Genomic DNA, 57,671 nt, shown 5'->3' with positions numbered 1-57,671 from the left:
ACGGCGAGCCGGCCGACCACTACCGCCGCCTCATCGCAGCCGAGCCGCCGGCTCCCGGCGTCATCGCGGGACTCGGCGAAACCGGCGACTCCGCCGACACCGCGCTGATCACGCCATGGCTCACCCACCCGGCCACGCGCGGCCGGGTCGCCGCGGTGCGAGCACTGCGCCGCCTCGGCACCGCACCGGTCGATGCGCTGGCCGCGCGGCTGACCGACCCATCCCCCGCAGTGGTCCGGCACGCCGCAGCCGCGCTCAGCGAACGAGCCGCCGAAGTCGACAAGCCTGAACTGGAGGCGCTGCTCCGACAGGAGCAGGCGCCCAACGTGCGGATGGCCGCGTTCCGGATCTGCATAGCCCGCGACCCGTGGACCCGGCTGACCGTATCGCTGCGGCTGCTGCACGACACCGACGAGCAACTACGAGGGGCAGCCGAGCACGAGGTGCGGAACTGGCCCGGCTACGGCAGATTGCGCCCCGTCGACCCGCAACTCGTACCGGAGCTCCACACGCTGCTCACCCTGGCCGTCCCGGTGCTGGGCAAACCTCTCGCAGACCTGATCCGCTACCAGGCACGTCTCGGCTGAGATGGCGGCGCGTGCGCGCATCAGCGGACCGCGCCCCGTGAAGCACCAGCAGGGCCCGGCGATGTCACCCCTGTGCAAAGTTCGCGGATTCGTTGGGTCACAGCGAACCTGTGTGACGCGACGATGAAGGCACTTCGACACATGCCGAGAAAGATCGACAACGCCTGCGGCACGACCGACGGCAGCTCGCGGAGCGGCAGTGGCGAAGCTCCGACCACGACAGGAATCGAGACAGGCCATGACTGCACATTCACCGACGCCGAAGACCGGGTTCTCGCGGCGTAGATTCATCGCCGGCGGAGCTGCGGCTGGGTTGGCCATCGTGGGAGGGCAGGGGCTCGCGGTCGCGCCGGCCGCGGCTGCGGTGGCGGGCTACAACCTGCCGTTCACCAATCTTTATGAGGCGGGCACGGTCGTGCCACGGCTGGACGACCCGTACGGTCCGCGTTCTGGCGTCGGAGACGGCTTCCACAACGGAATCGACTTCAACGCGGTCGGCACCGGTGGCACGGTGCTGGGCCGCAGAGTCCACCCGGTCCGCCCGGGAACCATCGTGGAGAGTTCGTTCAGCAGTGCGCTCGGCAACTACCTGACGGTCCGCCACGCCGACGGGCGGGACAGCCTCTATGCACACCTGCAGTCCAAGTACATCACCAGCGGCTCGGTGACGTCCGGGAGCGTGCTCGGCACCATCGGTGCCACCGGCGACGTCACCGGCCCGCATCTCCACCTGGCGTTCTACAGCGGCGGTAGCAGCTACGACCCGTGGCCGTACCTCAACGGAGCACCCTACGCCAACGGTGCCGGCACCACCCCGCCGCCCGCCACCACGTCGGAGGGCGTGATCCTGCAGGAGATCGCCCAGGCCGGCGGCTACACCGGTCCGGTCGACGGAGCGCCGGGCACGAACACGTGGCTCGGCGTGCAGCAGGTGATGCGGGGTTACGGGTACACCGGCGCGATCGACGGGGCTCCCGGTACGAACACGTACGCCGCGTTGCAGCGGTTGGCGCAGAAGGGCGGCTACACGGGTCCGGCGGACGGGGCGTTGGGCGTGAACTCGTGGAAGGGCATCCAGACGGTGCTGCGTGGCTTCGGCTACGGCGGCCCGATCGACGGCTTGCCGGGTACGAACACGTACGCCGCGTTGCAGCGGCTGGCGAAGCTCGGCGGGTACACCGGCCCGGCCGACGGCGTGCTGGGCGCGAACTCGTGGAAGGGCGTGCAGAAGGTGCTCTCCGGCTACGGCTACACCGGCCCGACCGACGGCATACCCGGTGTGAACACCTACGCCGCCTTGCAGCGGATGGCCCAGCTCGGCGGTTACACCGGTCCGGTCGACGGCATTCCCGGACCCAACACCTGGTCGGCGCTCAGCCGGCTCATCTGAGGTCCGGTGAAGAACCAGGTCAGGGCGTACGGCACCTGACCTCCGAGGCAATGCAGATGTGCCTCGCGGATGCAGGGGTGGCCTTCGGGGTCGGCCGTGGCTGTCGAAGCCATGCCATCCCGGAGGCCCCAGAGTGTCTTTCGGCACCGTGTACGCAGGCGTGCTGGAACCTGTTGCCGGTCGGCCGCCGCCTTGGCGAACAGCTCGAGGATGGCGCACCGGTCGCCACCGCCGACGAGCGCGCCGCGCACCGCTTGGCCGACGACAAGGCGATCGAGGTGGCGGTGTTCGAAATCGACTGTGGTCTGTTCGGGTCGGTCCGCGATGAACCGGATTTCGATCTCGCCGGCGTTTTCCGACTAGTCTCACGCCATGGGACTGAGGACGGGAGCGATCTTGACAGGCCTACCTGACCCTGTCGACATCGCTCTGCGAGTCACCCGTGGCGGCCGACTGGTCATTTGCCTCGATGAGGCCTTGGACATGCCGGCTGCGACGGCCGCTGCGCGGGCCCTGCGGATTGCGCTCGAGCCCGATGCGCATGTCATCGCCTCGCCGGGGACGACGGGCCGGGGGCCGATCCTCACTGTGCTCCGGCTCGTCACCGAGTCAGAAGCTGCGACCCTGCATTCGGCCCTCGACCACCTTGTCGCCGAATTCCGGCAATCGGCCGGCGCGCTCGTCGCCCAACTGCGGGCAGGAGAGTCCCGCAAGGGTGACGTCGACGGGTGCTACCCGGAGACTGTCCGGGTCCGGGATGTGATCTGGCACCTGGACCTGCACGGGGAACACTGCCGGTTCGAAAACCCCGCGACCGGCGAGGTCGTCGAGGCCGACATCAATGCTCCGGAGACCGTCGATCCGTACTTCCTCCTGCTGTATGCCGAGACTTCCGGCCGCCATGGTGCGGTCCTCGACGCGTGCGTGGAGGGCTTCCACGACATGTGCCGTCTGCTCGACCTCGCGGGCATCACCGGCAGTTAGGTCCGATTCGCCGCGATGACCTCGCCGTTGCCCACGTCATCAGGGCTGGCACCGCCATCGGGGCTCTCCGCGGGCTGACCAACGCAGTCACCGACAGTAACTGTCGTCGGCCGCTCGACCGGCGTGACCGGGGCAACAAGTCGTTTCCTATCGGAGCGGCCGACAACTCGGTCAGCCCCTGTGTAGAGACACTTGTGATCTTGGCGTTGCTGCTGGTCGAGTAGTCCAATGCGAGCCTGGCTGCGACGACGATGGATGATCCTGGCGATCACGGCCCTCGCGCTGACGGTCTTCACGGCGGCGATATCGGCGAATGTGAGTGTCCTATTACATGGGATCAGCGGCAGCGTCAAATGAACTTCGTGGTCCGCGCACTCGATGACGTGAAGTCCGCCGAACCACCAGGAGTCAGTCGCGAAGGGTCGGCGAGCCAGCATACGTCGCCAGACTCCGCAGATCTGACGTCCGGCCGATCTGCCGTTGCCGTGCTGCGATGCCGGTCGGCGGCCGCAACGCGGAAGGGGTTGCCGGCGGCCCTCGAACTGCCGGCACCGCGCTGACAGCAGTCTGGTTGGGGCCCCACCGTGCCAGGGCCCCAACCACGGAAGAAGGACGTCCATCGTTCCTGGTACTGCGGCGTATCCGTCTTGCTCGCGACCTTCAACAGTCCGGCACGCCTACCCCTTTCCGGCGCCCAGCCGACGTGCGGCCCCGTGCACTGCTCCCGTTGCTATCGACCCCGTTTGCGTACACACCGGCACCAAGCCGATATCTGCTGGCGAACCGGCCGACGGCGCGGGGGTGGATCAGGTTTCCGGGGCGGATGTCCGGCACGGCCACCAGGGTCGGCGCGTGGTGAGCGAGGACGTTAGGTACATGTCACGAGACGTAGTAGAAGTACGACTTCAGGGCGGGCTCGAGGACCCTGAGGGGCACACCGGCGCACACGCCGAGTGCGAAGAGCGTGTTGTACCGGAGGTTCTTCACCGGCATGCCGTGGCGGACCGCGGCGAGGCCGCGGAGGGCGCTTCGCTTGTCGTGCCAGTCCACGTTGAAGGAGATGGACGTGGTCAGCGATCGTACGTGGTGCAGCGCGCCGGGCGGCATGTACAGCAGGTCGCCGGTCTCGACGACACACTCGCGCACCCTTGCCCTCTGGTAGAGCGGGTGGCGGTCGAGGTCCGGGTTCTCGGCGTCGATGTGCGACCACCGCCAGTTGTACGTGTAGCAGTACTGCCGGTCCTCTGGGTCGACGATAAGGAAGCGCTTGCTTCCGTGGATCTGGAAGAACAGGTTGTGAGTCTGCAGGCTGTCGAAGTGCAGCGGGGTCATCGCGTCCGGCGGCCCGACGAAGAACTGAGGGAATTTCCACCACTGGTCACGAAAGAACTTCGGGAGCATATGGGCCGGGAAGGGTTCGATGTCGGCGCGCAATGCCGGAATCATCGAGAACAGCGGGAGATCGTGAAGGTACGGCGGCGGACCGTCTGTCGTCGTGCGGCCCTCGACCAGATCATCCACGAATTCGCTGTACTGACGCATGGACCATGTGACCGTGTTGCCTTCCGCCAGATATCCCGTTTTCAAACGTACGGGGAGCTCCGGCGCGAGCGAGGTCAGATACGGGACCGACCACTGCGAAACAGCCGGCATTCCGGCAATCGCCCCCTTCATGAGGACGGGTTTCTTGTTCACGTAGTCGCGATAGAATTCCTCGGCGCCGAGCGACTCCCGGACGTCGACTTTCCCGATATTCAAAACGCTTGTCATGCGGCTGCCTTCGTTCCTCGTTGAACTCATGCCGATGGCCGGCCAGCAAGATCGAGGCCGGCCGGTCGGTGATGCTAGCAGCCGGTGGGCACGGTGGGGGACCCCGTTGTGTTGGGCCGGTGAGCTTCACTATCCGCTGGTGCTGGAGCCCCAGAACACCACTTCGTAAACCAAAACGTGACCTTGACCGTCGTTTATCTCCGGCGGCCACGGGGCGCGGTGTGCCTCCTGCGAACCCCCTGACTGAGTCACAAGTCAGAACGTGGATTCGCTTGATATAAATATGTAATCGTTGCGAAATCGCGGTTCGAATCGCAACGAGCGCTTGACAGATCCGAGTCCGGGTGGGACTGTCTCACGGCGCACGGCTCGACCTTCCCGGCTTTCACCGCCGCGGAGTCCGCCGTGCGAGATCGGTCAATGATGCCCGACTGTGAAAGAGGTAGACATGCTGAGGTTTGCGGCCGTGCACCGCCTTATAGCCACTAGTGGCTCGGTGTGGTTCCCTCGCAGCTCATGCGGACTGTGACACCTCAAACGCGGTTGCCGGACAGGCACTGACCAGCTTCGCCGCCCTCATGTCGTGGGCCAAGTCGTAGGTCGACGACTTTCGCATGGCGAAGCTGTCCGCTCATCTGTTCTGAATTACCGTCGCGGTTCCAGCGCACCTGATGGCCGACGTTTCGTCGGCGTGCACAGGTAATGGAACCGGCGCCTTCCTCCTGGCTTTCCTGGTCGTCGGAGCGAACTGTTTCAAGCCGACGCGGCCCAGGCGCGCGCCCTGGTCAGCCTGATTTATAGCGATCTTTGCCGTTTTTTAGGAGTTTCTGCTGAACACGCTACTGCTCACCCAATCGGACATCGGTGAGATCATTCGCCACACCGGGCGTGACGCGCTCATGAACCTCATGATCGAGCGGCTCAGGGAGGGCTTGGGGCGAGTACACGCCGAGGGACGACAACTCTCGCCGCTACGCGACGGCTTCGTGCGGACCGGCCCGGTCCCGGGAATCATCGAGTGGATGCCGCACCACGACAGCGGCGACAGCATCACGATCAAGACCGTCGCGTACAGCCCCGCGAACCCGGACCGGTTCGGGCTTCCGACGATCGTCGGAACCGTCGCCCGTTTCGACGATGTGACCGGCCGACTGATCGCCCTGTCCGACGGAGTGGTGCTGACCGCGATCCGCACCGGTGCCGTGTCGGCGATCGCGAGCGCGGCGCTGGCGCACCCGGACAGCCGGACCGTCGGACTGATCGGGGCAGGAGCTCAGTCGATCACACAACTGCACGGACTCACGCTGACACTTCCGATCGAGACGGTCCTCGTGTGGGACACCGATCCGGAGCGTCTCGCGAGCTTCGCCACGCGAGCCGCGTTCCTCGGTCTCGACGTCCGTTGTGCCTCCCCCGAGGAGATCGCGGTCGGGGCGGACGTCATCACCACTGCCACCTCGGTCGGCATTGGAGGCGGACCCGTGCTGCCCGACCGCGGGCTGCGCGAACACCTCCACGTCAACGCGGTGGGCTCGGATCTGGTCGGCAAGACGGAACTTCCCAAGAGCCTGCTCCACCGGGCCCTGGTCTGCCCCGACCATCCGGAGCAGGCGTTGCGCGAAGGGGAATGCCAGCAGTTGTCTCGCGACCAGCTCGGTCCGGCCCTCGGCGCGCTGTGCGCCGACCCGGCCTCGGTGGCCCACGCCCGCAACAGCCTGACGGTGTTCGACTCCACCGGTTTCGCACTGGAGGACCACATCGCACTCGATGTGTTCCTCGAGATCGCCACGGCGATCGGCGCAGGTACGAGCGTAAGCCTGGAATACCAGCCCATGGACGCGGTCGACCCCTACTCGCCGCACGTCGAGTTGGCCGAGCACGCGGGCAAACCCTGACCGCGGCCGAATCGCAGATCGTTCGACAATCACGGGAGACAGCGCGTTGAAGACGTTCGTTGTGTTCGAACTGATGAGCCAGATGGTGCTGGTGGCCCAGGAGGCGAAAGCCCGCGGGTTCCACGTCGTCGCACTCAACCACGACCCCCTGCGGACCACGGGCGCTTTCGCCGTGCCGGACGGTGTCATCGACGAACTGATCCACATTGAGGCATGGTCGGACGCCGTCGCGGTCCGCGAAATTATCGACGAGCTCTGCGGGCGTAGCGAGATCGTCGGCACCTACTGCGGATACGAGCACACCCTGCCCTACGAGGCGGAACTACGGCAGCGGGTAGGCCTGCCCCACAACAATGTCCAGGACACGCTCCGGGCGCTGGACAAGCGGCAGGTGCGCAGGAAGCTCTACGCGGAAGGCCTGTCGCGCCTGCGGTCGACCTCCCTGCGCGACGCCCTCCAGTGGGACACCTGGCAGTTCGACGGACCGGCTGTGCTCAAGCCGGCCAACGGCACGGGTAGCGTGCTCTGCTTCATCGTGGGGTCGCTCGCCGAACTCCACGCGGCCGCTGCAAAAGCCGAAGCGGCCGACATCGACGCCCCCCGGCTGCGCGACTACATCGTGTCCCGCGGTGTCTTCGTGCTCGAGGAGCTGGCAGCGGGTGAGCTGCTGTCGGTGGAATCCCTGGTCTCCCACGGCGTGGTCCACACCATCGGTCTCACCGGCAGGTACGTGCTGACCGAGAACCCGGTGGTGGAACAGGGGCTGCTCTTCCCGTACGACCATCCGCGTCGCGACGAAATCGTCGCCGCCTGCGAGCTGTTCCACAAGAGCCTGAGCATCACCCACGGCCCGACGCACGTCGAGGTGATGGTGCCGGAGCACGGCCCCATCGAGCTGATCGACTTCAATCTCCGCTTCGCCGGGCTCGCGGCGACGGTCCTGGTCAACGAGGCATTCGGCCTTCCGTTTCAGACCTACCTCACCGACGTCGCCTGTGGCCTCGACCTGGACACCACGCTCCTGCCGCGGCCGACCCGGTACGCCGCCGACGTGCTGGTGATGCCACCACCGGGAGTCATGCACTTTCGGGACCTGGTCTTCGCTCCGCACAGCGGCACCCGGCGGCTGAGCAAGGAGATCGGGCAGGAACTCAGCGGCGGCTCCGGACAGCTGGACCACGTGGCGATGTGCGTGGTCACCGGCGCCACCGTCGCCGAAACGCATGACAAGGCCGTCGCGGCACGACAGATGACCGTCTTCAACGGCGAACCGCTCGGTGACATCCCGGCCACCCGGGTCACCGGCGGGGCGTACTTCAACCCCGATGTCAGACAAACGGTACCGAAAGGAAACCAGATGAGCACCTCCACCGCACCCCATACCGTGGACGAGACTCTGCGGAGTCACTTCACGGAGCAATTCTCCGGCGACACGCTGGCGGCGATCCAGGCACAGTTCCAGACCGAGAACGTGGTCCCGCTGCGCGGATTCTGCCCGCCGGACCTGCTGCGTGAGTTGCAGGACGAAGCCTTCGCGATCATGGACGGTTTCGGCAAGACCCACAAGCTGTCGATGAAACTCACCGACAACACGCCCCGGCAGATGACGACGGTCGGGCAGCCGACCATCAAGGAACACGGCCCGCTGATCCACGAGCTGTACTTCTCGTCGGCCATGAAGGACCTCATGTCCCAGGTGGTGGGTGAAGAGGCCTTCACCTGTCCGTACGCGGGCGAGCACTACGTGATCAGCCGGCTCGGCGCGTCCGGTGACACCCACGGATGGCACTGGGACGACTACAGCTACGGCTTCGTCCTGATCCTGGAGGCGCCGCACTATCGTGACGGCGGCTTCGTCCAGGGCGTGCCGCACACCTCCGGGTGGGACAAAGCCAACCCCGACGTCTACGGTGCACTGCTCAACGGCCAGGTGCACTCGTATGCGTTCGAGGCGGGCGACGCTTACGTGATCAAGACCGACACCACCATGCACCGCGTGCATCCGATCCGCGGTGAAGGCCGCCGCACGATCGTGAACATGACCTGGGTCAACGCCAAGGACCTCACCACGCCCAGAACCCACGAGACGAACAACATCCTCTTCGGTGGAGCAGGGGTCGACCCGGTGTCGGGCGTATGAGCACCGTCGAGACCGTCATGCCCGGCCTGCGCGAGGACGTACGGCCACGGGAGACGATGCGGGCACTGCCCCGGATCCTCCAACCCTTCCTGACCTGGGTCACCGGTGTCCCGCTCGACGGTGACCGACAGTTCGTCAGCTGGAGCCCGGCCAAGGCCGCAGTGCTGGGGCTGATCCAGACGGCCGCCGGCATCAGCCTCGGCGCCTACCTGTTGTCGGGGTTCACCCCCTGGTCCATTCCACCGCTGGTGCTGTCCTTGCTGCTCACCACCGGCGGATTGCGCCGCCTCGACGTCGTTGTGGTCCACCAGACGCTGCACCAGATGTTCGTCAAGTCGGTGCTCGGCAACCGGATCGTCGGCGAATTGATCACCACGATGTTCTGGCGCACCCCGTACGACGAGGACCGCAGAGATCACTTGCTGCATCACCAGTACCCGTGCTCGATGCACGACTCCGACACCCGCTACCTGCTCGCCACCGGGATGCGCCCGGGCATGTCGAAGTCGGAGTTCCGCCGCTACCTGTGGAAGTCGCTGTTCTCACCCAAGCACCACTGGGGCTTCTTCTCCGGGCGTATCAGGTCCAACTTCATCGGCGTCCGGCCGCGTTACCGCCTGCTGATGTCGCTGGTGTGGCTCGCCTCGACGGTGGTGTTCGTCGCAACGACGGGCTGGTGGATGCAGTACCTGGTGCTGTGGCTGCTGCCCCTGTCGGTGATGTTCCAGGGCTCGACCTACCTCTACACCCACACCGAGCACCGCTGGTGGATCTTCGCCAACTCCGACAACCTCACCAAGGCACAACGTGACCTGCTGACCTTTGGCCGGGTCTGCGGCGAGGCGACGCCCGGAGCAGACATCACCGGCCGGGCGAGGCGCGCCGCCGCCTGGTTGACGTGGTGGTCGCGAATCCTGTTCGTGCACGCCCCCTATCGGATGTTCATCCTCGTCGGTGACACCGTGCAACACGACCTGCACCACATCGCGCCCAAGTGCGACTGGGCGAACTCCGCATACGTCCGCCGCGACGACATCGCCAAGGGCTCACCGCGCTACACCGAGGTGTGGGGTTCGCTCGTCGACCACCTGCATGCCGCCGGCATGGTGGGCGAGCCCGCACCGTTGGGCGTCGGCACCGACCGCAGTTCCGCCGAGGGTGGTGCGGTATGACGACACCCGTTGCGAACACCGTGCGACACAGGGTCCTCGTCATCGACGGCGGCGGTCGCGGCCACGCGATCTGCCGCCTGTTCACCCGCACCGACCCCGACGTGACGGTCTTCTACGGGCCGGGGTGCGACCTCGTCCAGGATGATCGGATCGTCTCGGTGCCGTCGATCTCGCTGTTCAACCCGCGTACGGCGCTGGAGTTCCTGCTGGAAAACCCGGTCGACTTCGTCTTCGTCGCGCACATCGACGCCCTGTCACGTGCCTACGTCGACATCCTGCGCGCGAGCGGGCAGCGGGTCATCGGTCCCGATCGGGCGGCGGCACTGCTGGAGGCGAGCAAGGAACGAGGCAAGCGATTCTGCGCCGACAACGGCATCCCGATGCCGCGGTACCAGGCCTTCACCGATCCTGAACTCGCCCGCGAGTACGTCCGGTCGCTCCCGTACGAGTGTGTCGTCAAGACCGACGGCCTCACCCTGCTCGGCGACGGCACCGTGGTCTGCGACTCCCCGGCCGAGGCGGAGGCGGCCGTGGTGCAGTTCGCCAGCGAGGCTGGCGACGACTTCCGGGTGGTCATCGAGGAACGCCTGCGGGGCTGGGAGATCTCCGTCTTCGCGCTGCTCGACGGCGACAGCGCGCTGGCGCTGCCCTCCGCACTGGACTACAAGCGCACCTTCGAAGACGACCGGGGAAAGAACTGCGATGGAATGGGCTCCGTCACCCCGCACCCCGAGGCCGGGCCCGAGCTGGACGCGGAGATCCGCAGGACGGTCCTTGACCCGGTGGTGCGGGCCATGCGCCACGAGGGTCTCGACTACTCGGGCTTCCTCTACATCGCCGTGATGATGACCGACGACGGACCCCGCGTCATCGAGATCAACACCCGCATCGGCGACTCCGAGGCGCAGGTGCTGCTGCCCGGCATCCGCACCGACTTCACGAGTCTGTGCCGGGCGGTGCTCGACCGGACCCTTCATGAGCAGAAGATCCACACGGATGGCCTGGCTCGCTGCTGCGTCGCGCTGACGCAGGGCTGCCTCGATCCCGACGACCCGGACGCACATCCCGGCTACCCGTTCGCCGGGTTCATCACCGGTCAGCACGTGACCGGGCTGGAAGCCGTGGACGCCGACGAGGCGGACCTCTTCTACGCCGACCTGCGCGCCGACGCACTCGGCCGGCCGGTCACGGCCGGCGGCCGGGTCGTGCACGTGGTGGGTGCGGGCAGCACGCTCGCCGAGGCACGCGAGCGCGCCTACCGGCAGATCGACCGTATCGCCTTCCGGGGCATGCGCTACCGCGGTGACATCGGACTGCTGGTGGAGAACGAAGGAGCCCTGCGATGATCCTGGCGATGTCCTCGGGGGACGTTTTCGAGGCTGTGGAGTCGAACGTCCGGTCGTATTCGCGGTCCTTCACCGGGCTGTTCACCCGGGCCAAGGGAGACTTCCTGTTCACCCAGGACGGGACCGGCTACATCGACTTCCTGTCCGGGGCGGGCACGCTCAACTACGGTCACAATCCCGACTCCATCAAGCGTGCCGTTGTCGACTACCTCGAGCAGGACGGTCTGACCCACGGTCTGGACCTGTCCACCAGCGCGAAAGGCGAGTTTCTCGACGCCTTCCACCGGTACGTGCTGGCCCCGCGCGGACTGACCTACAAGGTGCAGTTCTGCAGCCCGTCCGGGACGAACGCCGTCGAGGCGGCCCTGAAACTGGCACGGCTGGTCACCCGCCGTTCGAACATCGTCTCCTTCAGCGGCGGCTTCCACGGGGTCAGCACGGGATCACTGGCCGCGACCGGAGCCGGCTTCTACAAACAGGGTCTGCACGACTCACTGCCCAGGACCACGCACGTGCCCTACCCGCACTCGCCGCTGGGCGGATTCGACAGCCTCGACCTGCTGCGCCGCATGATCGGGGACGCTAGTTCGGGCATCGAGAAACCGGCGGCGATCCTGCTGGAGACGGTCCAGGGCGAAGGTGGCGTGTACATCGCGCCGGTGGAGTTCCTGCGGGGACTGCGCGCCTTCTGCGACGAACATCAGATTCTGCTGATCGTCGACGACATCCAGGCCGGATGCGGGCGGACCGGTGCGTTCTTCTCCTTCGAACGCGCCGGGATCACCCCGGACCTCGTGACCCTGTCCAAGTCGATCGGTGGATACGGACTGCCCATGGCGGTCCTGCTCATCAAACCCGAGTACGACATCTGGCAGCCGGGCCAGCACAACGGCACCTTCCGCGGCAACCAGCTCGCCTTCGTCGCGGCCACCGCCGCGATCCGGGAGTTCTGGTCCGACGGGCTGGACGGCCCGTTCATCCAGGCGGTGCGCCGCAAGGCCGACCTGGTGGCCGGCCATCTCGGCTACCACCTCTCGCAACCGCCGGCAGTCACCGTCCGCGGACTGGGCCTCATGTGGGGTGTCGACCTGTCCGGCGTCTCGGGCCCCACCGCGAGCAAGGTGTCTCAGCTCTGCTTCGACCGAGGGCTGGTCGTGGAGACCTGCGGCCGCAACGGCGAGGTGCTCAAGGTCCTGCCGCCGCTGACCATCAGCGAGGAGAACCTCCTCCAGGGCCTGGACACCATCATCGGTGCGTTGCGTGACGTCACCGGAGCCGACGACTGTGTGGCGGGCGACCCGGCATGACCGATCACCACACCGCGCTGCACGATTCCGGCCTCACCTACTGCGGCCGATGGCTCGATCGGGCCGGCGACCGGCGGACCGACCCACTGTGGATCGAGGCTACCCTCACCGCGCCCGACGCCCGGTTGATCCCGCTCTGGCGTGACCGGTGCCTGATGGCCGGGGCGCCACAGGCTCCGGTGTTCCTGGCAGGTGCCAGCGCCGAGGCGGTCCGTCAGGCCTCGACCGAGGTGGTGTTCCTGGGACTGGACGGGGACAGCGGCGTCTTCGCCGCGGACCTGTCCGGGCTTTCGGAGACTGAGGCGCTCCACCTGGCCGGTGCCGAGCACGTCCTGGACGTGCGCACGCTGGTGGGGACATTGGAGCCGAGCGAGGCCTCGACGTTGGCGTACGCGCGCGGGCTCCTGCATTGGAACCGTCACCAGGGCTTCTGCGGCGCCTGCGGGGCCGCGACGGTGAGCCGCAACGGCGGCCACATGCGGGTCTGCGGGGACGTGGGATGCGCCCGTCTGCTGTTTCCCAGAATCGAACCGGCAGTAATCATGCTGGTCGAGTCGGCGGAAACACCGCGCCGTTGCCTGTTGGCCCTGCACAAGGGGTCCGCCGCAGGCGGCTATTCGACGCTGGCCGGGTTCGTGGAGATCGGCGAGAGCCTTGAAGACGCGGTACGGCGTGAGGTGGCCGAGGAGGCGGGGGTACCGGTCGGTGCGGTGACGTACGTGGCCTCCCAGGCATGGCCGTTCCCCTCGGGGCTGATGGTCGGATTCCGGGCCACCGCGACCGAGCACACCGTGGTGGTCGACGGTGAAGAGCTGGTGGAGGCGCGCTGGTTCACCCGCGCTGAACTCCTCGCACACGCTGCCTCCGGTGGCCGGCTCGGCCGCGAGGACTCGATCGACCGGCTCCTGCTGCACGGCTGGCTGCAAGAGGGCGACTGACGCACCCGCGTTCCGGAGACCCGGCGCACCTGCCCGGAGACCACCGCACTACGGAGAGGCTCATGAACGTGGACACCATTTTGATCATCGGTGGCCGGCTGGACACCGTACGCAAGGCCAAGGACCTCGGCTTGCGTGTCGTCTACCTGCAGCAGCAGGAACTACATGTCTCCGCAGGCGCGGCCGTCGCCGACGCCGTCCTGCTGGCCGACTACACCGACTGGTCCATCGCCGAACCCCTCGTCGCCGCCGCGCAGAAAATCTGGGGCTTCACCCAGGTCGTCTCGCTGGCCGAGCGGGCGATGGAACTCGTCGGCCGGATCAACGACATGTTCGCGTTGGGTGGCACCTCCTACGCCGTCTCTCACCTGTTCAAGAACAAACTGGCGATGCGCGAGCATCTGGCCGCCACCGGCACAGAGGTTGTCGCGGCGCAGGCCGTCGACAGCGCGGACCAGCTGCGGGCCTTCGGCGAACGCCACGGCTTTCCGATCGTGGTGAAGCCGGTCGACGCCGCGGGAAGTCTCGGCGTGATGATCGTCGACGGCCCGGAGCGGATCGACGAGGTCTGGCGTACGGCGCAGGGACTGCGCGGCCGCGCCGACCGGGAGGTGGAAAGGGTCTACCCGGTCGACCGCTTCATCGTGGAGGAGTACATCGACGGTCCGGAGTACAGCGTCGAGTCGTTCTCGTTCGCCGGCCGGCACATCATCGTCGGCATCACCGAGAAGCTTTCCGCGGGCGTCGTGGAGATGGGCCACGCGGAGCCCGCTCGCCTGACCCCGGACGCCGAAGCGGCCCTGGTCACACATGTGGAGAAGTTCCTCGGCTGCATGGGGCTGCGGGACGGGATCGCCTGCACCGAGGTCAAGATGTCCACGAAAGGCCCTCGGATCGTCGAGTCCCAGAACCGGGCCCCGGGCGACCGGGTCATGGACCTGGTCGAACAGGTGTCCGGGTTCGACATGGAGAGCTACGCCGTCGGCTGGCCGTTCCGCCTGCTCCCGGAACTGACGGAACGGCCCCACGCCCGATGCGCCGCGGCGACCCGCTTCCTGCTGGCCGAACCGGGCACGGTCGTCTCCATCAAGGGAGCGGAAGAGGTCCGCGACCACCCCGGCGTGCTCGACGTCGACATCAGCGTCCAAGAGGGCGGCGATGTGCCGGTACTGGCGGACAACTTCGACCGCATCGGTCAGATCTTGACCACCGCCGCCGACACGACCACGGCAATCGAGCTCTGCGACACGCTCATCGCCAGGATCCGCATCAGCACAGTCGCGTCCGGAACCTGAGGGATCCACGGCACGCCCTCGCCACAGCCCTTCGTACAAAGGACGCTCCGACCGGCATGACCTCTGCACCCGCCTCCACGGCTCCACCTGCGGGCCTGCTCTCGAAACTCGGCATTCCACCGCTGACCGGCCACACGAAGTTCGTCTTCGCCACCGGCATCGACAGCCTCGGCACCGGGCTCGTCACCGTCTTCATCCTCATCTACTTCGTGAAGACGACCACGCTGACGCTACCCGCCATCGGCGGTGCCATGACGATGGCCCGGCTGCTGGCCGTCCCCACCGCGTTGGTCGTCGGGCCGCTGCTGGACCGGTGGGGCGCCCGGACAGTGGCCGCCGCCGGCAACATCGTCTGCGCTTTGGGCTTCACCGGCTTCCTCTTCGTCGAATCAGTGGGCCAACTCGTGGCCGTGGTCCTGCTGGTCCAGATCGGCCAGACCACCTACTGGACCTGCTCCAGCGCACTGATCGTCCTGGCCTCCCCCAAGCAGGACCGCACCCGGTGGTTCGGGTTCGTCCACGCCCTGCGCAACGCGGCTATGGGCCTGGGCGGCGCGCTGGGATCCGCGTGGCTGGTCGTGGGCAGCGCCGCAGGCCTGGACGGCATCGTCTTGGGAAACGCGGCCAGTTGCCTTCTTGCCGCGCTGCTGCTGATGAGCTGGCGACCGGAAGCGGCCGCCGGCCGCAGGGACACCGCCGCTGCGGACAGCCCCCCGCCCGGCATACCCACCGAACCCAACCCGCGGGCCGGCTACGCAGCCGTGCTGCGCGACACCCGATACCTGCTGCTGGTCGCCATCAACCTCACCTTCGTCTTCGGCGCGCTGCTCATCAACGTGCTCCTGGCGATCTACATCGTGGAAGGTCTGAACCGCGGCCCATGGATCGCCGGAGCGCTGCTCGTCCTGGCCGCCGTCCAGGTGTCGCTGACCCAGACCGCAGTAAGCAAGCGACTCGACCGCTACCGGACCACGCGGGTCCTGCTCGTCGCGTGTCTGCTCAACGCCGTGGCATTCGGCCTGTTCGCGCTGATGGACATCGCACCGGCGTGGACCGTGGTCCCGGGCCTGTTCCTGGCGATGTTCGTGCTCACCATCGGCGAGACCGTCTGGTCCCCGCCGATCGACAGCCTCAGCGTCTCCCTGGCCGCCGAGCACACGCAAGGGCGTTACCTGGCCATCTACCAGCTCTCCTGGACGTTCGGCCAGATCACCGCCCCCGCCCTGTTCACGTTCCTGCTCGCCCGCGGTGCGGTCCTGCCGCTGCTGTTCCTGCTCGCGGTGACTGCGGTCGCCGTGCCCATGGTGCTGCTGCTGGAGCGGATGATCACTGCCCGCACATCTTCTGCGGCACCCCTGATCGATGATCGACAGCTCGCTGCCGCGTGACTGACCGCAAACCCATGAATCTGGACTGACATGCCCATAGGAGGCGCAATGAAGACGATAGTCGTGATCTCAACGCGAGGATTCGGCGCGTTCCGCCACGATCTGCTGGTGGACGCGGAAAACACCCGCTTCATCGGGATCTTCTCGGAGTTCGACGCGGAGAACATCACACAGGGCCAGCGCGACTACCTCGAGCAGGTCCACGTGATCCCCTGCGGTAAAGCGAACCCGACCCCGGCGGAATGCTCGCTTGTCGACTTCCAGGCCGCATGCGAACTGATCGAAGGCCTGCTGCGTGACCCGGCAACCACGGAACTCTCACTGCACAGCTTCGATGAACGAAACCTCCTGCTCGCCGCCGAGCTGCGCGCCCACTTCGGACTCGCCGGCCCACGATACGACGCGATCCTGCCCTTCCGGGACAAGTGCCTGATGAAGGAGAAGCTTATCGCCGCAGGCGTGCGCGCCCCGGCGTTCGGCCGCTACGACATCGAGGCGGCGCAGGCGAACCCGGCGGAATACTTCCGTGCGATCACCGACGCGGTCGGACTGCCCTTCATCCTCAAGCCGGTCGACGGCAACTCCGCCGACGGGGTCTTCAAGATCAGCTCCTGGGAGGACTACGCCGCAGTCCCCGCCGAACTCGGCCGGCACTACGAGTACGAGGAGTTCATCCTCGGGACGATGTACAGCGTCAACTTCGTCTCCAAAGACCGACGGGCCGTGTTCGGGGGCGTCACCGAATACCTCGTCAACTCCACCGAGGTACAGAACGGCCGGGTCAACGTCGACATCAACCTGATCGACGCCGACCCGAGGGTCGCCAGGATGCTCGCCTTCGGCGAATCCGCACTCGCGGCGCTGGGCTGGCCGGATGGTGCCTCCCACCTGGAGCTGTTCCTCACCGCCGAGGACGAACTGGTGTTTCTCGAGGTTGCCGCCCGATTCAAGGGCCTGGCGGGTCTCGCCGCGATGCAACAGCACTACGGGGTGGCACTGGTCAACCTCGCGCTGGAGCTCGAGGCCGGACTCAAGTCCCACCCGTACCCCGTCGACCAGCAGGTCTACTGCTTCGACGGCGTGATGCCGAAGAAGCAGGGCATCGTCGACACCCTCGTCGAGCCCGCCATCGAGAGTGAATTCTCGATGGCGTGGAAGGTACGTCCAGGCGACGTCATCGGCCAGGGCTCGTCGCTGTCCGACAACGCCGGCACCTTCCTGGTCTGGAACACCGACTACGAAGCGCTGTACCGCGACTTCGAACGCCTCGCGGACTACCAGCCGATCACCTACACCCACGGGAGCAACGCATGAACAACACGGCCGTTCCGGACTCCAGGATCCTGGGAAATCCTCCCGCCGAGCCTTCGGCCGCAGTGGAGTACTTCTACACGATGAAGCTGCGCTGCGAGACCGACCCCTACGACGTACAGCACGATCTCGCAGCCGGAGCCGGCGGCTTCGTAGTGATCGACACACGCCGTGCCGCGGCTTTCGACGCTGAGCACATCACCGGGGCACGGCACTTCCCCCACGACGAGATGACGGTCGCGGCCATGGCGGACCTCGACCCGGCCCTGGTCTACGTCACCTATGGCTGGGGCCCGGGCTGCAACGGCGGGACCATCGGCGCGGCCAAACTCGCCGGGCAGGGCTTCCGGGTCAAGGAGATGATCGGTGGCATCGAGTACTGGAAGCGCGCAGGCTATCCGACCCGCTGCTCCGACCCGGCGGGGCAGTGACGGCGAGCCGATGTGGCAAGCCTCGATATCCATCGACCTCGACGCCATCCGCCACAACGTCGCCCAGCTCACGGCCGCCACCACGGCCCAGGTGATGGCGGTCGTGAAGGGCGACGGATACGGCCACGGAGCGGTCGAGTCGGCCCGGGCGGCGCTGGACGGCGGGGCCAGCCGCCTCGGTGTCGCCACCATCGCCGAAGCACTGCAGCTGCGGGCCGCCGGCATCACGGCTCCGACGCTAGCCTGGCTCGTCGCCCCTGGCATGCCACGAGCCGAGGCCCTCGCTGCCGGCGTGGAACTGTCTGCCGGCTCCCTGGCCGAGCTCGATGAAGTGTGCGCCGCGGCGGCCGTTGCCGGCCGACCGGCCGGCCTGCATCTCAAAGTCGACACCGGCCTGGGACGCGGTGGTGCTCGGGTGGAGGACTGGCTGCAACTGGTCGAAGCATCCGCGAAGGCCCAGGCTGACGGCCTTGTCGAGGTGGTCGGCGTATGGAGCCATTTCGTGCACGCCGACCAGCCCGACCACGCGACGAACGCTCGCCAGCTGACGGCATTCGCCGAGGCGGTCGACATCCTCGCCGCGGCCGGCCTCCGACCGGCTCTGCGACACATCGCTAACTCGGCCGCCGCCCTGACGCTGCCCGAATCGCACTTCGACCTGGTCCGCGCCGGCAGCGCCGTGTACGGCCTGCGGCCCATGCCCGGACGCGACTTCGGGCTGCGCCCCGCGATGACGGTCCGCGCCAGGGTGGCGTTCGCCAAGAAGGTGCCGGCAGGCTGCGGCGTCTCCTACGGACACACGTATGTGACACCTAGCCCGACGACCCTCGCAGTGATACCGCTCGGCTACGCCGACGGGATACCACGGGCCGCCGGCAACACGCCCCTGGCGTGGTTCGGCAGCGTACGCCGGACGATCGCCGGACGGGTGTCCATGGACCAGTTCGTCGTGGACTGCGGAGATGATCCGGTCGTGGCCGGTGACGTGGTCACCCTGCTCGGCCCCGGAGACCGAGGCGAGCCCACCGCAGACGACTGGGCGACGGTCCTGGGCACGGTCAGCTACGAGATCGTGGCGAACTTCGGCGGACGCGCGCGAATCCGCCGAAGCTACGTCTGAGAACGCAAACCGGTATTCAAGGAAGAGCATGGATATTCCAGCACGCCGACCAGCGAACCCCGACGCTCCGGGCGCGGTGGCAGCCTGCCCCCCGCCGAGCCCGCTCCTTATCCATCCACCGACCAGGAGTTGACAGTGCGTCTCGTTCAGGACACAGAGGCGGTGCTGATCGCGACCGCAGCCCTGATCAACACCGAGGACCGGGAGCGGCTTCCTGACCCGGCCGCGCTCGAGGAGTTCGTGCAGAAGTGGGGCTGGACCGGCCGACATGACCACAGCAGAGCCGAGTTGCGGGCCGTCCAGACACTACGGTCCCGGCTGCGCCGCGTCTGGGCCGCCTCCGAGGACGAGGCCGTCGAGATTATCAATGGCCTACTGTGTGATTACGGCGCCTCGCCACGACTCGTCCGCCACGAACAGACATATCAGCTTTACGCAACACCCTCGCACGAGCGGCTGGCAGGCCGGATGGCCGTGGCGGCGGCCATGGCGTTCGCCAAGCTCGTGACCAATGGGGAGCTCAGCCGCCTGCGCGTCTGTGAATATCCCGGATGCGACGACGTCGTGGTGGACCTGTCCAGGAACCGCTCGCGGCGCTTCTGCGACGCAGGCTGCGGCAACCGGAGCTCTGTCGCCGCGTACCGCGCTCGCAAGGCCGCCCTTCGGCGTCAGCAGCAGTAGTGTGCTCAAGAATTCGCGTCGGCGACGTCGGCGGAGTCCAGGTTCGCGATGCGGACCGACCAGCCGGACCCGCACGATGGGTGTTCTGGCGCACTCTTCGGGTTGTCGAGTTCCTTCAGGATGCCCATACTCGTCTAGACCATGATCAGAACCATCGGGTCTCCCGACGGAAGGACAGGCGTGAAGCGCAGACTCCTCCACACCATGACGGCCGCGGTCGTCATCCTCGCCGGCGCGACCGTGGCCGGCGCACCGGCAATGGCCAGTGACGCGCCCGGCTTCGTGTGCAACCTCAACCAGAACACGTGGCTGCGTACCGATCCCCACGGTTTCGTCCTACGCACCCTGTCCGGCGGACGCGGCTTCCGCTGGCACGGCCAGGCCATCGACGACGGCTACAGCGTGTGGATCTATGGACACGGCGCGGAGGCGCCCGGACAGGACGGCTGGATCCCGGCCGTCAACGCCAACTGCTGACACGTCCGCGCTGACCGCCGAGGGCGGTCAGCGCGGGGTTGCGACGGTGTTCACGGGCCGAGGGTCAGCGTCCAGGTGTCGATCCGGCCGACGTCTGCGGCGGCCACGTCCTGTACGCGCAACCGCCACGTGCCGTTGGCGGTCTCGCCGGACAGGTTGACCGTGAAGGTCTGGTGGATGTCGTCGGCGCTGCCGCCGGAGCGGTTGCTCAGCGAGTAGCTCGACCCGTCCGGTGCGACCAGGCTGACCACGAGGTCACCGCGGTACGGGTGGACGATGTGCACCTCCGCCGTCGACGACGCCGAGGCCGTCCCCGGGCAGCCGCTGAAGGTGATCGTGCTGTCCACCGCGGCCCCCGCGTCCGGGATCGCCACATCAGCCGCGTTGGTCGCCTTGCAGCCACCGGCCCCGTTGACCGTGAGCGAGTAGACCGTGGTGCGGGTGGCGCCGGTGCCCGTTCCGGTGACGGTGATCGGGTACGTGCCAGGCGTGACCGACGTGGTGGTGCTCAGGGTCAGCGCGGAGCTGCCGCCCGCCGTCACGGTCGACGGGTTGAACGACGCGGTCACCCCCGTCGGCAGTCCAGACGCCGACAACGCCACGCTCTGCCCGGAGCCACTGGTCACCGCCGTGGCGACCGTCGCGCTGACCGTGCCGCCCGGGTTGGTCGCACCCGCTGCCGGCGATACCGAGATCGTGTAGTCGTTGCCGCTGGACAGGCCTGTCTGCGCGATCGTGAGGGTGCTGGCGACCGGGTTGAGCCGCAGCACGGCACCGGCCGGCGGGCGCAGCGTGTAGTCGTAGTCGGTGGAGATCACCACGAGGCCGATCCGGTGGCCGGCCGCGAACACGTAGTCCTTGGGCTGCATGGCGAAATTCAGCGTGTACTCCGTGCCCTGCACGACCTTCTCGCTGGTGGCGCGACTGTTGCGGTTCTGCGGGTCGATCCAGCCGCGGGTGACGATCACGGGCGTGGTGCTGGTGCCCGTGCCGCCGTAGTCGACCAGCAGCGCGGTCACGTTGGCGTCGTTGCGGTTGGTGACGGCGAGCCGGAGCGAGACCCTGGGCGAGCCGGTCAGCGTGACCGGGGAGGCCAGATTGCCGGTCCGGTATACCAGCCGGTTGCCGTTCGCGCTGTCCGGGTTCGCGACCAGTGTCGTGGCCGTGCTGGTCCGCCCGTTGTCGGTGAACGGCTGCGCCGCGGTGCCGGTGGGCGTGCCGAGGCTCAGCCCGCCGGGTGCGGTGGCGGAGGTCGCGTCGAGCTTGAACACCGCCTCGGCGGCGCCGGGGTTGGGCCAGTCTGCGTACTGGCGCCAGGTGCCGTCTTTGAACTGCACCTCGGCCCGGGGCCCGGTGAGGATGCCGTTGTCGATCCCCTTGAGGAAGTATTCGAACCAGCGCTCGACCGTGGCCCTGTAGTCCGTGCGCGAAGTCGTACCGTGGCCGCCGTTGTGCAGCCAGATCTTGCGCGGCACGTTGTTGGCCCGCAGCGCGTCCCACCACTGCGCGTAGTGCTGGCCCTTGACGTTCCAGTCGGACTGGCCGTGGATGACGAACACGCCTGCGGTGACCCGGTTGGCCTTGCCGACGTAGTCCCGGTCGGCCCAGAACTGCTTCCAGTCTCCGGTGACCCGGTCCTGGTCGGTCTCGATCTGGTTGATCCGGCTCGTGCAGCCGGTCCGGTCGACCACGGCGCGGGCCAGTACGTCGGCGTCCTCGCCCTGGTATCCACCGGGGGCCACGACGAGCCCGTTGGCCCGGTAGTAGTCGTACCAGCTGGAGATCGCCGAGATCGGCACGATCGCCTTGAGCCCGGCGACGCCGGTGGCGGCGGCCATGTTCGGCAGCGTGCCGTTGTACGAGATACCGATCATGCCGACGTTGCCGGTGCTCCAGGATGCCGTCACCTGGGCACCCGATGCGCTGAAGCCGCGGGCGCGACCGTTGAGCCAGTCCACGACCGCGGTGGTGGCCAGCGTCTCCTGCATGTCTCCGCTGGTCGGGCAGCCTTCCGAGTCGCCGGTGCCGAGGCTGTGGCCGAGCACGACCGCGTATCCCTTGGGCACGAAGTAGTCGTCGTACCAGTCAGGCAGGTCCGGCACCGGCCGGGCGACGTTGACGCCCGGCCCGGCCGTGGACGGTGCGCCCGCGGTCAGTGGGAACAGGCTCTCCTGCGGCAGGGCGCTGACGTTCACGCCGTGGTTGGCGGCGTTGACCAGGCCGTTGCGGTACGGACTCTGCTCGAACACGACGGGGACCGGTCCGCCTGCCGACGGCCGGGCGATGTCTATGGCGATCCGGTCGAGCCGTCCGTCGCCGTTGGAGTCCACACTGGACTCGACGTAGACCCGCTCCTCGATCTGGGCGAGCGCGGCTTGAGGCGGGGCCGCCGCGCTCGCACCGGCGGTCGGCACCGGCAGGGTGGCGGTGAGCAGCGCAAGAGTGAGCGTTACGCGGTGGGGGAACCGCATGTGGCTTCCTTCCAGGGGTGTCGGATAGTCGCCGAACGTCGGTATAGCGCGATGATCGTCGATATTCGCAGATCGACGATGGCGATTCAAGCGTTGCTCGACCGCCGGTTGCCGCGACCACGCGACAAAGGGGCGGTGGCCGGTGGTTTCGCCGATGCGCGGTACATCCACCAGGTCGAATACTCGGCTGATGACGGTGCGGATCTACGACATCATGGCCTGCGACGTGTACTGGGATTTCGAAGACAGCGTGGGGCTGCCCAAGGAGCAGCACAAGTTCCTGGTCTCCTTCTTCCCGTCCGATACGCCGGTGCCGGACCAGATCGACAGCATCGTGGCTCGCGGGCCGGGTGGCTACGGGGTCGCGTTCACGAACCAGATGTTCACCAACGTCAACCGCGACGGGTGGATCTACGACCCGTCGCTGGACTACCACTGGTACATGCTCAACGTCCCGGCCGGGTTCCTGGCCGAGGGCACGTACACGATCGAGGTGACGACCAAGGACGGTGACGTGCTGACCCGCTCGCGCGAGCAGCGCAGCGCGCCGTCGCGCGCGATCGTCGACAGCTACCTCGCCAACCGCGACCGGATGGCGTACACCCTGACCAGCTGGTCGACCCTGGCTGAGTTCGGCGGCCCGGACGCCTACTACGTGTACCGGCTGGCCAGGGCCGCATCGTTAAGCGAGTTCGACACGCAGAAGCTGCTGTGGTGGGACAACATCTACATCCGGCGTGCCCGCGGCATCGAGCCCCTGGCGGGCCTGAACAAGGGGTTCGTCGACCTGCCGGTCGAGCTGGCCCCGGGTGAGACCTACGGGGTGTTCGTCGAGATCACCGACGGCAACGCCCAGGGCGAGGCCAACATCTGCGTCTTCCAACCGCACCGGTTCCTGGCCGCCTGACCGGCCGTCGCACGGCGGTCTGCCAGGAGTGGAACCGCCGCACCAGTTCACCGATCACCACCGCTCAGGTGGCATCGGTCGGCGTCTTCGGTGAGCTGCTCGGCGCCGGGGCCGGCATGTGGCGGCGTTCGCGTACGCGCAGTGCCGGCCGGGGTGTCACCGCGGTGGCGTGATGCTGCGGGTTGTAGGGGGCGCAGCCGCTGTCGCTGGTCTTCGCGTCGTGCATGGCCAGGTCGGCATGGTGCATCAGCAGCTGCAGGTCTCCGGTCAGGCTGCGCTCGGCGACGCCGATGGACATGCGCAGTTCGATCAGCTCGCCGTCGGGCAGCCGCAGCGGGTGTGCGCTGACGAGGTGCCGTACGTGCCAGGCGTGGGCCAGGGCGTCGGTCAGCAGCGCATGCCAGGCGAACACGAACTCGTCGCCGTGGACGCGGGCGGCGAACATGTCCGGCAGGTGCGTGCGCAGCACGAGCGCGATGTGCTGCAGCGCCCGGTCGCCGACCTCGTGGCCGTGGGTGTCGTTGAGGGCTTTGAACTGGTCGAGGTCGGCGAAGCCGAGGCTCAGCGGCCGGTGGTCTGCGTACCGGCGGCCCAGTTCGTCCAGCGCACCCGCCCGGTTGGGCAGGCCGGTGAGCGCGTCGACGTGCACCGCGTGCCACAGCCGGGCGAGCAGCCGCCGTCGCAGGCGTGAGCCGGTGAGCCGGCAGATGATCAGCGCGGTTCCCGCGGCCAGCGTCACGAGCGTCAGTGTGGTCAGGATGTTCGACATCGAGGAGTGCGCCTCCTTCTCGGCGGCGTCGGCAGCGGCGGGTCGGCGCGCCGCGGCGTTCGGGCCGGTCGGTGGTGGTGGCGGCGAGGGGCCGCCCAGGGTGCCACGTACGTACAACGGTCGATGCCTGCGGTGCGTGGCGGCTGTGGACGGCCGGATCTGGGCACGTCGCCAGGGTCATGCCCGAACTGCTCATCGCGGGCCGGACAGAGTGCCTCGTCGTACGCGGCCGGCCCGACGGCAGGATCATCCGTCGGACCTGGCGATCAAAGCGTGGAGCGACAAGACCCGCGAACCTCTGGGCCTGTCCATCGCAGCTTGAGCGTGACGGACATCCTCGCTCATTGGCGGTCCGTCGCACCCGAGGGTTCCGGCGCCGGCACTGCAGCGGGGGGTTCGCTCGACGAGGCCGTCACCTACGGCCACGACACCGGCACGATTCACGTGTTCGGCGGCGCGGTGACGGGGGCGCTCGCCATGGTCGTCAGAGTCGTGCGCAACCGTGACGGAAGTGGCCCGCGATGCGATACGGCCAAGTTATGATCATCTGAGTGTTTCCCGAGGTGGTGGCCGGTGCCTATCCGATTGCGGGTCGGCTGGGCGGATGGCGAGGCGGGTGTTGACCATGCCGCTGATGGTCTACACGCTGGTATGGCTCGCCGGCTCGGTGGCGGTGTTCAGGGTGCCGGACCGGCCGGCCGACATCATCTGGGCCTTGCTCGGATTGATCAGTGTTGTGGCGATCGTGGTCGGGGTGCGGCGCAACCGTCCGGCGCGGACCTGGCCTTGGCTGCTGATCGCCGCCGGGGTGTTCCTGTCGATCGCAGGGGAGGCCGTATACGACCTGCTCACCTATGCGGGCGGGGTCGGCGGACCGTACCCGTCGGTGGCGGATGTCTTCTATCTCGGGATGTACCCGCCGCTGGTCGCCGGGATGCTCGGGCTCTCGCGCAGCGCGGCCCGAACGCGCGTGCCGTTGCTGCCGGTGGACGCCATGGTCATCATCGGTGGGCTGGGTCTGCTCTCGTGGGTCTTCCTGATCTCCCCGCACCTGTTCGACCCGGGCCTGTCCCTGCTCCAGCGTGTGCTGATCGTGGCCTATCCGGTCGGGGATCTGCTGGTGCTGGCGATCGTGGCACGGTTGGTCATCGTGCACGGGTTCAGCCCCGTGGTGGTGTTGCTGTGTATCGGCGCGGTCGGGCTGCTCGTCGCGGACACCGCGTACGGGACGGAGCAGCTGCATGGCCACGGCCAGGCGAGCTGGCCGGCCAGGGTCGCCTGGCTGGTGTGTTACGGCGGCTGGGCCACCGCTGCGCTGCACCCCTCGATGGCAGCTCTCACCCGACCGGCCCGGGTGGTGTCCGCCGAGGTGTGCATCGGCCGGCAGACGTCGCTGCTGGCGGCCTGCCTGCTGCCGCAGGCCCTGCTGGTGTTCGAGGCGGCACGCGGCCGTGTGCCGCATACGGCGGCCATCGTCGTCGCCGCCGGCATCACCGCGCTGCTGTTCGCGATACGGCTGTCCGGGCTCCTCGCCGACCACCGCCGCCATACCGACCGCACCGAGATCGTGCGGGCCGCGAGCGTACGACTGGCCTCGGCCCGCGACGTGCCGGCGGTGCGCGCCGCACTGCAAGACGCGGTCGAGCGCCTGGCGGCCGGCAACACCCCGCACACCGTCCAGGTGATCATCAACGATGGCGGCCACCACGACGTGCTCACCCCGCGTCACCCACCCGGCGAGCCGATCGTGGCGAGCGGCGCGCTGCAGACGGACATCGGCCCGCCGGCCGGGCCCGCCACGCCCGCGCTGCTATGCCCGCTGCGCCTGGACGAGAGCGGGCACGCCGACGCCGACCTGGGCAAGCTGATCCTGCGATCATCCAGACGGCAGCTCGAAGTGCTCCAGGCGCCCATGCAGACCCTGGCCGCGGCCGCAGCTCAGGCGCTGGAACGCCTCACCCTCACCGCGGAGATAACCCGACGTGACAGCGAACAGTACTTCCGAGCGCTGGTACAGAACGCCGCGGATGTGATCCTCATAGTCGAGCCCGCGAGCTGGCGGGTGCGGTACGCCAGCCCGTCCGCCGCCTGCCTGTTCGGGCCGGTGACGCCGCTCGACCGGCCCCTGCTCGACCTGGTCGCGCCGGAGAGCCGGGACACCGCCCGGGATCAGCTCAGCAGCGCCACCGTCGACACCCCGCAGCCGTCGGACTGGGTCATGGCCGGCGACGGCGCGCGCATACAGGCCGAGGCGGTATGTCAGGACCTGAGCTCGGAACCGGCGGTCGCCGGCATCGTGGTCACCCTGCGCGACGTCACCGAGCAGCGGCGGCTGCAACGCAGGCTGACCTACCTGGCCTACCACGACTCACTGACCGGCCTGGCCAACAGGGTTGCGTTCCGGTCCCGGTTGCAGCAGGCGACCGAGCAGGCCCGCCGTTCGGGCCTGCCCGCCGGGGTGCTGTTCCTCGACCTCGACGACTTCAAAATCGTCAACGACACGCTGGGACACGAAACAGGCGACCGCCTCCTGCGCGACGTGGCGAAACGCCTGTCGGCCACACTGCGTCCGCACGACACCGCCGCCCGGCTCGGCGGCGACGAGTTCGCCGTCCTCATCCAGGGCGCACCCGACATCAGCAGCATCGAAGCAGCCGCACAGCACCTCGTCGCCGCGCTCGACCGACCGTTCACGCTCGACGGCCGGCCGCTGCCGGGCCGGGCCAGCATCGGCGTGTCCTGCACCGCCGACGCCACCAACGCCACGGAACTGCTACGCCAGGCGGACCTGGCACTGTACGCCGCCAAAGCCGAGGGCAAGGGCCGCTGGCGCCGCTACGACGCAAGCCTCGGAGCGCACGCCGTGCAGCGCATGCGGTTGCGCTCCGAACTGGAGCGGGCCGCAACCGACGGGCAACTGTTCCTGGAGTACCAGCCCATCGTCCGGCTCGCCGACGCCGTCACCGTCGGGTTCGAGGCACTGGTGCGGTGGAACCATCCCACCCGGGGACGGCTCGGACCTGCGGAGTTCATCGACATCGCCGAGGAGTCCGACACCATCCTCGCGATCGGCACCTGGGTGCTACGGCAGGCCGTCGACACCGCCGCCACGTGGCACACGAACACCCGGACAGCACCCTACGTCAGCGTCAACGTGTCCGTCCGACAGTTCCACGCCGAAGGCTTCGCCGACGCCGTACAGCAGGCGCTCGCGGACGCGGCACTGCCCGCGGACCGGCTGATGCTCGAGATCACCGAGAGCCTGCTGCTCGCCGACGACGAACAGGTCTGGCATGACCTCGGCCAACTGCGACGGACCGGAGTGCGCATGGCCATCGACGACTTCGGCACCGGCTACTCGGCGTTGAACTACCTACGCCACATGCCACTGGACGTCCTCAAACTCGACCGCGTGTTCATTTCCACCATCACCACGTCCAGCCAGCAGGCCGACTTCGTCGCCGGCATCATCAAACTGGCCGAGACCATGCACCTGGAGGTCGTCGCCGAAGGCATCGAACAGCCCCGGGAACGCGACCTGCTGCGTGCCGCCGGCTGCCGCTACGGCCAGGGCTACCTGTATTCCAAACCACTCACCGCCGAACACGCCAGAAGATGGCAGACCCGATGAACCCGACTCCGGACGTCGCGTGCTGGAGGTTACGTCCGGTCGGCCGTTGCAGCGGGGCAAGGGCGCTTCATCGCACACGCTTCGTCCGACGTCTGGCGAAGTTGACTGATCCGCCACAATGTCAGCCATGGACTGGTCATCCGTCGGACCCGCCGTGTTTTCGCTGATCGGCGTTGTTGTCGGCTCGGTGGGCTCCTTCTTGGCGCAGTCCTTCGTCGCAAAGGTGAGCCGAGAGCAGGCAGAGGCGAACCGGCGGGCTGCCCATCGAGCCGAGCGTCGCGAGGCGGTGCACGCCTTCATCGGTGCTGCGCAGGCCGTTGAGTCGCTCGCGCAACGGCTCCACGTCGGGCAGGTCCGTGACGACACGGAGGCGTACGGACTGTTGCAGCAGATGTGGCTCGCGCAGCGACTATTGGAGCTCGTATGCGGCGAAGCCGTACGGAACTCCGCGCTGGCGTTCACCATCAGGATCAGGGCGGCGGTCTGGGATCTACCGCCCTCGGGAAAAAGCCATGTCCTGTGGGAGTTCCTGACGCCTGAGCGCTCGGCCTTCATGGCTGCGGCCCGGTCTGAACTGGCGCTCTCGTAGGGTCCCGAACGAGACATCGCGCAGGCGGTGAACCTGGGAGCACCGAAAGATCCTGCCGTATTGACACAGGCGTCGAACGGGTGCCGGGCACCTTTCGCCGGCACGGCCTTGGGCGGCACGGTCTGCAGGCCGAGAAAATCCGCCTCCCGCAGGGCACCGGATCCGCCAGCGTACGCCGGCGGATCCGGGCGGCCCGTCGATCAGTCCTGAAGCGGCGGGCCTTTCAGACGGTCGTCGAGGTAAAGCATGTCCCCAGTTGGCGAACTGTTGCACCATTTACGGCCGCGCCGGTAAGCGTGCGCGACAGGTGCCGGAACGTCCGGGGTCACCGATGCTGTGCTAAAGGCACCCAGCGCGGATCACTTGAAACGGACGAACTGGGAGAACTGGCTGTTGGCCGTACCCACCGACACGGTGCGGTGGCTGTAGGCCGACCCGCCGTTGTAGTTGTACTCGTCGACCTCGAACGTGCCGTTGGAGTTCACCCTGGTCACGAACGCGACGTGGCCCCAGGTGCCGCCGAGCCGGACCGCCACGTCACCGGCCTTCGGGCTGCCGTACACCGGGATGCCGGCGCTGCGGGCGGCGTTGGCCCAGTTGTTCGCATTGCCCCAGTGGACGCCGTCGTAGTAGTTGTGGAAGTCGACACCCAGGCGGCTTCGCACCGCCCATGCCGCGAAGCTCGTGCACTGGCCCTTGTAGAAGTTCCACGGGTCGACCCCGGTCGTCTGCCCACGGTAAGGGTAGTCGTCCTTGGCGGGGTAGCTGCCGCCGCCACCGGCCGAGACAGGCTGGTGCGAGGCGTTGTTGTTCTTCAGCGAGGCGTTCAGGTTGACCTTCGCGCCGGACGCGACGTCCTGTGACGTGCCACCGAAGTCGCTGTTGTAGTAAACGCGGATCGTGCTGCCGGTGCGGTTCCATACGGACGCCGCGTTGTTCTTGACGCACTGGCCCTGGCCGTTGCCGGCACTCTTGAACTCGTAGCACGTCGGCTGGGTGGCCCCGTAGTCGGCCTGCGACGAGACGTGGTCGGAGATCGACCCGGCGAAGTCGCTGTTGTAGTAGTAGCAGAACTCACCGCTGTCGCAGATGCCGTCGCGTGACGCCGCCTGGGCCGGTGTCGCAGCGATGCCGACACCGGACACCACGATGGCGATGGACACGCCAACAGCGCGTAGCGCGCGTCCGACTCTCCCTGACATGGTTTGCCTCCCCGGGGATGGAGCTGATGTGCACGGTGAGGCGAATCTACGAAGACGACTTACAGGCCGTGTACATTCCCGCTACAGCTGCGGGCGGCGCGCGACAGGGCGATCCAGGCCGGTTCGTCGAGTACGGCAGCGCAACGGCATCAAAATCACGACCTGTATCGCGGGTGACGAGCATGGGTACTCGGTCACGCGTCCTGGGGGTCAAGGGGTCGTCGAGGCCGTGGATGGTCAGCACGCTGATCGCGAGGTTGCGCAGGTCGGCCATCACGCGGGGTGCTCCGCGGGTGTAGGCCCGGTCGGCGTAGTCGGCGAAGGTCGCATCCGCGCGACACGCACGTAAAGCCGGCTACAGAGCCAGGGCCGCCACCGCGCCGCTGAGCATGAGCAGCCCCGTCGACAGGCACACCCGTCTGGCGCCGACCACCTGACCGGGCCCGCCCTCGCGTTCGGCGCGGTGAGTGAGGAGCACCGCCGAGAGCGAGATCGCTGCACCCATCATCGCGTACAGCGGGGTTCCGTAGAGCCAGGTGTACGGCGCGAAGTGCACCACGAGGATGGTGACCATCACGAGCGGAACGAGGGTGTGGCGACCCGAGATGACGAAGAAGATCACGACTGGCAGTCCCAGCAACTGTCCCGTTGCGATGGTCACCGACAACGAGTCGAATACGGCGAGGTCGGGTCGCGGCGGCCCAGGGATGAGCGCAGTCAGCGCGAGTGCCCCTGGCAACGCGACCGCTCCCTGAAACAGGGTGATGTAGGCGGCGGTGCGTGGGCTCGCCCGCAACCACGCCAACGCGCACAGCATCCATGTGGTCCCATACGCGGCAAGAAACGCCCAGCCGTGTCTGTTGGCGAGAGCAAGCGCCTGGATGTACTCCTCGACTCCCATGTCAAAGCATCCTTCTCGCGCAGAGCCATTTCCTCAGGGTCGAGGCCACTGTCGTGTCACGGAATGGATCTTGTAAAGATGGCCTTCTTGCTGGGAAGGTCGGTGTTCTCACGCTTCAGCCACCCAGAGAAGACCACTGATGTCAGTGTCGCATGGCTCGGCCACGACCGGGATCACCGGCTGCCCGTGTCCCGAAGGGCCGACCTCGTTGATGCGGGTCCTCACCCAGGTCAGCGATCCGAGATCGCTGCGGGGCATCCGCCACCGGCTGGTGGCGATTCGCGCTAATGCGGTGGTGACGGTGTTGTGCGGCGCAACGAATGTCCGCGTGCGGCAGGCGGTCAAGTGCGCTGGGCTGGAAGCGCCTCGTGAGCGTCGCTCAAGTAGCCAGGTAGTGCAGACGCCGGACAGGGCGCCCACCGCATGAAGGCTCGGGCCGTAGCGGCGAGCGCACCACACATCCGGATCCGCCGAGGTCAGTGCATCCGGGTGAGGGATGCGCCGCGTTAGTGCCCGTTGAAGAACCAGGTCAGGCAGGCGAGCCCTAAGGGCGCGGGAATCTGAATCGGTCTCGGTGTGTCAAGCGGACACGAGGTAGTGCCTTCGGGCTAATCGTGCTGGTAACCAGCGGCGCCGTGTAGGACCGCGACGCCGCCCGCGCGCTGCTGTGGGCGCTGCGCACCTGCTTCAACGGCGTACTCAGGGTCTGGGCCGACGCCGGATATGCAGGCCAACTCGTCGACTGGGCCACCAATACCCTCGGCCTGGCCGTGGAGATCGTGCGCAAGCTGGCCGACCAAGTCGGGTTCCAGGTCCTGCACCGCAGATGGGTGGTCGAGCGGACGCTGTCGTGGATCACCCGCTGCCGGCGCACCGTCCGCGACTACGAACGCCACCCGGAACACCACGCTGCGATGGTCCAGTGGGCCATGGTCATCGTCATGACCCGACGCCTGGCCCGCTACCAACGCGCCGGCCGCCTCCGGTCCGTCACCAGTCCCGCCTGACCTGCTCTTCAACGGCACTCAGCCATCGTGCAAGACCGTAGGGCCCTACATACCGAACTCGCCGTCGGCTACGGAGGTGTCTCGTCGGCTTCGACTCCTGCTATCACGGCCAGGTCCCCAGCAGGTAGATCCAGCGCCCGGGCCAATTCCGCGACGATAACCGGGTGGGGACTGTGCGCGCCGTGGCGGAGCGCAGCGATGGTGGCCATGGCGCGTTCGGTTGCGTAGGCCAGGTCTTGGACAGACATATCCCGGTTGTCCATGAAGCCGCGGAGCAGAGCTGCGAAAGGGTGGGGCTCCGGCTTGCCCGCTTCGGCTACCGCCGATCCGAGTACGACGTCCCCGATCTTGGCTTGAAAGCGCAGCAGCCGGTCGCCTTCGAAGCGCACCCGGCCGACGAACGCCGCCGTAGTGCCGTCGGCACCGAGCACCCCAGGCACCGAGACCTCCGTGAACCTGTTGCGCTGCCTGTCGCGCTCACTGGGAAACTCGTGCGGATAGGCGGGTTCGACATGGATGATGCGCCAGGTCGGGTTCCACCAGGGCAGTTCACGCAGCAGGCCGTCGAAGAACGGCGGCAGGGCCGTGAGATCGACCTGAGGCTGAGGTTGCGTGTGCTTGTATCGCGGCCAGTGATTCAAGGCGAGTAAGACCGCAGGCTCAAGCGTACGGCCGACGACGTCCACGGTCGGATGCTACGACAGACCCGACCGGGTCCGCGCACCGGGCGGCTCGGTTCTTCGACAGGCACTTAGGAAGCTCGGATAACTCGTTGCTCGCTTGTTGGAGGCAGCCGTCCGGCACGCACTCGCCGCGGCGGGTATGGGTCCGGCGCGCAGCAGCGGGTGGCGGGCGATAAATGGCTTGTACAGGCCCCAGGATGAGGGTTTAACTGCTCGCCATGTCGTCCCCCTCACCGATCTTCGTTGCCGGCACCGGTCGTTCGGGAACATCACGGATCGCCAACATCATCGGTGAACATCCGCTGATACATCGGATTCCCATGGAGACCAAGTTCCTCATCGACCCGGGTGGCCTACGGGACCTGACCGACGCGCTCACCGATCGATACGACCCCGACGTCGGTGAGGACGCCCTGCACCGGCTGAGCGACTTCCTCACCGTGCGAATGCCCGGCCGGCGCGATGATCGCGGCAAAACCGTTCCCGAGCTGGTCGGCGAGCAGCGCTACCGGGACGCGGTGCAACAGCTCTGGCCGCAGCTGATCGCAGGCACCTTCGACGAACCTGCGCCCGCGGAAGGCTTCGGGAACGCCGACCGACCCGCCGGGCCGTTCGTACCGCTGAGCCGCCGGCGGGTAGTTCCCAGGTATTTCAGCGACCGGGGCGAACTGCTCGCCATCCTGCGCGGCCTGATCGACACCTTGTTCGGCGGAGCAGCCGCCGACGCGGGCAAGCCGACCTGGTGCGAGAAGACACCGTTCAACCTGCTGAGCATGGAGTTCCTCTGGGAACTGGTCCCCGAAGCGACCATCGTGCACATCAAGCGTCATCCGGTCTCAGTGCTCGCATCCCACCTGGCCCAGCCATGGGCACCACCCACCGTCGACGGCGCGCTCGCCTACCTCAAGCCGGTCTACCACCGATGGCTCACCTGGAGGAACACGGTCGACCTGACGGGCAGGCGATACATCGAGGTGAAAGCAGAAGATCTCGCAGCCGACTGGCCCGGGCAGCGCCGCGCCCTGTTCGAACGGCTCGGCGTCGACGATTTCGCCACACCTTCGTCGTTTCAGTCGCACAAGCTGACTCACCGCAACGACCAATTCGACGACGCAACCCGCAAGTTGATCGAAGAAGCACTTGGCAAGGTCATCCCGGCCATGGGATATGAGTGACGGCTCTGGCTCTCCGCCAGGGAAGGGGACATGGCAGGCAAGAAAGCCAACGGCGAAGGCGCCAAGTGACTCGACCCTTCCGGCGTTCCGGCGGCAGCATGGCCGCCGGGGCGTGGATTGTCGTCACCGGCGGGTCGGTGCAGGGTCGGGCGTCGCATGGGTCGTGCCTATCTGGCCCCACGGGTCGCGACACACGTAGGACAGGTTCGCGTGTATCGGGGTGCCGTCGTTGTCATGCAGCACCGGTGCCCGGCAGTGCAGGTACGGCGACACTCGTGGCCAGGTAGAACGGTCGACGGCGGCGGTCACCATCGGACCCCTTCGTCGTCGGCTGCCAGGACCGTGCCCTGCTGCGCAGCGACGTGCTCGAAAAGGTCTCGGGAGCACCACGGGCCCAAGTGAACGCCCTTGCGGGGCCGTCGCCGCTGCGGCCTCGGCCTCCGGGCGCACGAGGTGGCGTGTCGTCGATTGTCACACGGACGGGTCCCAGGCGATGAGCTGGTGGAAGATGCGACGGTCGCCGTCCAGCTCCAGCTTCGGCGATTCCGGCGGTATGCGGCCGTAAAAGAACAGGACCAGGTCACTGGCCGTGCCCCGGGCGGAGGCGTCGGCCGTGTCCGGGTCCTCGCTGGCAGTCGGCGCGCCGAGACGGGCGGCCCATGCGCCGTCGCCGGACAGCCGAAGACGCCAAGAGCGGCCCTCGGTGGCGTAGTAATCGACGACGGCGGGTTCGTGCGGCCAGGCGACATCCGTCGAGCAGAGGGTGAACTGGCAATCGTCGAAACCGTCGAGGGCGACCTCGTCTGGTAGCGGCTCCGGGGTCCCCACGGTGAGCTGGACATCATAGGTGTGCACCGCGATCTCGGGAACTTGGCGCCGAGCCCATGCACCGGACGTTTGCGGTGACTGCGAGTCACCCCACCACGTCCAACAACCGCGGTCCGGGCCGGCCTCGCGCAGCGTGCTCGTCAGCTGCTCGACGGACTCGGTCCACCAGGCCAAAAGAGCCTCGCGTTCCCGCGGCGCGCCCGTGCCGGTCTCCCAAGCAGACTTCTCTGGGGGAGCGTCAGCCGGCCCTGCAGCGATGATGGCGGCTGTTTTGCGGCGGCCCATACCGGCGTGTTGCACGAGGTCGAACAGCGTCCGCTCGGGATGGTTCGGCACCTGCAGGTCGAGGGTGGGCGCCGCGGCGACCGCGGCGCGGAAGGCGGTCGACCGTTCGTCAATCAGCCGCAGATGATCAGAGAACGTGAGAAGTTTGTGCACCCCGGCTTTCTATCAATGTGCTCCGACAACTGGACAGCGATTTTCACAGCCGATGCGGCGGGTGCCTCCGCACTGATACGTGCCGTTGGATGGCGCGCGGGCGCCTTCCTCAGCGCCCGTTAGATAGCGAGGTCAGCCGGTGCGGGGTTTGGTCTTGAGTCGGCGTGCGCGGTGGTAGCGGGCGGGCCGGTCGTCGGGTCATGACGATGACCATGGCCCACTGGACCATCGCGGCGTGGCGCTCGTAGTCGCGGACAGTACTGCGGCAGCGGGTGATCCAATGCGTCGAACACCGGGCCGCCAGCCGTAGGATCAGCAGGTGACGGAGACCCACGGCGAGCACACGCCAGCACCCCGCATGCCATCCGAGTCCGCGTTCGAGGTGGACTGGGACAGCTATGACTCGGTGTTGTTCGATTGGGACGGCACGCTCGTGGACTCGCAGCCGTTGAACTACGTCGTCCTTGCCGAGGTGCTGCGGCAGTGGTGCCAGGTCGAGATCACCTGGCAGTGGTACACCGCCGCTCGCGGCACCCGTACTCCCGAACGACTGCGCCAGTGGGAACGCGAACACGGCCGCACCCTGTCCGTGCCGGTCGAGGACATCTTCGCCGAGACCCGGACCCGTCTGGCCGCCCGCGCAGGGCAGGTGCGGGTCTTCGAACCCGTGCGCGCGGTCGCCGTGCAAGCCCGCGCGCGTGGACTGCGGTGCGCGGTGGCGACCGGAGCCGAGCGCGACGTTGTGCTCGCCGGCCTGCACGGCACCGGCCTGTATGAGCTGTTCGACACGGTGGTCAGCTTCGACGACGTCGGCATCGGCAAGCCCGACCCGGCGATCTTTTTGGCCGCGGCGGCCAGACTCGAGGCGGCGCCTGCGCGGTGCCTGGTGTTCGAAGACTCGGCCATCGGCGTCCGTGCGGCGCAAGCCGCGGGTATGGACGTCGTGGACGTTCGCCCATCCCTGTCCTACGCCCATCCGGCTGGACCTGGGATCAACCTCGACGGGCACCGCGGCCTACCGGCCGACAGCTGATGACCGCCGAGGTGTCGCCGGCCCCGGCCCACCTCGCCGGACTCACCCGGGTCCGTGCCGCGGCCGGTGCGCTGGTTTCGCGACGGGTCCGGTCGGGTGCTGGTGGTGCGCCCGGCGTATGAGGACACCGCGGAGATTCCGGCGGTGCGCTGGAGCCCGGCGAGTCCCCGCGGCGGGCGTGCCAGCGGAGAGTGCCGAGGAGCTCGGCGCCGTGCTATCCGTCGGTGACCTGCTGTGCGTCGACTGGACCCAGCCACGGTCGCCTTGGGACGGCAGCCTGATGTTCGTCTTCGACGGCGGGATCCTGACCGCAGATGACACCGACCGCTTCCAGCTGGCACCGGATGGCGAGATGGCCGGCTGGGTTCTCGTGCCCGTGGGGGAGCTGGCCGGCTCGTGGCGCCGCGTCCGGCGCGGCGGCTGCTGGCCCGCATCGCCCACCGCGGCGGCGGAGCGTTGTATTGCGAGGACGGCCACCCACAGCCGCTGCCGGGCCGTGACGTCAATGTGGCTGACCATGCCGAATCGGCAAGGACCCCGCCGGGCGCCAGCAGCGGAGACGCATCATTTGGACCCGTAGCCAGCGCGGTAGCCTGGTCCACCGTGGCCGAACACTTACCCACCCTCGCCGTCATCAGCGGTCCGCCCGGCACCGGGAAGACAACCCTCGCCCACGAACTCGCCCGGGCCCTGGGCTGTCCCGCGGTCTGCCGGGACGAGATCAAGGAGGGCATGGCCCACGCGATCCCCGGCTATCGGCCCCGCCCCGGCGACGAGGTCAGCCGACGCGTGCTGGCGACGTTCTTCGCCGCGCTGCGGATGCTGCTGGAGTCCGGTACTACCGTCGTGGCCGAGGCCGCGTTCCAGGACCGGCTGTGGCGCCCAGGGCTGGAGCCCCTCACCGCTCTGGCGCGGATGCGGGTCATCCGGTGCACGGTCTCGGCGTCGATCGCCGAAGGCAGGATCGTCGAACGGGCCGCCGCCGGTACGCACAGGGCCGCACACGATGACGACGACCTGCTGCGCCGCCTGCGGGATGGCTCGGCATCCCTGGACGCGTTCAACGGGATCTCCCTGGGAGTGCCGACGCTCGTCGTGGACACGACCCGTGGGTACTCCCCGCAGATCCGGGACATCCTCGCCTTCGTCAACGGCCCAGCGGGCCCGTGAGTCCACGCCGGCCAGCCCTTCACTACCTGACACGCTCCAGCCGCGGAACCGCGACCGCGGCGTTCGCGCCGCCCTCGCGAAAGCCACCGACCAAGACGTGGGTAATTTCCCGGACCGCGACGCGAGGCTGAACCGGATCGAGGAAATTCTGGACCGCTTCCCGCAGCGGGTCTTCGCCTTCGACGAGTTCGGGCCGTTCGGGATCCGACCCACCGCCGGCGAACTGGGCCGCGCAGGGACACCCACGACGGCTGCCGGCCGCCCACCACCCCACCCACGGTGTCCGCTGCGTCCACGGCTGCCACTCGGTCGGCGAGAGGACACGCTGTGGGTCATCAACCGCTGCAGAAAGGGCACCACGAACACCCTCGCGGCGCTGAAGTCGATCTGCGCCGCACGCCCCGACGGTGGCGTGACCTACGTAATCCTGGACAACCTGTCCGCTGCACAAGGGCGCACAGATCCGGCGCTTGGCCCGCAAGCACCAGGTTGAGCTGTGCCTCACCCCGACCTACGCATCCTGGGCCAACCCGATCGAGCGCACTTCGTCCCGCTGCGGTAGTTCACCATCGCAGGGGCATCCGCTCGGGCGGACGCCCCTCCAGCCTGCAGCGTGACCGCATCTCCCAGCACACGGCTCCTCGTGAAAGGCTGGGCGGCATGGGCGCTCCGTCGGACAACCCAGAACTGTGGACGTTCCTGGAATCACTACGTCGCGGTGAGCACCTTTCCGGCACCGTCACATCGGTCGAACGTTTCGGTGTGTTCGTGGCGCTGGACGATGGCCCAGACCACCCCGTTTTCCCCGGCGTCGGGTTCATCACGTGCGCCGAACTGTCCTGGCGGCGCTTCGAAGCAGCTTCCGACGTCGTGCAAGTCGGACAGCGCGTCTCATGTGAGTTCCTTCAGTTCGACACATCGAACATGGAGGCCAGACTGTCCTTGCGAGCGACGCAGCCGGACCCCTTCCAGGTATTCGCCGACGGCAATGCGGTGGGGCAGATACTGCAGGGACAGGTCACCAAGATCGTCCCATTCGGCGTCTTCGTCCAGGTCGCCGACGGAATCGAGGGCCTGGTCCACCTACGAGACCTCACATTGACACCCCTGGAAGCTCCTTCGGATGTCGTCCAAGTCGGCGACGAGATCACGGTCGTCGTCACCGCAATCGACCGAGAGCGACGCAGGCTGACCCTCTCCCCACGACAAGGCTCCTCCGGCCTCCGGTGACTCCGCTGTCGTCGCGTAATTCGGTTCCCCTGCACGAGCCTTCCGGAGCGCCTACACGGGCCAGGTGCGGGTACTCGGCCGACTGGCTCCGGTAGCGACCTACACCGAGCTGCAGGTGACGCCGGTGTGTGCTCGGTCTGAGATCACTGCGTGACGAACCACGCGGACACTGGGGCCATGCTGTCACGGGAGGACGCCGCCGGGCGGATGCTGGCCTGGCTGGCCCATCCGGTCAGCGTGGCGGGGCTGGTGCTGCTCCTACTCAACGACCACGTGTTCAAAGCGGCCTGGCCGGGCCCGGTCACCGGCAAACTCAGCGACGTTGCCGGGATGCTGATGTTCCCGCCGATTCTGGCTAGCGTGCTGGCTCTGGTGCTGCCTCGGCTGCCGGTCCGGCCGCTGGCGCTCGCCAGCCTCGTACTCACCGGACTGGCGTTCACCGCGTCGAAGGCCGTGCCCGCCGGCGCGGAAGCCGCCGCGACGCTGTGGTCGGCGGTGCGTGGCCCGGCGCAGTTCCTGGCCGACCCGAGCGATCTGGTCGCGCTGCCCGCGCTGCTGCTGACCGGCTGGGCGTTCCGGCGCACGACCGCTCTGCCCGACGGCACGGCACGGTCCCTGCGCCTGCTCGTGCTGCTGCCGCTGGGTCTGCTTGCCACCGTGGCGACCACCCCGCCGGACTACCCGAACACGGTCTGGGTGGGTCAAGCGGACGGCCGGCTGGTGCGTGGCGGCGGGGACTCCGACGAGACGTACCCGCGGGCCGGTGACCTGCTCTACAGCAACGACGCGGGACTGACCTGGGCCCGCGATGACGAGTCGCCGCAACCGACGCCGACGCCCGGACCCGACCCGTCGTCACCCGCGGTGTCCCCGACGCCGCTCGTCGAGCGGCTGCCGGACATGCTGACCAGCGACTGCGCCGGATCGGTCTGCTATCGCGTCGTTCCCGGCGAGCTGCACGTGCAGCGCAGCACTGACGGCGGGCGGCTGTGGCGCACCGACTGGCGGGTGTCCGGACCGGCGTACGCGCGGCTGGTCGCCGGCTACCCGGGTTTGGGCGATCCGGCGGTCCACCTGTCCTCGCTCGGGCTGGTCGTGTACGAGACCGTCGGCGGGCAGCATGTCGTGCTGGTCGCCAACGGCCGCGACGGCCTGCTGCGCCGCGACGAGGCCGGGATGTGGGTACGGCAGGACGCCTCGGTGTCGGTGGTCTCCACACCAGCGGCGGTGCTTTACTACCTGGTGCTGGTGCTCGCGGTCATGCTGCTGGTGCTGTTCATGCCGCTGCGGCGGCTGCGGCAGTCCCGTCCGCTGGGGACGTCCGCGCAGGCGCTGTGGATGCTCGCCAACATTCTGGTGCCGCTTGCGGTGACCATCACCGCGCTCACCGTGCTTTACGACGCCGAGTCGCTGAGCGGCACGTCCACCCTGCTCACGGTGCTGGCGCTGGCGGTGGAAATCGGCTGGCTGGTGGCGATGTACCGGTCCGGTGGTGGTGTTCGGGCGGCGCACCTGGCCGGGCTGTCGGCCATCGCGGTCACCACTGGTGCTGCCGCCGCGTTCGCGCTGCGGCGGCCCATCGAGAACGCGTTCATCGTGCTGCCCGACCTGTCGGCCGCGGCGACGGGTTCGTGCGTGATCGGGGTCGGTGCGGTCGCGGCGTACGTGCTGGCCGGCCGGTCGCCTGACCGGCAGGCGGCTGTCGTGGCTCCGGCCGTGGCCAGGCACGACGAGTAGCGGCTTCCGGGGCGGTGTGCCGCCCTGACGCACGCGAGGGCCGTGCCGCCGGACACGCAGGTCATGATCGGTCACTACGAATGTTTGTTATTGCAGCGCAGGGACCTGCTCGTGCAGGCCGGGCTGGGATAGCGCCCGCACGGCGTCAGGCCACAGCGACAAGCCGGCGGCGACCTCGAGGGCCCGCTCGAAGACTCACACGTCCAGCTTCGAGCAGATCAGTCCTTCGCGTCGCGGACGTCTTTTCCCTGCTCGGCGAACGCTTTGAAGTCCTGCATGTGCTGTAGCGACTGCTTGCGGAAGGTGCCGGGCATCAGGAGCCCGACCAGCCGCATCAGCAAGCCGCTGAACCGGTATTCGCTCTCGCTCATCCAGAGCGTCGTGTCCGGACCGGCTTCGGTCAGCCGGTCGCGCTGGACGCTCCACATGCCCTTGCTGACGATCTCGCGGTCGAATTGAACGACGCTGTCTTTCGGGATCCCGTGCAGGTCTGCCGGTTCCCGGCGTGTGATGGTCTCGGTGGCCTCGATCTTCTGCTGCCCCATCTGCAGCACGACCCGTGACTTGGTACCGAGCTGCCCGTGCACCCCGTTCAGCGGCTCGTGCAGCACCATTCCCCGCAGCCACATCGGCAGGTGTGCCGGGTCGGCGAGCAGCTGGGCCGCCCTCTCGCGCGGCAGGGCGATCTCGATCGAGACGGTGTACTTCATGGCGGTGCGCTCCAGGTTCCCGAGTGAACGGCGTACCGTAGCATCCTCGCCTGACATCGGCCCTCTGACGCCATCCTGGAGCAGGGTCCGGCAGGTGTCGACGAGCCCGCTGACAACCGCGTACCACCTGCGGAAACGAGGTTGGGACACGCTCAACAGGCGAGTGATCGGTTCCTCTGGTCGGCGGTTGCCGCAGATGCCGGGCTCGACCATCTACGAGGCGAGCACGTTGCTGGCGTGCGGCGAGACCGGTGGTATGCGATGTGGCGGCTGCCGGTCGTGACCGGGCCGCGCCGCGCCGCGCAAGGCTCGCCGGGTTGAAGCGGGACGACTTCGACTGGTGCTGGTGACGCTGGGTGGTCGATGAACGAATGAGCCATGACCCGGCCACGCTGATGCGCTACGAGCGCGATCGGTGTCAGCGTGGTTGTGGTCGATGTAGGCCTTGCAGGAGCAGTTCGATGAGGCGTCGTGGGTCGTAGCGCGGGTCGCTGTCGTGTCCGATACACAGGTTGCCGATGCCGCGCATGAGTTCGTAGGCGTGGATGCCGGACCTGATCTCGCCGGCGTCGGCTGCGGCTTGCAGGAGCTGTGCGCAGACGGGAACCAGCCGGTCGAGGAAGTACGTGTGCAGAGCCTGGAAGCCGCTGCTGTCCGATTGCAGGGCGTTGGCGAGCCCGTGCTTGGTGATCAGGAAGTCAGCGAAGAGATCGACCCATTGGCGCAGCGCCGCGAACGGTGACTCGGCAGCGTCCAGCAGGGCCGGGCCGGCGTCGGCGCAGCTTTCCACCTGATGGCGGTAGACGGCGACGACGAGGTCTGCCCGGGCCGGGAAGTGGCGGTAGATCGTCCCGATCCCGACGCCCGCTCTGGCGGCGATCTCACGGATGGGCGCGTCGACGCCGGAGGTGACGAACACCGCGGCGGCCGCTTCGAGCAGCGCACGCTCGTTGCGGACCGCATCGGCCCGCTTGCTACGGGCTGGCACTGGCACAGGGCGGCTCACGGACACCGCGCCTCCCTCCGGGCAGCAGTTGACGAAACGGAACGATGTTCCGTATGTTTGCGGAACATCGTTCCGTTTCAGTTTAGCGGAAGCCTTCCTGCAACCTCAAACGCATCGCGAAGGCGAAACGAAGGGAACCACACCATGAGCGAATCGACGCCCACTCAAGTCCTGTCGGTCGGCCCGATCGTGCTACCCGCTCCCGGCCGACCCGTCGACCTGCAGGTGCGGGTCTCCGCCCCCGTGACCGGAAGCAACCTGCCGATCATCCTGCTGTCACACGGCCTGGGCTTTTCCAACCACCTGTCCTCGCTCAACGGCTACGCCCCACTGGCCAACGTCTGGGCGGCGCACGGCTTCGCCGTCATCCAGCCCACCCACCTCGACTCCAAGACACTGAGCCACAACCCCGCCGTGAACCCCGGCGGCCCCGCGCCCCGGCACTGGCGGACACGGGCCGAGGACATGAGCCGCATCCTCGACCACCTCGACATCATCGAGGCCGCAGTCCCGCAACTGGCCGGGCGCCTGGACGCGGAAAGGATCGCCGTCGCCGGGCACTCGATGGGCGGTCACACCGCCAGCCTGCTGCTGGGCGCCCGGCTCAGCGATCCCCACGACGGGACGGTCGCGAACCTGGCCGACCACCGGATCAAGGCCGGAGTGCTGCTCGCCGCCACTGGCCGAGGCGGCGACGCCGTCACCCCGTTCGTGGCCGAAAGCTATCCGTTCCTGACGACCACAGACTTCTCCGCGATGGCGACGCCCGCCCTGGTGGTCGCCGGCGACAAGGACGACTCGGCCTTCCTGACCGTCGCGGGCCCGGACTGGCACGCCGACCCGTACCACCTCGCGCCGGGCCCCAAATCGCTGCTCACCCTGTTCGGGGCAGAGCACGGCCTCGGCGGCATCTCCGGATACGACGTAGCCGAAACCACCGACGAAGACCCCGATCGGGTAGCGACGATCGCCCAGCTGACCAGCGCGTACCTGCGCAGCCGGCTCTACCCCGGCGATGGCGCCTGGCAAACCGCCTGTGACGCACTGGCCGCCGACCCCAACCCGCCGGGCCGCATCGACTCCAAGTAAGCCGGCCAGGGGTCCGTCCGGCCTGCGTCATGGTCGGCTTCGTCGTCGCGACCCGGCCGGGGACCCGCCTACCGGTGGTACCGGTGCCCCCCAGTACGACGATGGTCATGTCCGTCATGTCCCCCGAAGTCGCCGATGCAAACATCAACCGGCTTGGCGTCCCTGGCTGCCCTCAGCCAGCTGACCAGTCATCCCGGAGCTAAGGGGGCCATGGTTCGGCGACCGGGCGACCGGGCGACCGGGCGACCGGGCGAGCAGGGCTGCCCGGTCGCCTGCCTGTCAGCCGCGGATGATGTTCTTGATCCACTGGGCGATGTTGTCCACTCGGGAGGTCCGTTCCTCCAAGGCGTGCGGGCAGGACGGCCCGCCGCTTTCGACGGACACCAGAGCCGGCTGCCCGCGTTTGTGCTCCGTGAAGTACGGCGCGCCGGAGTCGTACGGACAGGCGCTGGTGTCAGGTGCCGGTGCCAGCGCGGTAACGCCGACGCTGGGTTCCGTGACGGTGACGACCGTGACCTGGCCGGTCCGCAGCTGCGGTGACGGCACGGGGTTGGAACTGGTGAGCGAACCGAAACCGGTGAGCCGGAGGATGTCACCGGCCTTCGGTGTCCTACGGCTCAAGGCCAGCGGCCGAATGTCGTTGATCGGGAAGCTGAGCTTCGCCAGCGCCAGGTCGGTGGTGGGAGACTGACGCACGGCGATGATGGTGGCGACGTGACCGATGTCCGTGGTCAGGTCCGCCCGCCCGACGGTGGCGGTGGTCAGGTCGGCGACCGGTCGCTCCACCCGGACGCCGTTGAAGTCCCGGAAGCAGTGTCCCGCGGTGACGATCCACTGCGGTGCGATGAGCGCACCCGAGCAGGCGCTGTTGCGGCGACCACCGTCGGCGGTCGGGATCCCGGTCATGGTCAGCTTGACCGCGAACTGGAACTGACCGTTGGGTACGACCTCGCCGTTCGCGACGGCGTGGGCAGGGCCTGCGGGGAAGATCCCGAGGCCGGCCATGACGAGTGTCGATGCGAGCAACAGCCCGGCCCGACGAATTCGGTGCTTGCGTGTGACGTCCAAGAACTCATCCTTCTCTCTGCGGGGAGGGTCCGCGTTTGCCGTCGAATGCCGCTACGGCGCCAACGACGGACTTCGCCTCTGCTATGGACAGACGCTGCGAACACGGCTTCGGGTTGTGATCTCTAGCCAGCCAATGTGGTTACTCGGCAAACGACTCCTGGCGTGAGGTCAACAAGGTCCCCGGTCACAACGCCAACGTCGACAACCTCTCGATGGTGAACGTGCCGTGGTACTCCAGCGACGCCAACGGATACCAGCTCCCAGCGCTCGCGGAGCCGCAGCCCGTTGGATCCGCCAGCGACGAAGGCGGGATGCGGCACCAGGGCAGCACGCAGACCGAGCCCGCACCTGATACGGCCGCCTCGTGGCCAGGTCACCCAACCGCCGTAACATCCCCGGCATGAGCGAGCAGGGATGGCGGGACTTCCTGGCAGCTGACGGTGTCGAGGACTGGGTGGTGCTGCACGGTGGGGCCACGGCGGTATTCGCCGCCGGGTCGCTGGCTGACGCGGCGCGGCTGGCGGGCGCGGTGGCAGGAGTCGACGGGCTCGCGGGGACGGGTGTCGTGCTGACGATCGCCGACGACCGGCTCACCGTGCGGCTGACTCGCGGCTTGCACCAGCTGCAGCAGCAGCACGTGGATTTGGCGCGGGCGGTGTCGGCGGTCGCGCGGGCGCATGGCGCTGTCGCAGACCGTGCCCGTGTCCAGGAGGTGCAGTTGGCCGTCTCCGCGCAGGCCGACGCCATCGACATCGGCTTCTGGCGTGCCGTGCTCGGCTACACCGGCCTGGACGACGACAACGCCGTCGACCCGCTGGGGCACGGTTCGACGGTGTGGATGCAGCAACTCGATGCGGCCAAGCCGCTGCGCCACGCGATGCACGTCGACGTATCGGTGGCCCGCGAGCAGGCCGAGCTGCGTCTGGCCGCGGCGCTGCAGGCAGGCGGCCGGATCGTCGACCAGTCACCGGAGCACTGGACGCTGACCGACCGCGCCGGCAACCGTGTGTGCATCTGCGCGTGGCCCGACGGAGCAGGAACGCCCGCAGCCGTGCCGGGCAGCGAGCGGGCTGGCTGACATGCTTCGGTCGGGCGCTGTGTAAGGCCTGTCATTGTGGCGCAATGGTTGGAGAGGCCGCAGGAGGATACGAACAGGCCCGAGGCCATCTTGCGGCCCCGGGCCTGTCTCGTCGTGCTCATCGCGCCGTGTGGTCGCGCGCCTGGCGTCGCTTGCGGCCGTGGCGGTGCAGCTTGTTCGCTACCCGCTCCTTGGCGGCCTCGTCGATGAGCTCTCGGTGGTGCAGCTTCGCTAGATCGAAGTACATCTCGGGCGATCCGAACATCGCAGACTCCTCAGTCCTTGACTCTGTGTTGCTGACGAGATGAATACTCCTCTCCCGACACCCGCCATCCATCCGCATCGGCGGCGTATCTTCCCTGCACACGACCTACTTAGATAGGCGTGCGGGCCGGTCTAGGTATGCCTACGCGCGGTGATCGCCGTCACTGCAGACGGGGGCAGGCAGCGGGCGCAGCAGCGCCTCGGCGAGCCGAGGGGGCGCATCTCCGGCCAGGCAGCCGTGCATTTGAGCCCAGTACGGCCGGGCGCCCGTCATCGGTCTGACCCTCGAGCGGATCAAGCGGCGGCCGGTCCTTGGCGGGCTGATCAACGAGTACCAACGCGCCTCGTGAAGGACCAGCTCAGGCCATGTGACGGGGTTTTGGAACCCCGCAGCCGCGCAGCAGGACGGAGCCGTCGGCGAGCACCGCCGTGGTCACCGGCCGGCCCCGATCGGCAGCACTGCGCGTACGGCGGTGCCGCGGCCGCGCAGGCTCGACAGCCGGAACGTGCCGCCGCACGACTCGACCCGGTCCCGCAGCCCGCTCAGGCCGCCGCCGGGCACGGGCAGCGCGCCGCCGACCCCGTCGTCGCCGACGACCACCTCGACGCGGTCGGCTTCGGCTGCCAGGGTCACGGTCACCTGCCCGGCCCGAGCGTGCTTGTCGGCGTTGGCCACCGCCTCCATGGTGACGAAGTAGACGATGGCCGCGACGTGTTCGGGGATCGTCACCCCGCGGATACGGTCGTGGACCGCGACTCTGACGCCAACCCGGTCGGCCAGCGCCGCCACCGCGGCCGACAGGCCGTAGCGCACCAGCGCCGACGGGTTCATCCCGCGGACCAGTTCGCGCAGTTCGGCGATGGCGGTCTCGACCTCGGCCGCGCCCCGCGCCACCAGCGCGGGGTCGTTCTGGCGCAGCATCATCGCGGCGGTCAGCAGGCGCTGCTGCACACCGTCGTGCACGTCGCGTTCGACCCGGTGGCGTTCCCTGTCTCGGGCTTCGACCAGTTCGCGGCGCTGCAGGCGGTGCAGGCAGACGGCCGCGGCGGCGGGCACCATCGCCCCGCCCACCGAATACAGCACCGTCGGCCACGGCCCGGTGTGGAAGAAGGTGCTCAGCGTGGTGGTGCACACGCCGTTGCCGACGACCGCGGCCCAGAACGGCAGCCACACGCGACGGTCGGCGGGGCTCGCCTGGTGGATGCGCCACGCCAGGACGAAGCCGAGCGCCACGCCGACCGCCGGATACGTCACCGTGCGTACGGCCAGCAGTTGGTCGGGGCCGATCGGGCCGTGCGCCGCCGCCAACGCCACCAGGATGATCGGCCAGTAGGCGTACCCGACGGTGACGACGTGCCGGTCTCCGGCGGTGCGCAGGCCGCCTGGCGCCACGGCGAGGATGGCGTGCAGGAGCAGCGGGTCGTAGCAGATGCTGAGCAGCAGGCCGCCCGCGAACAGTTCGGGCGCGGCGGCACGGCCCCAGGCGTCGAGCAACCACAGCACGCCCGACGCGATCAGCAGCAGCCCCGCCGGCCGGTGGTGATCCGCGCGGTGCAGCCGCAGCCCCACCTCGACGTGGAGCACGCCGGCGATCATGAGACAGGCCAGCTCCCAGGGCGCGGACCGATACGCGGCCAGCAACGGTCCGGCAACGAGGGCGACGACAGCGGCCCGCACCGGCCAGCGGAGACGGTCCATGGAGCAGATAATCGTGGCTCCGCCCGGCTCGAGCCAGGATCAGTCGTGAGCCCGACTGACCAGGCACACGTGTGCCGCGGCTGTGGCGGCGCGATGTGCCCGCCCTGCCGCGTTCGCCGGACCGGGCCGCGCTGACGGCCGCCCGACACCGATTACGTGTCAGCACTGATGCCCGGTTGCCTGCTGATTTCTATGGTCGGACCATCTTTCGACCCACCGGGAAGGCAGGAATGCCACGTGAACCTCACTCCTAGGAACGCGGCGCGGGTGCCGCTGTGGGCCGCCGCGGCGGCCCGCCTCATCCGCAGCGCGCACGCACCCGCGCACGTCACGACGACCGGTTTCCAGGGCCTGCAGTCGGGGGCCGGCTCGGGGATGCGAGACGTCTGCGACACGCCGGTGCGCAGACGGACCAGGCCCTGGGGCAGACAGGGCTTGCCCCCGGCGTTGCGGCGTGCGGCACGCCGGGTCACCACGGTCGTCGCCGTGACCGTCCTCACGCTCGGCTTCGCGGTGGCCCCGGCCAGCGCCGACCCGGCCGTCGACGACGACGAGATGCAGCTGCTCAGGTCTCGCCTGTTCTCGGCCACCATGCGGGCGAAGGACCCGGGCCTCAACGGGCTCAAGGATCTGGTGCTCTCCGTCGGCCTGCTCAGCTACCGGTCGGGCAACCCGGATGCCACCTACGAGCAGATGGTCGCGCAGGCCGCGGCGATGCGCGACGCGCTCAACGTCCAGTTGACCGCCGACGTGCCGGCGCGCGACTACTACCAGTACTTCATGAAGGGACTCGACGCCGTCTCCGGTGTCCCCGGCGTCAGCATCGGCACCCCGTTCGTCAAGGGGCTCCTGGAGGTCACGCTGGGCGCGGACCTGCAGGCCGAAGGGCACCTCGCCGACCAGGTGACCGGCGCGTTCCAGGCGCAGGCCTGGATGGCGAAGTACTACGTCATCCAGGACCTCGTCTGGGGTGATGTGATGCGCAGCGGCCTGAGGGACAGACCGCTCGGCACCGCCTGGGACGCCGTCGTCGGCGTGAACGTGAACCTGAGCGTGCAGGCCACCATCGAGCAGATGAGCCGCGATCCCATGATCGGCGCCTATCTCAACACCGACGCGATCCTGGCCAACCAGGGCGACATGAACGGCTACCTCAACGAGATCCGCCGCCAGGCCCTCGAGGCACTCGACAAGATCAACGAGCAGAACGAGCAGATCCGTGCCGAACTCGAAGCGATGTCGCTGCAGTACCCGGTGGGCCTGGGCAAGAAGCCGGCCGCGGCCGACTACACCGCCGCCAAGAGGGCGGCCGCCGACCGCCAGGCCGGTATCGACGCGCTGGGCTCGGCCGTCTACATCCTGTCGACCCTGGCCGGATTCGTCGACCCCAAACTCGGCAAGGACCTCGGGATCGTCGGCACGGCCGCGGTCAACGCCGCCACGGCGATCAACCAGTACCTGCCGACGATCGCCGGCCTCGGCCTCAGCGACGCGCTCCTGTCGCTGACCACGCTCACGCTCACCGGAAACCTGCTCGGCGCGGCGATCTCCCTGGCCCCGCTGTTCGGTCTGGGGCAGCCGGATCCGCAGCAGCTGATCCTCGACCAGCTCGCCGCGATCCGCGACGACATCGCCCAGTTGAGCACGCAGATGAACGACCGGTTCGACCGCGTCGAGCAGGGTCTGACCCAGCTGTACGCCGACATGCTGGTCGAGTTCGACCGGCTCCTGCAGGAGACGGCTGAGGTGCGGCAGAGCATCACCGACATCCAGCGCCAGCTCATCCTGCTGGAGAACCGGATCGACGCGCTGAGCGCGTACCTCACCGAGGCGTTCCGCGAGGATCTGCTGGATGCGCCACGAAGCATGATCAACATGTACATCGACTACGAGGGGACCTACGGCAAGCAGATCCCCAGCTACGGCGAATACACCAAGCCGGAAAACGAGTTCCACTTCACCGCGACCCAGCGGTCCATCGGAGCCACCGTCACGCTGACGAAGGGCTTCGACACTGCAGATCCGATCACGCAGCTCGACACCTACGGCGCGGCCGGACTGATCGACTACCTGTCCTGGCTGGCCCGCGACCGCGGCTACGATCCCGACTTCCCGCAGCCCGCGACCAACACGCCGAACGCTTCGATCTGGCTGCTGGGCGCCCGCGCCTCCAACGCTCTGCAGCTGCAGAACCCCGACTACGCCGAGCAGGTCAAAGCGCAGCGGACCGCCGACATCATCGCCGCCGGCGAGCGGATCAACGACGCCAGCCGGGCGTTCAGCCGGCCCGGCGCCGACGCCAGGACGAACATCCTGTTCAAGAACCTGCTGAACAACCACGAGCAGGCGATGGCCCGGCTCGGCGCCGAGTTGACGAACATCGGCAAGAACGACGTCCTCAAGGGCAAGTCCTGGTCGCTGTGGGCCGATCCCATCGAGCAGAACGTTCCGCCGGCCGGGTACCTGCCGGCCGGGCCGACCGGCGCCATGCCGGCGTGTCACCAAGGGGCGGCTGTAGCCCTGCCGAACGTGCCCAGCGCCATCCCATACAGTTCCCTCCCGGCGCCATACCTGCTGCTCAACTATGCGCTCGACAGCGGCGAGCAGCCGACCTTCTCCGTCTGCTACGACGTCGAATTCGTCAACGAGATCTGGCAGGCCCAGCCCAGCTACCTCGAGACGCAGGCGGACCTGCGGGTCACCGTCCGGATCTTCGTGCAGTGGTCGAACGGCCCGAGGTTCGAAGCCCGCGCGGTGAGCCACACCGGCTCGGCCGGGGTCGTGTGCCGGGAGTGGTACAACAAGCCGGAATTCGACTTCTGCAAGACGCCGCAGGACGTCATGCACAGCAGCTGGTCGGCCACCCGAAAGGAGTCGTTCGAGGCCGCGCCGAACGTGGTCACGCACAGCACCGCGACTGACGCGACCGCGGACAAGGCCCGCAACTTCGTCCACGGCAAGCGCAAGTACTACTACGATCTCGTCTCGTCACGGCTGGTCGGCGGCACCACCCTGGCCGCCGCCAACCGCGAGGTCACCGAGGCGATGCGCCTGCTGCAGGCCTACTCCGAACTCGGCTGGGCACAGGCGCTGCAGAACGACGATCTGATGCACGGCCTGCTATACGGCAGCCGACGCATACCGGCCGACCTTGCCGGCTCACGTCCTGTCGCCGACGTCTACCAGCACGCCGCAAACGTCTACACCGCATGCCGGCCGGTGGTGCCGGCCGGCCCCTGCCAGACCGCCGACCCGGACACCTACGACCTCAAGCACCCCGACTACGACTGGAGCAAGGAGAACTGCGAGCCGCTGCACTCCGGGCCGATCGCCGGGGTGCCGGAGGTCGACCCGATCGGCAGCTGCGCCCACTGGCAGGGCACCCAGCGGCGCAACCTGCTGGAGGCGCAGTACGACCAGCAGTCTGACCGGCTCTTCCACAACCTCTACCGCGAAGGCAACCCCGACGTGGAGGTCGTGATGAGCGCCTTGACCGTCACCAGCCGAGCCGTGCACGGCTAAGACACGGTCGTTGCACGACGGTAGTGCACACGTCGGCGAGCCCGGCCCCGACCTGCGGTTGACGCCCGGGTCGGGGTCGGGCCGGCCTGCGGCACCGTGCTGCTGCCGGACCGGCCCCGTCGCCGCGCCGCAGGCACCAGCGGGCGACGTCCGAAGTGGATAGCGGTCAGGCGCCGAGGCCCGACGGTGCATGGCAAGATGTCGGCCATGTCGTCCCAGATCGGTCTCGTCGATGTCGTCCAGGCGCTGCGCGCCGAACTCGCCCGCGCCAGCGAGCTGGCCACCGACCAGGCCGTGCAGTTCCCGGTCGGCCAGATCACGCTGGAGTTCCAGGTCGGCGTCACCCGCAGCGCCGAGGCGACAGGCGGCATCAAGTTCTGGGTGCTGGAGCTGGGCGCCTCGGCCGGCGCCGCGAAGGAGTCCGTCCAGACGGTGACGATCGTGCTGGAACCGCCGGTGGACGCGCACGGAATGCCGATCAAGGTGAGTGCCCTGGACGCCGAGAAGCCGGCATGACCGGCTTCGCCGACCGGGTCGTCGAAGTCCTCTGCGACCTCGGGCCGACGGCGCCCCGACGCTGGATCAGCTCCTCCGGGCTGCTGATCTCCGGACGCCACGTGCTGACCGCCGCGCACGCCGTCGCCCCGACCGGCACCATCACCGTGCGTGGCGTGGACAAGGTGGAACTGACCGCCACCGTCGCCCAGGTCGGCGACGTCGACGTCGCCGACCTGGCCCTGCTGGAACTCGCCGAGCCGCTCGACGGCTACGCGCCGCTGCGGTGGGCGCGGGTCGACCGCGACGGCGCCGAGACGATCGCCGGCTGCCGCGGCATCGGCTACCCGCTGTTCCAGCAGGTCCCGGTCCGCGACACCGCACAGCTCGACGGAGTCGTGCCGACCGGCGACCGCCGCGTGTCGGACCTGCTGACCCTGCGGGTCACCAGCTCACCGCGAGCGTTGCCGCCGCAACAGGAGGCGCTCGGGCACAGCCAGTGGTCCGGCATCTCGGGCACGGTCGTCGTCACCGCCGACGAAATCATGATCGGCGTGGTCACCGAGCATCAGCCGCGCGCCGGAGACTCGGCGTTGACCCTGACCCCGATCACGCACGTCGACCGCCTGCCCGACCCGGCGGCGTGGTGGGACATCCTCGGCCGCCGCCCGGTCCAGTTGCCGCAGCGCCGCAAGCGGCCGCCGTACTTCGCCACCGTCGCAGAGATCGCCGACCGGACCCCCGAACTGCGCGACCGGTCCGGCGAACTGGCCGACCTGGCGGCGTTCGCGGTCGGCGCCGAGCCGTTCCGCTTCCTCGTCGGAACGCCATGGGCAGGCAAGACCGCACTCGCCGCGCACCTGGCGATGAACCCGCCGCCAGACGTCGACTGCGTCGCCTACCTGTTGCAGCGGCGCGCGCTGGACGCCAGCGGCTCCCGCTTCCTGGCCGCCGTCAGCTCCCAGCTCGCCGACCTGCTCGGCGAGCAGACGCCCGAGCCGGACGCCCACGCGCTCGCCGACCTATGGGCCCGCGCCGTGGAGCGGGCCGATGACCTCGGCCGACACCTGCTGCTCATCGTCGACGGCCTGGACGAAGACCTGCGGCCGGCCGGAGAACGCAGCGTCGCCTCGCTGATCCCGACCCGTCGCGGCCGGCACGCCCACGTCCTGCTCACCGCGCGCAAGGACCAGCTGCCCGAAGACGTCGACGCGGACCATCCGCTGTGGGACGTCCTGCCGGTCCGGATGACGCAGGCCGTCGAAGCGGCCCGCGTGGAACAGCGGGCGTTCACCGACCTCGACGCACTGGCCGCGGACCCGCCGGCCCGCCAGGTGCTGGGCCTGCTCGCGGCCGCCGCAGGCCCGCTGACCATCACCGAGCTCGCCGACCTCGGCGCCGCAGACGCATACGACGTGGGCGTGATCGTCGCGAAGAAGGCCGCCCGGGTGATCGACGGCGGCGACGACGGCTGGCGGTTCGCCCACCAGGCCCTGCTCGACACGTGCCGCGACACCGTCTTCGGGCCCGCGCTGGCCACACTCGTCGAGACCGTGGACACGTGGGCCGGGCGCTGGTCGGCGCACGGCTGGCCGGACGGCACGCCGCGCTACCTGCTGGCGCACTACCCGTGGGCGCTGCTGGCACGGCCGGCGCACGACCGGTTCGCCACGCTCACCGGCGACCCGCAGTGGATCGCCGCCGCCGTCGCAGCCGTCGGCGTCGACGCGGTGCTGGGGGTGCTGCGGGCGGCGTCGGCTGCCGGCGTGCCGCTGCGGCTGCTCGACATCGAGGCCCACCACCTGCGGGCCGGCGGGGCAGAGCAGCCGGCGGGCCAGCTCGCCCTCGCCGCCGCGTACACCGGCGTGGACGACCCCCGCTGGGCGCAGGCGGCGCTGCAGCGTGCCGGCCTCGCCGCGCAGTGGACGAGCGGGCGGGCCAGCCGATCGCTGCGGCGCAGCTTCGACTCCGGCAGCCGGCAGGTGTGGGCCGCGGCCTTCGTCACCGCCACCAGCGTGGTCACCGGCGACGACGACGGCCGGGTGCGGCTGTGGCAGCTCGACGGCGGCCACTACACCGACCTGGGCCGCCACGACGCCGGCGTGCACCGAGTCGCGGTCGACCAGGCCACCGGGTCGGTCGTGACCTGCGGAAACGATCAGACGGTACGGCTGTGGAACCTGCCCGACGGCACACAGCGCACCCTGGCACGCGGCTTGGGCCACATGTGGGCCGTCGCGTTCTCGCCCGACGGGCGACAGATCGCCACCGGAGGCCGCGACACCGCCGTCCGGCTGTGGAAACTCGCCGACGGGCCGCCGACCGTGCTCGGCACACACGACGACCAGGTGCGGGTGCTGGCATTCAGCCCCGACGGCTCGACGATCGTCAGCAGCGGCCGCGACAGCGTCATCCGGCTCTGGCGGCCCGGCAGCGGCACCGCTGAGATCCTCGGCGGCACCACACCAGGAAAATGGATCGAGGCGATGGCCGTCACACCGGACGGAGCCGACGTCATCACCGGCTCCTACGACGGCGCCGTCCGGGCCTGGCCGCTTGACGGAACCCCACGGCGGCGGCTGGGCCAGCACGAAGGGCAGGTGTGGGCGGCGGCGGTCAGCCCCGACGGTACGTTCGCGGTCACCGGCGGCGGCGACGGCCGGGTCTGTCTGTGGCCGCTGGCGGCATCGGCGGGACCTGATCGGATCCTCGGTCGGCACGGCGAGCCGGTCCGCAGCGTCAGCGTCAGCCCCGACGGCACACACGTCGTCTCCAGCGCCGCCGACGGCATCGTCCACATCTGGGACCTCGACGGCGCGCCCGACAGCAGCGGCCAGCGGCAGTCACTCACCGCCGTCGCGGTCGACCCGGCCGGCGCCGTCTACTCCGGCGCCCTCGACGGCCACCTCCGCCATCAGGCCGGCGAGATCCGCCGGCTCGGCACCGGTGTGCGTGCACTGGCACACGACGGCGACAGGCTCCTCGCCCTCGGCGACGATGGCATGATCGTCGCCGACGGCGTCGCGTACGCCGAGCATCCCGGCGCCCGCGCGCTGGCGGTGAACACGGCAGCCGAAGTCCTTGTCGCCGCCGGCGGCACCCGGGGCGTCACGATCTGGCCGCTGGCCGGCGGCCCGGCCAGGCAGGTGGCATGCTTGACGCAGATCCAGGCGGTGGCCGTGAACGCCGCCGGCGTCATCGTCTCCGGGGCGTCCTCGGGCAGCGTGGCGGTCATCAGCCAGGACGGGCAGGCGCGCCTGGTGCTGCCGGCCGATCGCACCCCGCCGATCTGGAGCGTCGCCATCACGACCGGCTTCGCCGCAAGCGGCGACCACCACGGCACGATCCGCCTCTGGCGCCTCGGCTCGGACACCACCGGCACAGACATCATCGGCTCGGTCCTCGCCGAGCTGGCCGGCCCCATCGGCGGGCTCGCGTTCGCCGAGGATGGCACCGCCCTGATCAGCGCCGGCGAGGACGGCCTGCGGGTGTGGACGATCCCCGACGGCCGCCTGCTCGGCCATGTGCGGACCGAGCCGCTGCATGCGCTCGCCGTGCACGGCGGTACGGCCGCGACTCTGTCGGATCAGCTCGGCCTGACTCGTTGGCGGCTCGATCTGACCAAGGCCGGCTGAGCATCGACGTGCAGGTCGACGCCGTGCGCGAGCAGGCTGCGACGACAGCAGCGGATCCGGCTGCCGCAGCAGCCGGCCCCGCTGATCGATCTACTTGGCGTCGGCCAGGTCGGCGATCGCCCGCGCGGCGCGGAAGTACGCGCTGCGGCACAGCTCGCCGATCGTCTTGATGCCGAGGGCGTCCTTGAGGTGCTCGGCGGCACGCTCGCTCGCGGTCCACTCCTACCCCAACCGCGGCGGTCGGCCCCGTGCGGATTCGGCGGCTTGGATCACCGAGTACGAACGTGCCGCGTGAAAGACCCAGCTCAGGCCATATGACGGGGTTTTGGAACTCCACATTCTCCACCGCCGCCCGGTCCATGCCCTGACGGGAACGGTCCGGGCGGCGGCTCAGCAGGTGGATGAGCGCCCGCGACGAGCACGCGCATTGCCGATGCTGTCACCACTGCCAATGGGATCGCCGCTTACCTGAGTGGCTTGAAATAATCCCCGGCGGCCATGTAGGCGAAGACGGACAGCCCGATCCGCACGCCCTGGTTGTCGGCAGAGCGGAAGTGGATGCCTCCCCAGATGCGCGCTTCGACGACCTCGGCCAGAGCCTTCGAGAAGCTCGTGAAGTGGCGGGTCGCGTTGGCGGCGGGGCTGTACGCGCTGAATGAGATGTTGTCTCTCTGGTAGAAGAACGCCAGCGTCGCCATCGACGCCGACGTGAAGCAGGTGTGGCCTGAGGTGAAGTCGGGGAACGGCGGTGTCACGAGCAGCGGCACCCAGTTCGGATCACCCACGGTCGCTCGGTTGCCGTCGGTGTCGCCGAGTTGAACCGCTGTCACGGGCCGCCAGAAGCTCCAGTACTCCTTCTCGCTGTAGCAGGCGATGAGGGCGTCGGCCTCGGTCATGTCGACCATGGCGAACATGCGCGCAGCCTGCAACGCGTTCAGCCCTTGACTGATCGCGACCTGGCGTTTGATCTCCCATTCGGTGAGGCGCCGGTCATGCCACCAGATCGCGGCCGACGTCTGGTCGGCGGTGCGTACCGAACTGTCGGCCGCGCCGAGCCGTTTCACCTCGTTGTAGTCCCGGCCGTAGGTGCTGCTGGTGAGCCGGGGCGGACCCGAGGTGCGGAACATGGACGCGCTGGGAATGAGGAACGGTTTGACGTGCCCCGTCCAGGCGCCGGCCGACGCGAACGTCGGTGGCGTCGGGCGCCATTGACCGGGCTGGGTGCCCACCCGCCAGGTCTGCGACCCGAATGCGCCGTCATTCCGACGTGCCGCGATCATCGCGGCTGCAGTCTGCGCCCCCACCGACGCGCCGCGCTGCTTTGGCGAGCCGTCGGGAATCGCAGCCAGCGCGGCGTCGTATTGGGCCTGAAGCCGTGCCAGCTGAGCTGGGAACAAGGACACGAGCATCTGGTACGCAGCCGTCGCGACGGCCGCGTCGGTCGACTCCGTTCCGTCGGCGGCCGGTGCGTCGAGATACGGCTGGTACGGCGTACCCGCGATCGCGTTCACCGCGTCGTAGACGGCCCCGTGCACCATCGCAAAGCTGCGCACTTGTTCGTTCGGCTGCTGCTGTGCAACGTCCCAGATGGCCTGCTGGGCGTTGATGTCCCAGGCGATGACCGGGTTGGCGGCGGCAGCCTGGGCGATCGACGATCTGAGTGCCACCGTTGACGTGAGTATGAAGGCTGCTGAAACGACGACGCGCAGGAACATACGCATTGACATGGAATCCCCGTTCTGAGCGAAACTTGCCAGTCGTCACTCATCGAAGCATTCCGCTCGATGGATTACAACGCCGACGTCGCCCCGCCCGAGGCGTTGCCCGTGACGGCAGGCTTCCGGGGAGCCTGTTGCGTTGAGCGTTGGTATGATCGACGTCAGAATCGAGCAGTGAAGTCGTCGCCCCGCTCCGCCTGCCGGCCACCGTAATCGATCTTGAAGCGCAGCGCCGGATACGCCGGAAACCGATCCTCGGCGGGCTCGTCAACGAGTACGAACGAGCTGCACAGATCATTACGAAGCAGCAGGTCGCCGTCACATCGGAACAATGAACCCAACAGGTCGAGTTGACGTACGAGGTACGCGACGCAAGACCGGCAAGGTTGGATCGTCGTATGGTGCCGTCCCTTGTCGACGACGAAAACGGAGATCAGGAGACGCCGAAATCCACCAGGCTGTCGGACGCGTCGAAGGTCACCGTCGCCGGAGTCAAGAGTGCGGACTCGTCGATCACCTCGTCGACACGCCATGCTGGAATGTTCGACAGACTCTCGCGCAGGGACAGGTGTGACAGCCGTTCGAGCTGGCCGAGACTCGAGATGTCCCTCAACGCGTCACAGCGGTCGAGCGTAAGGGTCTTGAGCGCCGCCAGGTTGCCGAGGTCGGCGGTGTCCTGGAAGGACGAGCCGGAAAGGTCGACCCGTCTGAGTTTATTCAGCGAACCGATACCCCGCCAGTCCCGGACCGAGCGGACGTTCACTATGCGCAACTCCTCCAGGTGATGCAGGTCCGCCAGGCAGGAGAGGTTGTCCAGCCCAACGACACCATCGAGGACGAGGCTGCTGGTCTGGCCAGCCTGTGCGAGGAGGCCGTCCAGGCTGGTGGAAACGTCGCCGGTTAGCGTCAGCGCCCTTATGGACCCGGGCAGCGAGCCCGGCTGGATCGATGTGTCCCGGCCCAGTCGGAGGGCTAGCCGCCATAGCGTCTCAGACTTCCTGTATTTGTCTATGTGTTTCAGACATTCCGGGTGGGGCGTGGCCGTGTCGTGCCGGTCCGAAGTCTGCGGGTAGGCAGATGACGGGGGTGGCGTGGACGTGGTGGAAGCCGGTCCGGTGGTGCTGGGGTTTCAGGAAGTCGTGTGCAGGGCCTGATGCCGCCACCCGGGGGTGGTGGTTCTTGGGTTCCTGCCCCGCCGGACGCTGGCCGCCTGTGCAGGGCGGGGCGGGGACCGTGCGCCGGTCGGGCACACGGCGGGAAAGCTCCGATGCGGGTGGTCGTTTCGGGGTGGGGCCGGTCTTCGGTCCCCGGGTGACGGGCTGCTTGCGGGTGCGAGTACCGGTGGCGGGGCGGCGTGCGGTGGCGACGTCGCCTTCGACCACTC

General features: G+C 68.4%; 46 protein-coding genes and 2 pseudogenes (1 of these 48 running past the window's edge). 33 read left to right on the top strand and 15 right to left on the bottom strand.

The window, feature by feature from the left end:
• The 4 genes from FLL47_RS23535 to FLL47_RS23520 all read left to right on the top strand — a co-directional run.
• Positions 1–587, top strand: the end of a protein-coding gene (locus tag FLL47_RS23535; RefSeq protein ID WP_144122743.1) for a HEAT repeat domain-containing protein. It extends 970 nt beyond the left edge of the window; only the last 587 of its 1,557 coding nucleotides appear in the window; its start codon lies beyond the left edge, outside the window; it ends in the stop codon at positions 585–587.
• 322 nt (positions 588–909) lie between these two features.
• Complete coding sequence (locus FLL47_RS23530; RefSeq protein ID WP_246158549.1) at positions 910–1,977, top strand: peptidoglycan DD-metalloendopeptidase family protein; 1,068 nt, start codon at positions 910–912, stop codon at positions 1,975–1,977.
• Between the two features lie 173 nt (positions 1,978–2,150).
• The gene (locus FLL47_RS43090; protein WP_186315870.1) at positions 2,151–2,390 is read left to right on the top strand and encodes a hypothetical protein; all 240 of its coding nucleotides are present in this window, start codon (positions 2,151–2,153) and stop codon (positions 2,388–2,390) included.
• A 70-nt stretch (positions 2,391–2,460) separates the two neighbouring features.
• The gene (locus tag FLL47_RS23520; protein WP_144122742.1) at positions 2,461–2,961 is read left to right on the top strand and encodes a hypothetical protein; all 501 of its coding nucleotides are present in this window, start codon (positions 2,461–2,463) and stop codon (positions 2,959–2,961) included.
• 879 nt (positions 2,962–3,840) lie between these two features.
• On the opposite strand, the gene FLL47_RS23515 is transcribed toward FLL47_RS23520, so the two are convergent.
• Positions 3,841–4,731, bottom strand: coding sequence for a cupin-like domain-containing protein (locus tag FLL47_RS23515; protein ID WP_186315869.1), 891 nt, complete (start codon positions 4,729–4,731; stop codon positions 3,841–3,843).
• An 899-nt stretch (positions 4,732–5,630) separates the two neighbouring features.
• Between FLL47_RS23515 and FLL47_RS23510 the strand changes: the two genes are divergently transcribed.
• The 13 genes from FLL47_RS23510 (at position 5,631) to FLL47_RS23450 (ending at position 20,232) form a co-directional block, all read left to right on the top strand.
• Positions 5,631–6,626, top strand: a complete 996-nt coding sequence (locus FLL47_RS23510) for an ornithine cyclodeaminase family protein (protein WP_144122740.1) — start codon at positions 5,631–5,633, stop codon at positions 6,624–6,626.
• 46 nt (positions 6,627–6,672) lie between these two features.
• Positions 6,673–8,766, top strand: coding sequence for an ATP-grasp domain-containing protein (locus FLL47_RS23505; protein ID WP_144122739.1), 2,094 nt, complete (start codon positions 6,673–6,675; stop codon positions 8,764–8,766).
• On the top strand, positions 8,763–9,938 hold the full coding sequence (locus FLL47_RS23500; protein ID WP_144122738.1) for a fatty acid desaturase: 1,176 nt from the start codon (positions 8,763–8,765) through the stop codon (positions 9,936–9,938). Before FLL47_RS23505 ends, FLL47_RS23500 begins: the two co-directional genes overlap by 4 nt.
• Entirely contained in the window at positions 9,935–11,284 is a 1,350-nt protein-coding gene (gene purD / locus FLL47_RS23495; protein ID WP_144122737.1) for a phosphoribosylamine--glycine ligase, read from the top strand. Before FLL47_RS23500 ends, purD begins: the two co-directional genes overlap by 4 nt.
• On the top strand, positions 11,281–12,591 hold the full coding sequence (locus FLL47_RS23490; RefSeq protein ID WP_222106160.1) for an aspartate aminotransferase family protein: 1,311 nt from the start codon (positions 11,281–11,283) through the stop codon (positions 12,589–12,591). The genes purD and FLL47_RS23490 overlap by 4 nt, the downstream gene beginning before the upstream one ends.
• Positions 12,588–13,529, top strand: coding sequence for an NAD(+) diphosphatase (gene nudC / locus FLL47_RS23485; protein ID WP_144122736.1), 942 nt, complete (start codon positions 12,588–12,590; stop codon positions 13,527–13,529). Before FLL47_RS23490 ends, nudC begins: the two co-directional genes overlap by 4 nt.
• A gap of 62 nt (positions 13,530–13,591) precedes the next feature.
• Positions 13,592–14,824: an ATP-grasp domain-containing protein gene (locus tag FLL47_RS23480; RefSeq protein WP_144122735.1), complete on the top strand. Its 1,233-nt coding sequence runs from the start codon at positions 13,592–13,594 to the stop codon at positions 14,822–14,824.
• A gap of 56 nt (positions 14,825–14,880) precedes the next feature.
• Positions 14,881–16,212 carry an MFS transporter gene (locus tag FLL47_RS23475; protein ID WP_186315868.1) on the top strand — a complete coding sequence of 444 codons (1,332 nt, stop codon included), beginning with the start codon at positions 14,881–14,883 and terminating at the stop codon, positions 16,210–16,212.
• A gap of 48 nt (positions 16,213–16,260) precedes the next feature.
• The gene (locus FLL47_RS23470; RefSeq protein ID WP_186315867.1) at positions 16,261–17,526 is read left to right on the top strand and encodes an ATP-grasp domain-containing protein; all 1,266 of its coding nucleotides are present in this window, start codon (positions 16,261–16,263) and stop codon (positions 17,524–17,526) included.
• Positions 17,523–17,954, top strand: coding sequence for a rhodanese-like domain-containing protein (locus FLL47_RS23465; protein ID WP_144122732.1), 432 nt, complete (start codon positions 17,523–17,525; stop codon positions 17,952–17,954). Before FLL47_RS23470 ends, FLL47_RS23465 begins: the two co-directional genes overlap by 4 nt.
• Positions 17,955–17,964: 10 nt before the next feature.
• Positions 17,965–19,074, top strand: a complete 1,110-nt coding sequence (alr, locus tag FLL47_RS23460) for an alanine racemase (RefSeq protein WP_144122731.1) — start codon at positions 17,965–17,967, stop codon at positions 19,072–19,074.
• A gap of 135 nt (positions 19,075–19,209) precedes the next feature.
• Entirely contained in the window at positions 19,210–19,755 is a 546-nt protein-coding gene (locus tag FLL47_RS23455) for a CGNR zinc finger domain-containing protein (protein ID WP_425457753.1), read from the top strand.
• Between the two features lie 180 nt (positions 19,756–19,935).
• Entirely contained in the window at positions 19,936–20,232 is a 297-nt protein-coding gene (locus FLL47_RS23450) for a hypothetical protein (RefSeq protein WP_144122729.1), read from the top strand.
• A gap of 50 nt (positions 20,233–20,282) precedes the next feature.
• Here the strand turns inward: FLL47_RS23450 and FLL47_RS23445 are convergent, their stop codons facing one another.
• Positions 20,283–22,703: a Xaa-Pro dipeptidyl-peptidase gene (locus FLL47_RS23445; protein ID WP_186315866.1), complete on the bottom strand. Its 2,421-nt coding sequence runs from the start codon at positions 22,701–22,703 to the stop codon at positions 20,283–20,285.
• 190 nt (positions 22,704–22,893) lie between these two features.
• Between FLL47_RS23445 and FLL47_RS23440 the strand changes: the two genes are divergently transcribed.
• Positions 22,894–23,610, top strand: a complete 717-nt coding sequence (locus tag FLL47_RS23440) for a hypothetical protein (RefSeq protein WP_144122728.1) — start codon at positions 22,894–22,896, stop codon at positions 23,608–23,610.
• Between the two features lie 64 nt (positions 23,611–23,674).
• Here the strand turns inward: FLL47_RS23440 and FLL47_RS23435 are convergent, their stop codons facing one another.
• Positions 23,675–24,496 carry a GGDEF domain-containing protein gene (locus tag FLL47_RS23435; protein WP_144122727.1) on the bottom strand — a complete coding sequence of 274 codons (822 nt, stop codon included), beginning with the start codon at positions 24,494–24,496 and terminating at the stop codon, positions 23,675–23,677.
• A gap of 201 nt (positions 24,497–24,697) precedes the next feature.
• Between FLL47_RS23435 and FLL47_RS23430 the strand changes: the two genes are divergently transcribed.
• The 3 genes from FLL47_RS23430 to FLL47_RS23420 all read left to right on the top strand — a co-directional run bounded on the left by FLL47_RS23430 (position 24,698) and on the right by FLL47_RS23420 (position 28,599).
• The gene (locus FLL47_RS23430) at positions 24,698–24,922 is read left to right on the top strand and encodes a hypothetical protein (RefSeq protein WP_144122726.1); all 225 of its coding nucleotides are present in this window, start codon (positions 24,698–24,700) and stop codon (positions 24,920–24,922) included.
• Between the two features lie 61 nt (positions 24,923–24,983).
• Entirely contained in the window at positions 24,984–28,010 is a 3,027-nt protein-coding gene (locus FLL47_RS23425) for a putative bifunctional diguanylate cyclase/phosphodiesterase (protein ID WP_144122725.1), read from the top strand.
• Between the two features lie 127 nt (positions 28,011–28,137).
• The gene (locus FLL47_RS23420; protein ID WP_144122724.1) at positions 28,138–28,599 is read left to right on the top strand and encodes a hypothetical protein; all 462 of its coding nucleotides are present in this window, start codon (positions 28,138–28,140) and stop codon (positions 28,597–28,599) included.
• A 359-nt stretch (positions 28,600–28,958) separates the two neighbouring features.
• Here FLL47_RS23420 and FLL47_RS43085 read toward each other — a convergent pair whose 3' ends face one another.
• Together FLL47_RS43085 and FLL47_RS23410 are read right to left on the bottom strand one after the other, a co-directional pair.
• Positions 28,959–29,762: a CHAP domain-containing protein gene (locus FLL47_RS43085; RefSeq protein WP_246158493.1), complete on the bottom strand. Its 804-nt coding sequence runs from the start codon at positions 29,760–29,762 to the stop codon at positions 28,959–28,961.
• A 394-nt stretch (positions 29,763–30,156) separates the two neighbouring features.
• Positions 30,157–30,702, bottom strand: a complete 546-nt coding sequence (locus FLL47_RS23410) for a DUF7010 family protein (protein ID WP_144122723.1) — start codon at positions 30,700–30,702, stop codon at positions 30,157–30,159.
• Positions 30,703–31,361: 659 nt separating this feature from the next.
• On the opposite strand from FLL47_RS23410, the pseudogene FLL47_RS23405 reads away from it, so the two are divergent.
• A pseudogene (locus FLL47_RS23405) lies at positions 31,362–31,709 on the top strand (transposase); the annotation flags it as partial.
• Between the two features lie 68 nt (positions 31,710–31,777).
• Here the strand turns inward: FLL47_RS23405 and FLL47_RS23400 are convergent.
• Entirely contained in the window at positions 31,778–32,395 is a 618-nt protein-coding gene (locus FLL47_RS23400; RefSeq protein ID WP_144122721.1) for a helix-turn-helix domain-containing protein, read from the bottom strand.
• 215 nt (positions 32,396–32,610) lie between these two features.
• Between FLL47_RS23400 and FLL47_RS23395 the strand changes: the two genes are divergently transcribed.
• Positions 32,611–33,567 carry a sulfotransferase family protein gene (locus FLL47_RS23395; protein WP_144122720.1) on the top strand — a complete coding sequence of 319 codons (957 nt, stop codon included), beginning with the start codon at positions 32,611–32,613 and terminating at the stop codon, positions 33,565–33,567.
• A 471-nt stretch (positions 33,568–34,038) separates the two neighbouring features.
• Here FLL47_RS23395 and FLL47_RS23385 read toward each other — a convergent pair whose 3' ends face one another.
• On the bottom strand, positions 34,039–34,833 hold the full coding sequence (locus FLL47_RS23385) for a maleylpyruvate isomerase N-terminal domain-containing protein (protein ID WP_144122718.1): 795 nt from the start codon (positions 34,831–34,833) through the stop codon (positions 34,039–34,041).
• Between the two features lie 319 nt (positions 34,834–35,152).
• Between FLL47_RS23385 and FLL47_RS23380 the strand changes: the two genes are divergently transcribed.
• The 5 genes and pseudogenes from FLL47_RS23380 to FLL47_RS43080 all read left to right on the top strand — a co-directional run bounded on the left by FLL47_RS23380 (position 35,153) and on the right by FLL47_RS43080 (position 40,003).
• A complete protein-coding gene (locus FLL47_RS23380; RefSeq protein ID WP_144122717.1) occupies positions 35,153–35,866 on the top strand; it encodes an HAD family hydrolase in 714 nt (237 codons plus the stop codon).
• 603 nt (positions 35,867–36,469) lie between these two features.
• Complete coding sequence (locus FLL47_RS23375; protein ID WP_144122716.1) at positions 36,470–37,036, top strand: P-loop nucleotide/nucleoside kinase family protein; 567 nt, start codon at positions 36,470–36,472, stop codon at positions 37,034–37,036.
• 109 nt (positions 37,037–37,145) lie between these two features.
• A pseudogene (locus FLL47_RS23370) lies at positions 37,146–37,575 on the top strand (transposase); the annotation flags it as partial.
• A gap of 121 nt (positions 37,576–37,696) precedes the next feature.
• On the top strand, positions 37,697–38,266 hold the full coding sequence (locus FLL47_RS23365) for a S1 RNA-binding domain-containing protein (RefSeq protein WP_144122715.1): 570 nt from the start codon (positions 37,697–37,699) through the stop codon (positions 38,264–38,266).
• Positions 38,267–38,443: 177 nt separating this feature from the next.
• A complete protein-coding gene (locus FLL47_RS43080; RefSeq protein ID WP_186315864.1) occupies positions 38,444–40,003 on the top strand; it encodes a hypothetical protein in 1,560 nt (519 codons plus the stop codon).
• A gap of 218 nt (positions 40,004–40,221) precedes the next feature.
• Here FLL47_RS43080 and FLL47_RS23355 read toward each other — a convergent pair whose 3' ends face one another.
• The gene (locus FLL47_RS23355; RefSeq protein ID WP_144122987.1) at positions 40,222–40,713 is read right to left on the bottom strand and encodes an SRPBCC family protein; all 492 of its coding nucleotides are present in this window, start codon (positions 40,711–40,713) and stop codon (positions 40,222–40,224) included.
• A gap of 418 nt (positions 40,714–41,131) precedes the next feature.
• Positions 41,132–41,707, bottom strand: coding sequence for a TetR/AcrR family transcriptional regulator (locus tag FLL47_RS23350; RefSeq protein ID WP_425457757.1), 576 nt, complete (start codon positions 41,705–41,707; stop codon positions 41,132–41,134).
• Between the two features lie 156 nt (positions 41,708–41,863).
• Between FLL47_RS23350 and FLL47_RS23345 the strand changes: the two genes are divergently transcribed.
• The gene (locus FLL47_RS23345; RefSeq protein WP_144122713.1) at positions 41,864–42,808 is read left to right on the top strand and encodes an alpha/beta hydrolase family protein; all 945 of its coding nucleotides are present in this window, start codon (positions 41,864–41,866) and stop codon (positions 42,806–42,808) included.
• A 279-nt stretch (positions 42,809–43,087) separates the two neighbouring features.
• On the opposite strand, the gene FLL47_RS23340 is transcribed toward FLL47_RS23345, so the two are convergent.
• Positions 43,088–43,876, bottom strand: a complete 789-nt coding sequence (locus FLL47_RS23340) for a S1 family peptidase (RefSeq protein ID WP_246158484.1) — start codon at positions 43,874–43,876, stop codon at positions 43,088–43,090.
• Positions 43,877–44,276: 400 nt separating this feature from the next.
• On the opposite strand from FLL47_RS23340, the gene FLL47_RS23335 reads away from it, so the two are divergent.
• Positions 44,277–44,954: a VOC family protein gene (locus FLL47_RS23335; RefSeq protein ID WP_144122712.1), complete on the top strand. Its 678-nt coding sequence runs from the start codon at positions 44,277–44,279 to the stop codon at positions 44,952–44,954.
• A 118-nt stretch (positions 44,955–45,072) separates the two neighbouring features.
• Here the strand turns inward: FLL47_RS23335 and FLL47_RS43075 are convergent, their stop codons facing one another.
• Positions 45,073–45,219, bottom strand: coding sequence for a hypothetical protein (locus tag FLL47_RS43075; protein WP_186315863.1), 147 nt, complete (start codon positions 45,217–45,219; stop codon positions 45,073–45,075).
• 432 nt (positions 45,220–45,651) lie between these two features.
• Complete coding sequence (locus FLL47_RS23325; RefSeq protein ID WP_144122711.1) at positions 45,652–46,917, bottom strand: sensor histidine kinase; 1,266 nt, start codon at positions 46,915–46,917, stop codon at positions 45,652–45,654.
• Positions 46,918–47,154: 237 nt separating this feature from the next.
• Between FLL47_RS23325 and FLL47_RS23320 the strand changes: the two genes are divergently transcribed.
• The 3 genes from FLL47_RS23320 to FLL47_RS23310 all read left to right on the top strand — a co-directional run bounded on the left by FLL47_RS23320 (position 47,155) and on the right by FLL47_RS23310 (position 54,569).
• On the top strand, positions 47,155–50,439 hold the full coding sequence (locus FLL47_RS23320; protein WP_144122710.1) for a hypothetical protein: 3,285 nt from the start codon (positions 47,155–47,157) through the stop codon (positions 50,437–50,439).
• A gap of 207 nt (positions 50,440–50,646) precedes the next feature.
• Positions 50,647–50,955, top strand: coding sequence for a trypco2 family protein (locus FLL47_RS23315; protein WP_144122709.1), 309 nt, complete (start codon positions 50,647–50,649; stop codon positions 50,953–50,955).
• The gene (locus tag FLL47_RS23310) at positions 50,952–54,569 is read left to right on the top strand and encodes a trypsin-like peptidase domain-containing protein (RefSeq protein ID WP_144122708.1); all 3,618 of its coding nucleotides are present in this window, start codon (positions 50,952–50,954) and stop codon (positions 54,567–54,569) included. The genes FLL47_RS23315 and FLL47_RS23310 overlap by 4 nt, the downstream gene beginning before the upstream one ends.
• Positions 54,570–55,033: 464 nt before the next feature.
• On the opposite strand, the gene FLL47_RS23305 is transcribed toward FLL47_RS23310, so the two are convergent.
• From FLL47_RS23305 to FLL47_RS23295, 3 genes are all read right to left on the bottom strand, one after another.
• On the bottom strand, positions 55,034–56,290 hold the full coding sequence (locus FLL47_RS23305; RefSeq protein ID WP_246158481.1) for a vanadium-dependent haloperoxidase: 1,257 nt from the start codon (positions 56,288–56,290) through the stop codon (positions 55,034–55,036).
• A gap of 158 nt (positions 56,291–56,448) precedes the next feature.
• Complete coding sequence (locus FLL47_RS23300; protein ID WP_144122706.1) at positions 56,449–56,628, bottom strand: hypothetical protein; 180 nt, start codon at positions 56,626–56,628, stop codon at positions 56,449–56,451.
• Positions 56,629–56,720: 92 nt separating this feature from the next.
• A complete protein-coding gene (locus FLL47_RS23295) occupies positions 56,721–57,050 on the bottom strand; it encodes a hypothetical protein (RefSeq protein ID WP_144122705.1) in 330 nt (109 codons plus the stop codon).
• Positions 57,051–57,671: the final 621 nt, after the last annotated feature.

Source organism: Catellatospora sichuanensis (genome assembly GCF_007483665.1).
In the GTDB taxonomy this organism is placed as follows: Bacteria; Actinomycetota; Actinomycetes; order Mycobacteriales; family Micromonosporaceae; genus Catellatospora; species Catellatospora sichuanensis.
This window is presented reverse-complemented; position numbering and strand designations above follow the sequence as displayed.

Coding starts and splice junctions, on each gene's coding strand:
- FLL47_RS23520 (WP_144122742.1), top strand. CDS start 2,461: ATGCCGGCTGCGACGGCCGCTGCGCGGGCCCTGCGGATTGCGCTCGAG.
- FLL47_RS23515 (WP_186315869.1), bottom strand. CDS start 4,731: ATGACAAGCGTTTTGAATATCGGGAAAGTCGACGTCCGGGAGTCGCTC.
- FLL47_RS23510 (WP_144122740.1), top strand. CDS start 5,631: ATGAACCTCATGATCGAGCGGCTCAGGGAGGGCTTGGGGCGAGTACAC.
- FLL47_RS23500 (WP_144122738.1), top strand. CDS start 8,763: ATGAGCACCGTCGAGACCGTCATGCCCGGCCTGCGCGAGGACGTACGG.
- purD (WP_144122737.1), top strand. CDS start 9,935: ATGACGACACCCGTTGCGAACACCGTGCGACACAGGGTCCTCGTCATC.
- FLL47_RS23490 (WP_222106160.1), top strand. CDS start 11,281: ATGATCCTGGCGATGTCCTCGGGGGACGTTTTCGAGGCTGTGGAGTCG.
- nudC (WP_144122736.1), top strand. CDS start 12,588: ATGACCGATCACCACACCGCGCTGCACGATTCCGGCCTCACCTACTGC.
- FLL47_RS23480 (WP_144122735.1), top strand. CDS start 13,592: ATGAACGTGGACACCATTTTGATCATCGGTGGCCGGCTGGACACCGTA.
- FLL47_RS23475 (WP_186315868.1), top strand. CDS start 14,881: ATGACCTCTGCACCCGCCTCCACGGCTCCACCTGCGGGCCTGCTCTCG.
- FLL47_RS23470 (WP_186315867.1), top strand. CDS start 16,261: ATGAAGACGATAGTCGTGATCTCAACGCGAGGATTCGGCGCGTTCCGC.
- FLL47_RS23465 (WP_144122732.1), top strand. CDS start 17,523: ATGAACAACACGGCCGTTCCGGACTCCAGGATCCTGGGAAATCCTCCC.
- alr (WP_144122731.1), top strand. CDS start 17,965: ATGTGGCAAGCCTCGATATCCATCGACCTCGACGCCATCCGCCACAAC.
- FLL47_RS23445 (WP_186315866.1), bottom strand. CDS start 22,703: ATGCGGTTCCCCCACCGCGTAACGCTCACTCTTGCGCTGCTCACCGCC.
- FLL47_RS23440 (WP_144122728.1), top strand. CDS start 22,894: ATGACGGTGCGGATCTACGACATCATGGCCTGCGACGTGTACTGGGAT.
- FLL47_RS23425 (WP_144122725.1), top strand. CDS start 24,984: ATGGCGAGGCGGGTGTTGACCATGCCGCTGATGGTCTACACGCTGGTA.
- FLL47_RS23420 (WP_144122724.1), top strand. CDS start 28,138: ATGGACTGGTCATCCGTCGGACCCGCCGTGTTTTCGCTGATCGGCGTT.
- FLL47_RS23410 (WP_144122723.1), bottom strand. CDS start 30,702: ATGGGAGTCGAGGAGTACATCCAGGCGCTTGCTCTCGCCAACAGACAC.
- FLL47_RS23395 (WP_144122720.1), top strand. CDS start 32,611: ATGTCGTCCCCCTCACCGATCTTCGTTGCCGGCACCGGTCGTTCGGGA.
- FLL47_RS23365 (WP_144122715.1), top strand. CDS start 37,697: ATGGGCGCTCCGTCGGACAACCCAGAACTGTGGACGTTCCTGGAATCA.
- FLL47_RS43080 (WP_186315864.1), top strand. CDS start 38,444: ATGCTGTCACGGGAGGACGCCGCCGGGCGGATGCTGGCCTGGCTGGCC.
- FLL47_RS23355 (WP_144122987.1), bottom strand. CDS start 40,713: ATGAAGTACACCGTCTCGATCGAGATCGCCCTGCCGCGCGAGAGGGCG.
- FLL47_RS23345 (WP_144122713.1), top strand. CDS start 41,864: ATGAGCGAATCGACGCCCACTCAAGTCCTGTCGGTCGGCCCGATCGTG.
- FLL47_RS23335 (WP_144122712.1), top strand. CDS start 44,277: ATGAGCGAGCAGGGATGGCGGGACTTCCTGGCAGCTGACGGTGTCGAG.
- FLL47_RS43075 (WP_186315863.1), bottom strand. CDS start 45,219: ATGTTCGGATCGCCCGAGATGTACTTCGATCTAGCGAAGCTGCACCAC.
- FLL47_RS23325 (WP_144122711.1), bottom strand. CDS start 46,917: ATGGACCGTCTCCGCTGGCCGGTGCGGGCCGCTGTCGTCGCCCTCGTT.
- FLL47_RS23315 (WP_144122709.1), top strand. CDS start 50,647: ATGTCGTCCCAGATCGGTCTCGTCGATGTCGTCCAGGCGCTGCGCGCC.
- FLL47_RS23310 (WP_144122708.1), top strand. CDS start 50,952: ATGACCGGCTTCGCCGACCGGGTCGTCGAAGTCCTCTGCGACCTCGGG.
- FLL47_RS23305 (WP_246158481.1), bottom strand. CDS start 56,290: ATGCGTATGTTCCTGCGCGTCGTCGTTTCAGCAGCCTTCATACTCACG.